General features: G+C 40.4%; 51 protein-coding genes, 1 rRNA gene, 1 pseudogene and 1 riboswitch (1 of these 54 running past the window's edge). Of the genes and pseudogenes, 27 read left to right on the top strand and 26 right to left on the bottom strand.

What is annotated here, in order from left to right:
• The first annotated feature begins 229 nt into the window (after window positions 1–229).
• A 5S ribosomal RNA gene (gene rrf / locus A7967_RS11640) occupies window positions 230–344 on the top strand.
• Window positions 345–585: 241 nt separating this feature from the next.
• Here the strand turns inward: rrf and A7967_RS23715 are convergent.
• Window positions 586–738 (bottom strand): annotated as a pseudogene (locus A7967_RS23715) (transposase); the annotation flags it as partial.
• Between the two features lie 557 nt (window positions 739–1,295).
• Between A7967_RS23715 and A7967_RS11650 the strand changes: the two are divergent.
• Entirely contained in the window at window positions 1,296–1,577 is a 282-nt protein-coding gene (locus A7967_RS11650) for a hypothetical protein (protein WP_054206911.1), read from the top strand.
• Window positions 1,578–1,704: 127 nt separating this feature from the next.
• On the opposite strand, the gene A7967_RS11655 is transcribed toward A7967_RS11650, so the two are convergent.
• Window positions 1,705–3,327, bottom strand: coding sequence for an endonuclease (locus tag A7967_RS11655; protein ID WP_054206910.1), 1,623 nt, complete (start codon window positions 3,325–3,327; stop codon window positions 1,705–1,707).
• 409 nt (window positions 3,328–3,736) lie between these two features.
• Here A7967_RS11655 and A7967_RS11660 point away from each other — a divergent pair, with 409 nt between their 5' ends.
• The 5 genes from A7967_RS11660 to A7967_RS11680 all read left to right on the top strand — a co-directional run bounded on the left by A7967_RS11660 (window position 3,737) and on the right by A7967_RS11680 (window position 9,501).
• Window positions 3,737–5,545, top strand: a complete 1,809-nt coding sequence (locus tag A7967_RS11660) for an assimilatory sulfite reductase (NADPH) flavoprotein subunit (RefSeq protein ID WP_054206909.1) — start codon at window positions 3,737–3,739, stop codon at window positions 5,543–5,545.
• 64 nt (window positions 5,546–5,609) lie between these two features.
• Entirely contained in the window at window positions 5,610–7,307 is a 1,698-nt protein-coding gene (cysI, locus tag A7967_RS11665) for an assimilatory sulfite reductase (NADPH) hemoprotein subunit (RefSeq protein ID WP_054206908.1), read from the top strand.
• Window positions 7,308–7,350: 43 nt separating this feature from the next.
• The gene (locus A7967_RS11670) at window positions 7,351–8,091 is read left to right on the top strand and encodes a phosphoadenylyl-sulfate reductase (RefSeq protein ID WP_054206907.1); all 741 of its coding nucleotides are present in this window, start codon (window positions 7,351–7,353) and stop codon (window positions 8,089–8,091) included.
• Between the two features lie 98 nt (window positions 8,092–8,189).
• Window positions 8,190–8,927 (top strand): substrate-binding periplasmic protein, encoded by a 738-nt coding sequence (locus A7967_RS11675; RefSeq protein WP_082379081.1) that lies wholly within the window; start codon window positions 8,190–8,192, stop codon window positions 8,925–8,927.
• Window positions 8,928–8,970: 43 nt separating this feature from the next.
• Window positions 8,971–9,501 (top strand): DUF4124 domain-containing protein, encoded by a 531-nt coding sequence (locus tag A7967_RS11680; protein WP_054206905.1) that lies wholly within the window; start codon window positions 8,971–8,973, stop codon window positions 9,499–9,501.
• Window positions 9,502–9,510: 9 nt separating this feature from the next.
• On the opposite strand, the gene A7967_RS11685 is transcribed toward A7967_RS11680, so the two are convergent.
• The 5 genes from A7967_RS11685 to A7967_RS11705 form a co-directional block, all read right to left on the bottom strand.
• Window positions 9,511–10,329 (bottom strand): type 2 periplasmic-binding domain-containing protein, encoded by an 819-nt coding sequence (locus tag A7967_RS11685; RefSeq protein ID WP_054206904.1) that lies wholly within the window; start codon window positions 10,327–10,329, stop codon window positions 9,511–9,513.
• Window positions 10,322–10,585, bottom strand: coding sequence for a hypothetical protein (locus A7967_RS11690; RefSeq protein WP_054206903.1), 264 nt, complete (start codon window positions 10,583–10,585; stop codon window positions 10,322–10,324). Before A7967_RS11690 ends, A7967_RS11685 begins: the two co-directional genes overlap by 8 nt.
• Window positions 10,586–10,712: 127 nt before the next feature.
• Window positions 10,713–13,460, bottom strand: coding sequence for an aconitate hydratase AcnA (gene acnA / locus A7967_RS11695; protein WP_054206902.1), 2,748 nt, complete (start codon window positions 13,458–13,460; stop codon window positions 10,713–10,715).
• Between the two features lie 367 nt (window positions 13,461–13,827).
• Complete coding sequence (locus tag A7967_RS11700; RefSeq protein ID WP_054206901.1) at window positions 13,828–14,247, bottom strand: hypothetical protein; 420 nt, start codon at window positions 14,245–14,247, stop codon at window positions 13,828–13,830.
• Window positions 14,248–14,321: 74 nt separating this feature from the next.
• Entirely contained in the window at window positions 14,322–14,705 is a 384-nt protein-coding gene (locus A7967_RS11705) for an RNA-binding S4 domain-containing protein (RefSeq protein WP_054206900.1), read from the bottom strand.
• Window positions 14,706–14,962: 257 nt separating this feature from the next.
• Between A7967_RS11705 and A7967_RS11710 the strand changes: the two genes are divergently transcribed.
• Complete coding sequence (locus A7967_RS11710; protein ID WP_054206899.1) at window positions 14,963–15,250, top strand: hypothetical protein; 288 nt, start codon at window positions 14,963–14,965, stop codon at window positions 15,248–15,250.
• 56 nt (window positions 15,251–15,306) lie between these two features.
• Entirely contained in the window at window positions 15,307–15,969 is a 663-nt protein-coding gene (locus A7967_RS11715; RefSeq protein ID WP_054206898.1) for a hypothetical protein, read from the top strand.
• On the opposite strand, the gene A7967_RS11720 is transcribed toward A7967_RS11715, so the two are convergent.
• Window positions 15,966–16,940, bottom strand: coding sequence for an extracellular solute-binding protein (locus tag A7967_RS11720; protein ID WP_054206897.1), 975 nt, complete (start codon window positions 16,938–16,940; stop codon window positions 15,966–15,968). The genes A7967_RS11715 and A7967_RS11720 overlap by 4 nt on opposite strands.
• 62 nt (window positions 16,941–17,002) lie before the next feature.
• On the opposite strand from A7967_RS11720, the gene A7967_RS11725 reads away from it, so the two are divergent.
• On the top strand, window positions 17,003–19,705 hold the full coding sequence (locus A7967_RS11725) for a putative bifunctional diguanylate cyclase/phosphodiesterase (RefSeq protein ID WP_244507099.1): 2,703 nt from the start codon (window positions 17,003–17,005) through the stop codon (window positions 19,703–19,705).
• 79 nt (window positions 19,706–19,784) lie between these two features.
• Window positions 19,785–20,588 carry an arylamine N-acetyltransferase family protein gene (locus A7967_RS11730; protein WP_054206896.1) on the top strand — a complete coding sequence of 268 codons (804 nt, stop codon included), beginning with the start codon at window positions 19,785–19,787 and terminating at the stop codon, window positions 20,586–20,588.
• Here the strand turns inward: A7967_RS11730 and A7967_RS11735 are convergent.
• From A7967_RS11735 to glnA, 5 genes are all read right to left on the bottom strand, one after another.
• A complete protein-coding gene (locus A7967_RS11735; RefSeq protein ID WP_054206895.1) occupies window positions 20,577–21,035 on the bottom strand; it encodes a cyclic nucleotide-binding domain-containing protein in 459 nt (152 codons plus the stop codon). The genes A7967_RS11730 and A7967_RS11735 overlap by 12 nt on opposite strands.
• A gap of 20 nt (window positions 21,036–21,055) precedes the next feature.
• Window positions 21,056–22,444: a nitrogen regulation protein NR(I) gene (ntrC, locus tag A7967_RS11740; RefSeq protein ID WP_054206894.1), complete on the bottom strand. Its 1,389-nt coding sequence runs from the start codon at window positions 22,442–22,444 to the stop codon at window positions 21,056–21,058.
• Between the two features lie 17 nt (window positions 22,445–22,461).
• A complete protein-coding gene (gene glnL / locus A7967_RS11745) occupies window positions 22,462–23,532 on the bottom strand; it encodes a nitrogen regulation protein NR(II) (protein WP_054206893.1) in 1,071 nt (356 codons plus the stop codon).
• A 90-nt stretch (window positions 23,533–23,622) separates the two neighbouring features.
• Entirely contained in the window at window positions 23,623–24,135 is a 513-nt protein-coding gene (locus A7967_RS11750) for a DUF4124 domain-containing protein (protein WP_231659121.1), read from the bottom strand.
• A gap of 133 nt (window positions 24,136–24,268) precedes the next feature.
• Window positions 24,269–25,675: a glutamate--ammonia ligase gene (gene glnA / locus A7967_RS11755; RefSeq protein WP_054206891.1), complete on the bottom strand. Its 1,407-nt coding sequence runs from the start codon at window positions 25,673–25,675 to the stop codon at window positions 24,269–24,271.
• A 509-nt stretch (window positions 25,676–26,184) separates the two neighbouring features.
• Between glnA and typA the strand changes: the two genes are divergently transcribed.
• Window positions 26,185–28,008, top strand: coding sequence for a translational GTPase TypA (typA, locus tag A7967_RS11765; RefSeq protein ID WP_054206889.1), 1,824 nt, complete (start codon window positions 26,185–26,187; stop codon window positions 28,006–28,008).
• Window positions 28,009–28,315: 307 nt separating this feature from the next.
• On the opposite strand, the gene A7967_RS11770 is transcribed toward typA, so the two are convergent.
• The 3 genes from A7967_RS11770 to A7967_RS11780 form a co-directional block, all read right to left on the bottom strand.
• Window positions 28,316–28,849: a methylated-DNA--[protein]-cysteine S-methyltransferase gene (locus tag A7967_RS11770; protein ID WP_054206888.1), complete on the bottom strand. Its 534-nt coding sequence runs from the start codon at window positions 28,847–28,849 to the stop codon at window positions 28,316–28,318.
• Window positions 28,850–28,950: 101 nt separating this feature from the next.
• On the bottom strand, window positions 28,951–30,042 hold the full coding sequence (locus A7967_RS11775; protein WP_054206887.1) for an MBL fold metallo-hydrolase: 1,092 nt from the start codon (window positions 30,040–30,042) through the stop codon (window positions 28,951–28,953).
• A 142-nt stretch (window positions 30,043–30,184) separates the two neighbouring features.
• Complete coding sequence (locus tag A7967_RS11780; protein WP_054206886.1) at window positions 30,185–30,841, bottom strand: DUF2959 domain-containing protein; 657 nt, start codon at window positions 30,839–30,841, stop codon at window positions 30,185–30,187.
• Between the two features lie 87 nt (window positions 30,842–30,928).
• On the opposite strand from A7967_RS11780, the gene A7967_RS11785 reads away from it, so the two are divergent.
• The 4 genes from A7967_RS11785 to A7967_RS11800 all read left to right on the top strand — a co-directional run bounded on the left by A7967_RS11785 (window position 30,929) and on the right by A7967_RS11800 (window position 35,116).
• On the top strand, window positions 30,929–31,822 hold the full coding sequence (locus A7967_RS11785) for a virulence factor BrkB family protein (RefSeq protein ID WP_054206885.1): 894 nt from the start codon (window positions 30,929–30,931) through the stop codon (window positions 31,820–31,822).
• A gap of 31 nt (window positions 31,823–31,853) precedes the next feature.
• Window positions 31,854–32,807: an alpha/beta fold hydrolase gene (locus A7967_RS11790; protein WP_054206884.1), complete on the top strand. Its 954-nt coding sequence runs from the start codon at window positions 31,854–31,856 to the stop codon at window positions 32,805–32,807.
• Window positions 32,795–33,232, top strand: a complete 438-nt coding sequence (dtd, locus tag A7967_RS11795) for a D-aminoacyl-tRNA deacylase (RefSeq protein WP_054206883.1) — start codon at window positions 32,795–32,797, stop codon at window positions 33,230–33,232. The genes A7967_RS11790 and dtd overlap by 13 nt, the downstream gene beginning before the upstream one ends.
• Window positions 33,233–33,529: 297 nt before the next feature.
• The gene (locus tag A7967_RS11800) at window positions 33,530–35,116 is read left to right on the top strand and encodes a methyl-accepting chemotaxis protein (RefSeq protein ID WP_054206882.1); all 1,587 of its coding nucleotides are present in this window, start codon (window positions 33,530–33,532) and stop codon (window positions 35,114–35,116) included.
• A gap of 13 nt (window positions 35,117–35,129) precedes the next feature.
• Here the strand turns inward: A7967_RS11800 and A7967_RS11805 are convergent, their stop codons facing one another.
• Complete coding sequence (locus tag A7967_RS11805; protein WP_054206881.1) at window positions 35,130–35,819, bottom strand: spermidine synthase; 690 nt, start codon at window positions 35,817–35,819, stop codon at window positions 35,130–35,132.
• A gap of 233 nt (window positions 35,820–36,052) precedes the next feature.
• Between A7967_RS11805 and A7967_RS11810 the strand changes: the two genes are divergently transcribed.
• Window positions 36,053–36,946 carry a bifunctional GNAT family N-acetyltransferase/hotdog fold thioesterase gene (locus A7967_RS11810; RefSeq protein WP_054206913.1) on the top strand — a complete coding sequence of 298 codons (894 nt, stop codon included), beginning with the start codon at window positions 36,053–36,055 and terminating at the stop codon, window positions 36,944–36,946.
• 55 nt (window positions 36,947–37,001) lie between these two features.
• On the opposite strand, the gene A7967_RS11815 is transcribed toward A7967_RS11810, so the two are convergent.
• The 5 genes from A7967_RS11815 to dapA all read right to left on the bottom strand — a co-directional run bounded on the left by A7967_RS11815 (window position 37,002) and on the right by dapA (window position 42,225).
• Complete coding sequence (locus A7967_RS11815; RefSeq protein ID WP_054206880.1) at window positions 37,002–38,042, bottom strand: phospholipase A; 1,041 nt, start codon at window positions 38,040–38,042, stop codon at window positions 37,002–37,004.
• Between the two features lie 210 nt (window positions 38,043–38,252).
• The gene (locus A7967_RS11820) at window positions 38,253–39,374 is read right to left on the bottom strand and encodes a succinylglutamate desuccinylase/aspartoacylase family protein (RefSeq protein WP_054206879.1); all 1,122 of its coding nucleotides are present in this window, start codon (window positions 39,372–39,374) and stop codon (window positions 38,253–38,255) included.
• A 5-nt stretch (window positions 39,375–39,379) separates the two neighbouring features.
• A complete protein-coding gene (locus A7967_RS11825; RefSeq protein ID WP_054206878.1) occupies window positions 39,380–40,585 on the bottom strand; it encodes a PLP-dependent decarboxylase in 1,206 nt (401 codons plus the stop codon).
• On the bottom strand, window positions 40,585–41,325 hold the full coding sequence (locus A7967_RS11830; RefSeq protein WP_054206877.1) for a 2,3,4,5-tetrahydropyridine-2,6-dicarboxylate N-succinyltransferase: 741 nt from the start codon (window positions 41,323–41,325) through the stop codon (window positions 40,585–40,587). Before A7967_RS11830 ends, A7967_RS11825 begins: the two co-directional genes overlap by 1 nt.
• A 15-nt stretch (window positions 41,326–41,340) precedes the next feature.
• Complete coding sequence (dapA, locus tag A7967_RS11835) at window positions 41,341–42,225, bottom strand: 4-hydroxy-tetrahydrodipicolinate synthase (protein WP_054206876.1); 885 nt, start codon at window positions 42,223–42,225, stop codon at window positions 41,341–41,343.
• Between the two features lie 137 nt (window positions 42,226–42,362).
• A riboswitch (Lysine riboswitch) is annotated at window positions 42,363–42,556 on the bottom strand.
• Between the two features lie 180 nt (window positions 42,557–42,736).
• Here dapA and A7967_RS11840 point away from each other — a divergent pair.
• From A7967_RS11840 to A7967_RS11865, 6 genes are all read left to right on the top strand, one after another.
• A complete protein-coding gene (locus tag A7967_RS11840; RefSeq protein ID WP_054206875.1) occupies window positions 42,737–43,438 on the top strand; it encodes a DNA-3-methyladenine glycosylase I in 702 nt (233 codons plus the stop codon).
• 8 nt (window positions 43,439–43,446) lie between these two features.
• Window positions 43,447–44,862, top strand: coding sequence for a protein adenylyltransferase SelO (locus A7967_RS11845; RefSeq protein WP_054206874.1), 1,416 nt, complete (start codon window positions 43,447–43,449; stop codon window positions 44,860–44,862).
• Window positions 44,863–45,328: 466 nt separating this feature from the next.
• Entirely contained in the window at window positions 45,329–46,393 is a 1,065-nt protein-coding gene (locus A7967_RS11850) for an OmpA family protein (RefSeq protein WP_054204552.1), read from the top strand.
• Window positions 46,394–46,659: 266 nt separating this feature from the next.
• Window positions 46,660–49,257, top strand: coding sequence for a bifunctional aconitate hydratase 2/2-methylisocitrate dehydratase (acnB, locus tag A7967_RS11855; protein ID WP_054204562.1), 2,598 nt, complete (start codon window positions 46,660–46,662; stop codon window positions 49,255–49,257).
• A gap of 250 nt (window positions 49,258–49,507) precedes the next feature.
• Entirely contained in the window at window positions 49,508–50,140 is a 633-nt protein-coding gene (locus A7967_RS11860; RefSeq protein WP_064435717.1) for a 2OG-Fe dioxygenase family protein, read from the top strand.
• Window positions 50,141–50,149: 9 nt separating this feature from the next.
• Window positions 50,150–51,382, top strand: coding sequence for a cysteine desulfurase-like protein (locus A7967_RS11865; RefSeq protein ID WP_064435718.1), 1,233 nt, complete (start codon window positions 50,150–50,152; stop codon window positions 51,380–51,382).
• A 179-nt stretch (window positions 51,383–51,561) separates the two neighbouring features.
• On the opposite strand, the gene A7967_RS11870 is transcribed toward A7967_RS11865, so the two are convergent.
• Window positions 51,562–52,266, bottom strand: a complete 705-nt coding sequence (locus tag A7967_RS11870; protein WP_054204550.1) for a 2OG-Fe(II) oxygenase — start codon at window positions 52,264–52,266, stop codon at window positions 51,562–51,564.
• Window positions 52,267–52,299: 33 nt separating this feature from the next.
• Between A7967_RS11870 and A7967_RS11875 the strand changes: the two genes are divergently transcribed.
• Window positions 52,300–52,695, top strand: a complete 396-nt coding sequence (locus A7967_RS11875; RefSeq protein WP_054204549.1) for an acyl-CoA thioesterase — start codon at window positions 52,300–52,302, stop codon at window positions 52,693–52,695.
• A gap of 41 nt (window positions 52,696–52,736) precedes the next feature.
• Here A7967_RS11875 and A7967_RS11880 read toward each other — a convergent pair whose 3' ends face one another.
• The 3 genes from A7967_RS11880 to A7967_RS11890 are packed head-to-tail and all read right to left on the bottom strand — an operon-like array spanning window position 52,737 to window position 54,154.
• Entirely contained in the window at window positions 52,737–52,925 is a 189-nt protein-coding gene (locus A7967_RS11880) for a hypothetical protein (protein ID WP_054204548.1), read from the bottom strand.
• Window positions 52,925–53,821, bottom strand: a complete 897-nt coding sequence (locus A7967_RS11885) for a TraB/GumN family protein (protein WP_054204547.1) — start codon at window positions 53,819–53,821, stop codon at window positions 52,925–52,927. The genes A7967_RS11880 and A7967_RS11885 overlap by 1 nt, the downstream gene beginning before the upstream one ends.
• A gap of 36 nt (window positions 53,822–53,857) precedes the next feature.
• A complete protein-coding gene (locus A7967_RS11890) occupies window positions 53,858–54,154 on the bottom strand; it encodes a hypothetical protein (RefSeq protein WP_054204546.1) in 297 nt (98 codons plus the stop codon).
• Window positions 54,155–54,568: 414 nt separating this feature from the next.
• Here A7967_RS11890 and A7967_RS11895 point away from each other — a divergent pair, with 414 nt between their 5' ends.
• From A7967_RS11895 to A7967_RS11905, 3 genes are all read left to right on the top strand, one after another.
• Window positions 54,569–55,150, top strand: a complete 582-nt coding sequence (locus A7967_RS11895; RefSeq protein ID WP_054204545.1) for an anthranilate synthase component II — start codon at window positions 54,569–54,571, stop codon at window positions 55,148–55,150.
• 42 nt (window positions 55,151–55,192) lie between these two features.
• Window positions 55,193–56,353, top strand: coding sequence for an HDOD domain-containing protein (locus A7967_RS11900; protein WP_054204544.1), 1,161 nt, complete (start codon window positions 55,193–55,195; stop codon window positions 56,351–56,353).
• Window positions 56,354–56,732: 379 nt separating this feature from the next.
• A protein-coding gene (locus tag A7967_RS11905) for an aspartate aminotransferase family protein (protein WP_054204543.1) crosses the window boundary here: on the top strand, window positions 56,733–57,671 show its 5' portion. It continues 267 nt past the right edge of the window; 939 of the gene's 1,206 nt are visible here — the first part of the coding sequence; its start codon is at window positions 56,733–56,735; its stop codon lies off the right edge, out of view.

Consider the following 57,671-nt stretch of genomic DNA (forward strand, 5'->3'; position numbering starts at 1 on the left):
GTTAAGCTAACTTGTACTAATTACCCGTGAGGCTTAACCATACAACGCCAAACGCGTTTTATGTGACTGTTTAAGCGCAGAAGTTAAGATTGTAGGTCGTGATTTATCGCGACAACTAAAGTAGATTTACTAACAGCTGTAAGCGATAAGCTTAAAGTTGTAAGAAGACAATTATCAGCATTTTCAAATTTTAGTTAGTGCGTAGAGATACGAACTGACACCCAATTTGCTTGGTGACAATAGCGTTTTGGACCCACCTGATCCCATGCCGAACTCAGTAGTGAAACGAAACAGCGCCGATGATAGTGTAGCATTTGTTATGTGAAAGTAGGTCATCGCCAGGCTCCAAATAAAGAAAGCCCGACTCATAGAGTCGGGCTTTTTTACGTCTGCAGGAAAGTGAAAAAGCGAGCAAGGTGGCCAATGTTGCTCAGGCGTTCATCTGAAAGCGATATACCCTCACATATCGGTTGTCGCGATAAATCACGACCTACATCTTACTGAGTTAATACCAATTTGCATAAAGATTAAGTCAATTTTATCCAGTCTCTCACTTTTAACCGTACCAGGAACTGAGGTGGATCCATTCCACGCTTGCGATACCTGTTCGATTATTTCTTCATAACCACTAAATACACGATTTGATAGACAGTGTTGCCGTAGCCAACTCCATACTTGCTCCATTGGGTTTAATTCTGGGGAGTAAGGTGGAAGCTTTATCAACGTTATATTATTAAATGGTTGTACAGTATCAATAAATAGTATGTCAACCAGCACCATCAACGATCACAACTACTGACGTCCCGGCTCTGTGGCTTTTGATATTAATTCAATTTATTGATACTGCCGCGTGCTGTATTTAGCCGCTTAGCAATATTCGTTCTGTCTTCGCCCTCAAAGAATAATGAAACATCAAGCAAGCGTATACGCTGGCATTACATTTATGTCACCACAAAGGAATGCTATTAATACGTTAAGATTATTATTTGTAAATCGCTGATTTTTTTGCTTATTTAAATTTGACTTTTACTTTGTGTTATTTAGCAGGGTCTTCTTTTGGGTTTATAATGGCTCTATCAGTGGTTAATAAGGAAAAATAAGTAATCATTTAAGTTATATACCATATCAAATTAATCAAGAAAGGAGGTGCTAACTAAAAATACCTCTAAGTTATCCAATCGTAATGTATCATTTCAATAGCCCACAAGCACAACTCTACTTCAAACAAAAATAAACAATACACGTCAAGGTAACCTTAATGTGGGTTCAGTTGTGCCTTTAAATAAGGAAAAATAATGGAAGAAAAGAATAATAAAAGTAATTATAAAGACTGTGTTTTCGTCACAATTAATACCTATAAGGAAAAACCAGAAGTAAAGCAAGAAAGTTCTGATTCAAGTGGTTTTCTTGGTGGATATGAGGTTTTTTTGTTCATTGTATTTGAACACATATTTGACTACATATTGGAATTAACATTCAATTGGGTTGGTTTTACTATCTTCCCTCATATAGTGAATTTCTTGATAATTAATATTCCTTTAGAGTATTTAGCAATTCTCCACAATCTGATTGTTTAATATGAAATGTTGGCACTTGTTAATAAAAAGTATCTAATTTTTATTGTAAAAATAATGTTACAAATTAGATGGTAGAAAGCCCTCGCAGTTAAGAGGGCTATTTCTTTCTAACCTAGCTTGAGTCTTTTTACCAAATCATCTCTACAAATTCAGGATGATCGACAAATGGATTGCGATTACCTTGATGCTCAAATGCGGCTTGGTTTCTATCTAGTTCAAGTTGACTGACAGGATCACTATTATGCCAATTAACCAACATAGTTACCGCCCAGTTTTCAAACACTTGGTTTGATGTGCCATTAAGTACTGCGTTGCTGTAAGTGGTGTTATTTTGCCAACTACCAATAACGTTCTCATAGCGTGTTGCCATGTAAAAGTAGGCGCGAGCAAAGTCACCTTTAAATTCATCAATTGGCTCAAATACAGTGCCTGAATAATTTAATGAACTTGAAGCGGTGCCAAGTTTGCTGCCATTGCTTGAGGTATATGTTGCGCTGCCTACATCACCAAATGGAAAGTTACTGCGTTTTGAATTAACGTAACCATCGGTTGCAAAAATATGATGTACATCTGAGTTCATAGGTTCAATTTTACCGCCAAACCAGCTCTTAGGAAAAGAGTGTTCTCGATTGTAGCAATCGCCTTCACTGCGATAAGTTCCGCATTGATTAGTCACTGCTACATAATTAAAGCTATCTTGCCCGGCTGGTTTTTCTGAATAGCGATCGAGAATTGAGTTGTCATTTTCAAAATACTTATCACGAGATGCGCTATCGTAAAAACTCCAAATGGCAGAATAACCCTGTGAGTTATGACCTTTAATAATATTATAAAGCTCAGTTTTTAAAGCGTAGCCTGTAAGTCCCTGTGTAGTCACATAATAGCCTGTAGGGTCAACGGGTGGGGTAACAGGATCGGTATTGCCTAATGTGAAAGGTGTAGCTTGTGAGTGCTCAAAGCTAGCGCCGTTGGCAAGGGCTGTTTGTCCTTGGTTTAATGTATAGCTGCCATTGCCAAATGAGCAGCAGATACCATCACCATAGCTGTCAAAAATACTAAAGGTGTAATCACCATCAATAAGGCAGGCTTGTTCGTTATAAGTTGTGTTGCCGGTATAACTGCTACCCGATGCAACCGTAATATTTTGGTGATTGGTAATTTGCCAGCTGGTTTCTTCGCCATAGTTATCGGTTGCGAGTGTTAAATCTACAGTGTTATCAGCACAGCCTGGCGGTGGGGGTGTAACCGTTGCGGTTGGTGTGAAGCTATCTACATACACAGTCTCATTGCCATCAAAGCCATTTACATCGTAAAAACGCAGTCCAACAGCAATAGTGGTGTTGCTCGAAGCGGTGTATTGATAACTTATTTCTTGCCATTGGTTTAATAGTGCCGGATTGGAATAGCTTTGATAACCGTTGGCGAATAGGCGTGCTTTAACACCTCCTTCAGTGTGGTAAACCCACGTTGAGAATAAATAACTTTGTCCCGCTTCTACGTTAACTTGCTGTAATAGATCAGTGCTACTTTGGCTGGCGGTTGTGACGACTACTTTAGCAGCTAATACTCCCGAATTAACTACTGAGCTATTCGCTGAAAGAGCAATGCCAGAATCAATTGTACTCCAACCTTCTGGTGCACCGTTTACCCAATTTTCAAAGCCACCATTAGTAATGGTGGCTGCGCTTGATAGTGAAGTACACAATAGTGTACTGGCTAGTATGTGCTTTTTATATGTCCCGTGTGACATGGTGTTTCCTTTTATTTTATTTTTATGTTCTATAACTGAACCAGAATAATATACCTTACAACTTCCATGTTGCATAATTGTTAATGTTCAGCTGTTTGCAAATATAAGTGATTTAATTATGAACTATTTTTGTTACCGCTTTATTTACTATTTATAAGTAAAAGCTTAAATTGCTCAAATTTTAGCTTTTAATCTGTTTTTGAAGGTATTTATATAAGTTCATAACTAAATGGAATAACAAAGCAGATTCTATTCTTTTTTTATTCGCCCATACCCCGTTATTCTTCACACTCAAAGAATCCTCTAAGGCTAGATTGTAGCCATAGAGTTGAGGCAAATTTTAGGCAAAGTGATTAACTTAAATAGTGTCATTTCGCAGATAACTTTCAGGGTTACGGGGAATCAATTCATGTTGTTAGGTCAACTTAATGCGCTAGCAAGTCCGCTATCGCAAGAGCAAGTACAAAAGCTGCAAGGTTTAGTGGCTGAGCTTAATCCAATTCAGCAAGCTTGGGTAAGTGGTTACCTTGCTGCGAATGCCAATACGGCCAACTTAGGTGGTGTTGTAGGTGCTGCGCCAAGTGCAGGTGAGGCGGCAGCGTTGACCATTTTATATGGCTCGCAAACTGGTAACTCAAAAGGCGTTGCAACTAAGCTCAAAGAACAGGCTGAATCACGTGGTTTAGCCGTGAAACTAGTAAGCATGTCTGATTACAAACCAACAGCCCTGAAAAAAGAAAAATTCCTTACGGTCGTGGTTTCAACTTACGGTGAAGGTGAGCCGCCAGAAGATGCGGAAACATTGCATGAATTTTTAGCAACCAAAAAAGCACCTAAGCTTGATGGTGTTAAAATAGCGGTTATTGGTTTAGGCGATTCAAGCTATGAGTTCTTCTGCCAAACGGCAAAAGATTTTGAAGAGCGTTTAAATAAATTAGGTGCAGAGACTATTTATCAGCGCGCTGATTTAGATGTTGATTATGATGATGAAGCGGCAACGTGGATCACGGGTGCACTTGATGCGTTTGAACCTGATTTAAAAGCACAGCAAGGTGCAACTGGTGGGCAAGTGGTTTCATTTGGTGCACCAGCAATTGCTGCCAGCCAATATACCAAGCAAAACCCATTTGCGGCAGAGCTGAGTTTAGTACAAAAGATTACTGGCCGTGATTCAACCAAAGATGTTCGTCACGTTGAAATTTCATTAGAAGGCTCAGATATTACCTATACGCCGGGTGACTCACTAGGTGTTTACTTCCTAAATGATGAAGCATTAGTTGATGAAGTGCTGACACTGACTCAAATTGATGGCGCAACGAGCGTAAAGTTAGGCGATGTTGAATTAAGTGTTCGTGATGCATTAATCGAGAAACTTGAGCTCACTCAGTCATACCCTGGCTTTGTTGAAAAATATGCAATCGCGACAGGTACGCCTGAGTTATTAAAGCTAGTTGAAGATAAAGCGGCAATGCGTGAATACATTGAACCTCGTCAAATCTTCGACGTGATCCGTCAAAATCCAGCTGTGCTTGAAGCGCAAACATTAGTTGATTGCCTGCGTAAGTTACAAGCGCGTTTGTATTCAATTGCATCAAGCCAAGCTGAAGTAGAAGACGAAGTGCACTTAACGATTGGCCTTGTTGAATTTGATGCATTTGGTAGCGAGCATTTAGGTGGTTGTTCTGGTTATTTAGCACGTCGTGCTGAAGAAGGCTGTAAAGTTAAAGTATTCAGCGAGCATAATGATAACTTCCGCCTACCAGCGAATGATGAAACACCGGTGATCATGGTAGGCCCAGGTACCGGTATTGCGCCGTTTCGTGCATTTTTACAAGAGCGTGATGCCCGTGAAGCATCAGGTAAAAACTGGTTGTTCTTTGGTAACCCACACTTTACGCAAGATTTCTTATATCAAGTAGAAATTCAAGGTTACTTAAAATCTGGTCTATTAAGCCAAGTTGATGTGGCGTTTAGCCGCGATCAAGCTGAGAAAGTCTATGTACAAGATAAGCTACGTAGTAACAGCAAAGCCGTATTTGAATGGCTAGAAGCCGGCGCGCACTTTTATATCTGTGGTGATGCAAACCGCATGGCGAAAGATGTTCATCAAGCCTTAGTTGATATCATCAAAGAAAATAGTGGCAAAAACGATGAAGACGCTGAACAGTATTTAAAAGATTTACGTAGCGCCAACCGCTATCAGAAAGACGTTTATTAAAGTTAAACGTTGCTTACTTTGTTAAAAGTTAACAGCCGTCACTGTAACTAATTTAGGATTTACCATGAGCGAACAAGATAAAAACGTAAAGCTTTCTGATAACGAGCGTTTGAAAAGAGAAAGTAACTTTTTACGCGGCACGATTGAGCAAGATTTACAAAATGAGATCACCGGTGGCTTTACTGCTGATAACTTTCAGTTAATCCGCTTCCACGGTATGTATCAACAAGACGACCGTGATATTCGTGGTGAGCGCGCCAAGCAAAAGCTTGAGCCACTTCATAACGTAATGCTACGAGCACGTATGCCGGGCGGTATTATTCAGCCAGCACAATGGCTAGCGATTGATAAATTTGCCGATGACAAAACCAGCTACGGCAGTATTCGTTTAACGACCCGTCAAACATTCCAGTTTCACGGTGTATTAAAGCCAAATATTAAAGGCATGCACCAAATGCTTGATAGCGTGGGCATTGACTCAATCGCTACAGCTGGGGACGTTAACCGTAATGTACTGTGTACAACTAATCCAGTTGAGTCTGAGCTTCATCAAGAGGCGTACGATTGGGCTGCGAAAATTTCTGAACATTTATTACCAAAAACTAAAGCCTATGCTGAAATTTGGTTAAATGGCGAAAAAGCACAGACCACAGAAGAGCCAATTTTGGGGTCTAATTATTTACCACGTAAGTTTAAAACTACGGTAACCATTCCGCCAAATAACGAAGTGGATGTGCATGCGAATGACTTAAACTTTGTAGCAATTGCTGATAACGGCAAGCTAGTTGGTTTTAACGTTTTAGTGGGCGGTGGCCTTGCTATGACTCATGGCGATACTGCAACGTACCCACGCAAAGCCGATGACTTTGGCTTTATCGCGTTAGAAGATACGCTAAAAATTGCTGAGCATGTGGTATCTGTTCAGCGTGATTGGGGTAACCGCTCAAACCGTAAAAATGCAAAAACTAAATACACGCTAGACCGTGTAGGGTCTGATGTATTTAAGGCCGAAGTTGAAGCGCGTTCAGGTGTTAAATTTGCACCGAGTCGCCCGTTTGAGTTTACTCATCGAGGGGATCGCATTGGTTGGGTTGAAGGTATTGATGGTAAGCATCACTTAACATTATTTATTCAAAGTGGTCGTATTTTAGATTACCCAGGTAAACCACTTAAAACAGGTTGTCGTAAAATTGCAGAAGTTCACCAAGGTGATATGCGTATGACGGCAAATCAAAATTTGATCATTGCCGGTGTGCCAGCAGATCAAAAAGCAGTGATTGAAGAAATTGCCCGTAACCATGGTTTGATTGACGACAAAGATTCAGAGCAGCGTAAAAATTCAATGGCATGCGTGGCACTGCCAACATGCCCATTAGCGATGGCAGAAGCTGAACGTTACTTACCAAGTTTAATTGAAAAAACCGAAGCGTTACTTGCTAAGCATGGTATTCCTGATGACAGCATCATTATGCGTGTTGTTGGTTGCCCAAATGGCTGTGGCCGCGCAATGCTTGCAGAAGCAGGTTTAGTTGGTAAAGGCCCAGGTAAATACAATGTGTACTTAGGTGGTAACCTTGAAGGCACACGTATTCCTAAGTTGTATTTAGAAAATGTCGGTGAAGATGTATATCTAGAAGCCTTTGATAAATTAATAGGTCAATGGGCGAGTGAACGTAATGACGGCGAATGTTTTGGTGATTTTGTGATCCGCAAAGGCATAGTCGCTGAAGTTAAAGTCTCAGTCACCGACTTTTACGCATAATTTAAAGCCGATGCAACACATCGGCTAAGGTTTGGAATTTACTATGAGTGAATTTAAAAACATTTTAAAGCTTGATAAAGAAAGCCAAGCAGCGATGCTGGCTGACGCAAATGGCATGCTTAAAGAGCTAACTGCTGAGCAGCGTGTAGCGTGGGCACTTGAAAATTTGCCTGACACACAATTTTTATCATCAAGCTTTGGTATTCAAGCCGCTGTGATGTTGCATTTAGTAACCTCGCAAAAGCCAGATATTCCCGTGGTTCTTACTGATACTGGTTATTTATTTCCAGAGACCTATCAGTTTATTGAGCAATTAACCGAGCGTTTATCACTGAATTTAAAAGTGTATAAATCGCACCTTAGCCCAGCATGGCAAGAGGCTAAATTCGGTAAGCTATGGGAGCAAGGTGAAGCGGGTATTAAGCAATATAATCAGCTTAATAAAGTTGAGCCAATGACTCGCGCATTAAAAGATATTGACGCAGGCACATGGTTTAGCGGCTTACGTCGTGATCAAGCATCATCGCGCGCTGATAAGCAAGTGATTGAAATTAGCCGTGGCACAGTGAAAGTTTATCCTATTATTGAATGGTCAAACCGTGATGTGTATCAGTACCTAACTAAGCACGGTTTATCGTATCACCCATTATGGGAGCAAGGTTATGTGTCGATGGGAGATGTGCATACTACACGTAAGTTAGAGCCGGGTATGACTGAAGAAGAAACGCGTTTCTTTGGCTTAAATCGCGAATGTGGTCTACATATTGACGGCGATGGAATTTAATTCTTTTTAATTAGTATTATTTTAAAAACGCAGCACACGCTGCGTTTTTTTGTAAATGTAGTATGCTTAATAACCAGTTTGTTATGTGAATCGCATTTATGAAACAATTCTGTCTGCTTTTTTTCTTACTTATGTCAGCTTCTGCAGTTGCGGATAGTTTTCGTATTGCATTGCCTGATGAAGACTACCCGCCCTATCATTTTGTGGACACGCAGCATAAAGGTATTTTAAACGAGCTTCTGGTTCTTTTTTCAGAGGCTTCAGAGGTAGATATTGAGTATATATTTGCACCGGAAAAACGATCTGCGAAGATGTTACAGCAAGGCTATGTTGATGCGCGGATGGAATCAGAGGTTTGGCTTATCGGTGATGAATCTTATTATTGGAGCCAAGAAATAGCGATAGTCGAAGACGTACTGGTAGTGTCTCATGGCACTAAGCTAATTGACTTTAAAGAGTTGAATAGTTTAAAAGACGGGATATTACTAGGGCGGTTTGGTTATGTTTATCCAAAATATGAATTACTAGTGAATAGTAACGTACTGCATCGTGAGAACTTTTATTCAGATCTAGATATACTGCAAAGTCTCTATAGTGATACACCTATGAGTAAGCGCTTTACCATTATGTCGAGAGATGTGGTGAATTGGTATATCAAAAAACACCCGCACCTATCGCAATTAGTTATAAGTGATTTCAATGTTGGTAAAGCACCACTTCAGTTGCAATTTTCATACACTCCAAAGGGAAGAAAGCTTGTTCGAGAGTTTAATCTTTTTTTAAAAGAGCTGAAAGAAAGTAAAGAGCTTGCTAGTATAATTAGCCGCTACCAGTAAAGGTAGTTTATGAATGGCTTACTTTTAACCCAAAGGATTGATTATGAAATATTTTGCGTACTTAGCAACAATGATCTTGCTAATTAGCATTACAGCCTTATTTTACTTACAGCGCCCAGATGGTGAAACGTGGTTAAATAGTGAAGATATCGGCAGTACATCGAACAATATTAAAGAGCAAATGGTCGCTTTGTCGAGCGGAGCTTTAGATCATGCGGTTGATGCTGTAGTAAAAACAAGTAATCAGGTTGTAGAAAAAATATCAGGTGATAGCACTGAAAAAGTCACTACAATTTACAAATGGCAAGATAAAAGAGGTCAATGGCATTACTCTGATCAACCAAACCCTGATGGTAAAAGTGAGCGATTAGTACTCGATCCTAAAGATATTACAGTCATTGCAGCCGAAGACACATCAATATTAAAAGGGAGTGCAAAAGCTGGTAATTTAACTCTTCCTAAAAGCTCAAATAGTGTTTATGACCCGGTGGTAATTAAAAAGTTATTCGATGATGCAGAGCAAATAAAGACAAAGTTAGAGCAACGCACTCAAGCTTTAGAGTCGAATAATTAAGCCTATAGTCTAGGGTTGGAGTGAGGCTGTATTGTTAGCAAAAAACTGATGATCGACGCTAGGAAGATTATACTGAGTTAACCATTGTTGGGTTAATTTATCCAATTCCCCTGAGTGCATCATTCTCATTAGAGCATCATCAAATTCATCTCTAAGGGCTGATTGTTGAAATACAATATATGAGCCGTCATAGTTTAAAATATCGCGATAAATAAATTGCTTAGGGCTTAATTGGGTTAAGTGTGCTGTATTCCAATGAAACATAAGGTAATCACCTATACGTACATCAATACGATTAGTGTGCAGCTGTTTGTTAAGTGCTTGTTGGTTACCAATCTCTGAGTAATTTATGTTTTTTTGCTGCGTTAGTTTACGGTAATCATTACCAAATAATTGTGACGCACCAATAAAGCTCGCTACAGTGAGATCTTTTAAATCGCTTAAGTTGGTTATGTTTTCCGCCCATTCGGATGAGTGCATAATCACTCTATTCATAAACTTGATTCTAAACCGTGAAGGAAATGCTCCTTTGGGTGGCTGAGCTGTGTAGTTAATGGCAATATCTGCGACTTGATTATCAAAATAACGTTGAATTGCATCGTTATTTAACGGGATGATTTTTAGCTTGGTATAACCTTGCTTATTAAGAACGTCTACGACGACATTATCAAAGAAACCATTACCGATGATTTCATTTTGAATGAAATAAGGGGCGAAGTTTCCAGAAGCGATTGTTAGCTTTTCATGGGCAGCAATGGTATTGGATGAGATCCCCAGCAGTAATAGACTAATAACTGAGGTGTTTTTAATAAGTCGAAATTTACTCATCTGTAGCATGCTTACTCGTGGGTGCATGTGTTTGGTGTTCAGTTTCTAACTTCATTAGTATGATGGTGAGATAGATTTTTGTTGGTAGAGAAAATAAAACCCCTACCGCAATGCAAATTGCACTAATCATAATGCCGCGGATACTATTTTGTTCGCCAAAAATGTCAGATGTTAATAAATAATGCCCAGCTAAAATAAGGCATATGCCAAGTACGATAAACACCTTAAGTACTTGTATCGTTTTTTGCTCTGTCATACTCGATGCATACCATTGATAACGTGAATTAAGTGTAGCTAATAATTTGTAGGCTGACTTGTTTTACATCAAAGAAATAATAAAGGGCTAAGCAGTCAAGCACTGCAAAGCCCAGTCATCAAAGTGTTTAGTTACTGAGCATATTACGCAGTACATATTGTAAAATGCCGCCGTGTTTGTAGTAATCCCACTCTTTGGGAGTATCAATACGTACATCGGCGCTAAAACTGACTTTTTTACCTTCGTTATTAGTGGCAATCACACACACTTCTTTAGTTTTATCGAACAGGTCTTCAATATCAAACTGCTCTTGACCTGTTAAACCTAAAGACTCGTGACTTTCTCCTGCTTTAAATTGCAGTGGTAGTACACCCATACCAATTAAATTAGAGCGATGAATACGTTCATAACTTTGCGCAATAACGGCTTTAATACCAAGTAATAACGAGCCTTTTGCTGCCCAATCACGCGATGAACCAGTACCATATTCAGCCCCCGCTAGCACAACTAATGGCACACCTTGTTGTTGATAAGCCATAGCCGCATCGTAAATACTGGCTAATTCATCATCGGGTTGAGTACGAGTTACCCCGCCTTCAGTACCTGGAGCAAGTAAGTTTTTTAATCGAACATTGGCAAAGGTGCCGCGCATCATCACTTCATGGTTACCACGGCGAGATCCGTAGGAGTTGAATTGTGATTTTTCTACGCCATTTTCTTGCAAGTATTCGCCCGCAGGTGCGCTTGCTTTAATTGCGCCAGCAGGGGATATATGATCCGTGGTGACGGAATCGCCAAGTTTAGCTAAACAGCGAGCGCCGCTAATTGCAGGGATACCAGGAGGCTCAATGCTCATACCATCAAAAAATGGTGCTTTTTTAATGTAGGTTGAGGCGTCATTCCAGTCATACAATTTGCCATCTGGAATTTTTATCTGCTGCCAACGATCATCCCCTTTATAAACATTGCCGTAGCTGGTAGCGAACATTTCTTTAGTGACGGTTTTTTTCACGAGTTCATTTACTTCGCTGACGCTAGGCCAAATATTTTTAAGATAAATATCGTTACCATTAGCATCTTGCGCTAATGGTTCGTTATACACATCAATATCTGTGCGTCCTGCAATTGCATAAGCGACGACCAGTGGCGGCGACGCCAAAAAGTTCATTTTCACATCTTGGTGAATACGCCCTTCAAAGTTACGGTTACCTGATAAAATAGAACTCACTACTAATTTATGTTGCTGAATTGCTTCACTGATTTCATCTGCAAGCGGGCCTGAATTACCAATACAAGTAGTACAACCGTAACCAACAAGGTTGAAGCCTAGTGCATCTAAGTCATCCATTAGATCTGCATTTTTGAGATAATCAGTTACCACTTGTGAGCCTGGTGCGAGCGATGTTTTAACCCATGGTTTAACATTAATACCTAGTTGACGGGCTTTTTTAGCAACTAAACCGGCAGCTAAAATAACACTTGGATTTGAGGTGTTAGTACAGCTGGTAATAGCAGCAATAACACAAGCGCCGTCTTTAAGTTCAAATTCTTGGCCTTTAAAGTTTACCTTTGCAGCGCCCATAAATTGTGCTTCGTTGATTGGCTCGTCAGGATTCGTTGTTGGACCTTCATCTTCAATACGAGCTTGTTGTTCATCACTATTATCGCGTTTAGCAAGACGTTCATCTTGAAAACCTTTTAAATGCTTACCAATAATATCGCCAGCTTGATCGAGAGCAATTCTGTCTTGGGGACGTTTTGGTCCTGCAAGGCTAGGCACTACATCATTTAATGAGAGCTCTAATGTATCGGTGTAATTGGCTTCATCGCCATCGTTACGCCATAGACCTTGGTGTTTTGCATAATCTTCAATCAGCTTGAGTTGAGTTTCGTCGCGATTGGTTAAACGTAAGTAATTTATGGTTTCATCATCGATAGGGAAAATACCACAGGTTGCGCCGTATTCGGGGGCCATATTAGCTATGGTTGCACGATCAGCCAGTGGTAAATCAGCAAGCCCATCGCCATAAAACTCAACAAACTTACCTACCACCCCATGCTTGCGCAGTATTTCAGTTACCGTGAGTACTAAATCGGTAGCTGTGGTGCCTTCAGGTAAGCGGCCATTGAGTTTCATACCAACGACTTGCGGGATAAGTAAGCTAATTGGTTGTCCAAGCATTGCGGCTTCGGCTTCGATACCACCTACGCCCCAACCAAGTACACCTAAACCATTGATCATAGTAGTATGCGAATCAGTGCCGACTAATGTATCAGGATAAGCAAAGCGTTGACCATTGCGCTCTTCGTTAAATACCACACGAGCGAGATATTCTAAATTTACTTGATGAACAATACCGGTGGCAGGTGGCACGACCTTTAAGTTATCAAAGGCGGTTTGACCCCAACGTAAAAATTCATAGCGTTCTTTATTGCGTTCATACTCAAGTTTGGCATTTAAATCAAAAGAGCCATCTTCGCCGTAACCATCTACCTGTACTGAATGGTCAATTACCAGCTCTGCAGGTGAGAGTGGGTTTATTTTAGCTGGATCGCCACCGAGTCTTTCCATAGCATCACGCATTGCGGCTAAATCAACAATTGCAGGTACGCCGGTAAAATCTTGCATGACTACGCGAGCAGGCGTAAATGCAACCTCAGCGCTGGGCTTGGCTTGTGAATCCCAATTTAGAAGTGCTTTAATATCTTGTTTTTTAATATTAACGCCGTCTTCATTACGCAGTAAGTTTTCGAGTAGTATTTTTAGTGAGAATGGTAGTCGCTTAGCCTGATCGCCTAAACCTTGCAGTGAGTGAATATGAAATTGTTCGCCATTGATTGTGAGTTGTTTTTGGGTGTCAAAACTATTGTTCATTATGTGCCCCTTAATTAGATGAATATCCTTAAATAGTACTTATACCAATCGACTTAAATATTTAACCATTCTAGCGGGCTAAATAAAGCCCTAACTGCGTTATAAATTTTTCATTTAGAACAACTACATGTCAAAATTTCTGCCGTATTTCGCTATAAGTGGTCAGTAACTTAACACGATTGGTATTAAGTGTTATGAGCGTAACCTTTGATTGATTAATTGATTAATTGATTAATTGATTAAAATGCAAAGTGCATACCAGTCTATTTTTGTATTATTTTTATACAAGCAAGTATAGTAGAGATGATGCCGAAAATTGATATTTCAAGCATGAGTGATCAAACCAAGGCGTGCCTCTTAGGCTACTTTATTGTAGCCAAGCTTGTTGTTTGCCTGTGTGGCTCAGCAGTAGCAAAGTAATGGCAATAACGATTACAAATAGTGGCATAAATACGGCGCTGGCACCGAGCAATTCAATACTGTTAATAACGATGAAGTTATAAAACTGTTGAATAAAAATTGCAATAAGTGAAAGTGCAAAAACGTCTCGTGCAATGGCTTTTCTTAGTAATAATAAAATGCAGCCTAGTGCGCCGCCAAATACGGCTACCGCAAAGGCAATCGTTGACCAAAGGGGAATGTTTGAGTAAGCAGCTTGTTGTTCTATAGGTAGTTTACTGATCATATCAGGGGTCATAAATAGCTGCATAATAAACGCAATTACCCCGAGTAAGTTCCAAGCAAGGGCGGCCCAAGCTACGGATTTTAACCAGTCTGGAGGGGTCATAAATTACCTTTTTAATCATTATTCAAAAAGGTAATTTAAGTCGATTACGGCTACTTTTACAAGTCTGGAGTCGATTAACCAAATGAAATAGGACGGCGGCCTGTTTTTTCATCAACCTTTGGTTTTTTAACACGTTTACGTTTGGCTTTTGCGGGGGCATTAGCTGCTTGCTCAGTGTTCTTTTGTGGCTCAGGCTGTGTTGATGAAGCAGAGCGCTCAGCTGGGATTGCCGTTTCACTTAATGTCAGTTGAAAGTGCTCACCATCAAATTCAAGGATGTCGCCACTGTATAATTTTTTCCGCTTGATTGTACAAATTTCATGGTTAACGCCCACGTAGCCCTCAGTGATGAGATTTTTGGCTTGGCCGCCACCTTCGACTAAATCAAGAACTTTTAAGAGTTTACATAGCTCAATTGGCTCTTCTTCTAATTCAATTTCAATATATTCTTGGTTCATGTTCGATCTCATTAAGGTAGGGCACAGCCTATAGTATAAAGGCTTAGTGTGATTTTTGCATCTAGCTGTCTCAAGTCAGCGAAGCATTAAATAAAATTAATGTGCAACTTTTTAGTGTTTTTCTCTGTCTTTAAGAAAACGGTAGTATTTCACGCGTAGTATCCGCTCGAACAGCTGGCCTGCAATTTGCTATTCGAGTCGAATTCGATATTTAGTTGGCCATTTAATTACAAATGCCGCAGTACTGGAGATTTAAAATGGGCGTTAGATCAGCCATGAAAAAAGAGCTAATGGGCTTGGAAGGTTCGGGATTTATGACCGCTGACGATGTACGATCTGAACTTAGCAAAATTGTAAAAAAAGTGCCTGATAGATCAGATCGTGGTTTTTCTTTAATTTCGCGTTTTAACGACAATCACAGTCAATTGAGTTGCGGTGAAAATAGCAAAGAAAAGCTACTTGAATTTCAGCGGCATCGTTTATTTAAAGACGTTTTGTATACGCGTAAAAGTGTTGATGCGTGGCTTGATAGCCAAGTAAATTAGGTTGCTATAAAAGAGAAACTCAAGTAGACTACATTCGTAATCTATTTGAGGTGACTATGAAAAATGGAATTTTAATCGCCATGCTGTTATTACTAACAGCGTGTCAACAACCGACTGTTTATGTATATACGCAAGGCTTAACTGCAATACAAAAGCAGCAACTGACACAGCAATTACAACTACAGACATTACCTTATCAATTTACCCAATTGCCTATACCGAAAGAGTTTACTGCGGCTACATTGCTCACCTCACAAGATAAATTACTCACACATGAAACACAGTCACTTGCTGATATTATGCAGTTGATGGGCTACCAACCACAGCTAAATTATGTATCAGTGGCAAACCATCATTATAGCGATGGTAACATTGGTTTTTACCTACGAGGCGAGCACATTGAGCCGGGCTTTAATATGCCCAAATTAATGCGTACAACTAACTGCTACGAAGACAGATACAACGATTTACAAGTGACATTTCACGAAAACGTGGTCGCGTTTACATTATTAAATGGTACTCGTGCTCAGTTAGAGTGGGGGCGTTATGAGGACTATGTAATCATCAATTATAGAGGTACTTCGCAGTCATACACGCATTCAACCCCTTTGGTCGCCACACCTTTTGGGGAAAAACCCTCAGATACATTTCGCTATACTGCGCATGTTGGGAGTCCACAATGGCTAAATTGTTCATTACAGATTGTTTATATGGATTAAGGACTGATTGCTTTAGCTTGATCTAATAAACCTATGCTGCGTTTAACGCCTTCGAGCGCAGGTTTAAACTCACTGTTTTTAATTACGCTGGTGACCGGGTATTCAGCCAGCAAACTGGCATACATTTTTTGTGCGCTGTCACTTATTAGGTATTCAATAAAGCGATTTGCATTATCAGCGTTTGGCGCATATTTGGCGATAGCCACAGTGGTTGTTGATATAGGTGTTAACCCTTGCTGATTTTTAAGCCAGTTGATAGAGAGTTTGCTGGCCATATCGCGATCGCGCTTATTCTGAGAGTTTTGTAACATTGCTAAATAGTAATGATTGGCGAAAGCAAACTGGCATTTTCCCTGCGCTAATGACCTTAGCTGATCTCTATCAGAGCCGCTGGGGCGTTTTACCAATAACTTATTTGCGTGTTGTATCCAAGCTGAGTCTTGGTTGTTATTACTGGCAAGTAGACCAGCAAACAAGGTTTGATTATAACTGTGCTGCCAGTCCCGTACGCAAAATGTTTCTTGGTATTGTGGTTGTTGTAAATCGCCATAGTAGATTGGTGTAGGCACGTGTGTTGTATCGCTGGTAAATAATGCCCGTCCTCGTATTGATACACTTAACCACAGATTATTAGTATCTCGCAGCTGGGTAGGTACATTGATCAGCTGTGCAAAATCGTTGAAAGGTTGTAAAAGGTGGCGATGATTATGCAATTGGGCCAAATCAGCGCTCAGCACTATATCAGCTAAGCTTTGGGCACCATCATTGTTTAAACGACGCAATAGTTCTTGAGATTTACCATTGACTAAATTAACTTTGATTTTAGTGGTTTGTTCAAAATCGTTAAGTAAAGGTGCAATGAGCTCCTGCTTTCGAAAAGAGTAAATGTTAATTTCGCTTTGATTAGCGAACGTAAAATCAGCACTTAGTACCGAAAATAGAAATAAAAGGTAAAGTTTACTTTTAATCATCGCAAATAAGAATTATTATCGTATTCAATTAGTGTACATAATCTAAATGATAAGTCTATATTGTGAAATTAAATATTTTGAAACAGCCTATGCAAATAGGTTACTTACTTTTCGCTTTGTATTTTTTCATGATGCTTTATGTTGGTTCTATATTGCATAGCTACTACCAAAATGAAACGCGGCAAACATTAGAAAAGCAATTAACCACCCATGAGCAGCTTTTAAAGACTAAGTTGTTACATATCTCGCATTTACTTTACTCAATTGACGCCTATCAGCAACTCAATGGATATGAACCTGAATTATTTTTACAACTGGCACAATCACAACTGCAGGGCATTGATGTTCCATTGCGGTTGGAGTCGTATGCGTTAATTAAGCCACAACAACAGCAAGTTTTAACGCAGGCGCTTAAAAAGGCTGGGCATTTTGATTTTAAAATTAAAGGTGTAGAAGCAAATGCCGAGCATATGCTCGTTATAAACCGCGCCGCACCAGTGGCAGAGTATGGCCATACAGTTGGAGAAAGTGTGGCACTTAATAACGCACATGTTGCGCGCTTGCAAGCGAGTAACCAGTTGTATCTTCTCGTCTGGCCAAACCGTGAGAACAAATGGAGTATTTTGATCGAGCAAGGCGATGTAGATGGTTTTAGACACGTACTAGGGATTAGTTTTTTACTTGATAATCTACTCGATAGTCTTTTTTCAGATGTGTATTTGAGAACAGAGCAGCATTTACAAGTCGCTGTCGCAGACCGTTTGATTTTTAGCTCTGATTGGAAAAATACGTTTTCGTTATCTGAGTTGGCAGCTGGCGCGAGTAGTGAGGTAAATTTTTTTGGTGAGCCTATTAAGCTTACTTTATATAGCAAAGAGCAATTGTCACATTCATTACTCGATGACAGTATTTGTTTGATTATAGCGTTTGAAGTGATTGCACTACTTTGTGGTTTAATGGTGTTACTCCATGTAAGGGCGTTGCTTAATCGTAATGAGCTAGTGAACAAAACAGTGGTTGAGCGTACTGCATGTTTGGCAAAAACGAATCAGCAATTAGAGCGGGAATCCAGTCAGCGGCTTATTGCATTACAGCAGCAACTAGCGGCAGAAAAAAAATATAAAAGTGTGTTTTTAAATAGCCACGAAGGGCTGTTTGTACTAAATGAACATGGCTATATATTGGAGGCTAATCCGGCCTTCCAGCGACTATTATTAAGTAATCATAAGCAATCAACATCAATACGTTTTAGTCAACTAATGGCTGATGAACATTCTCAGCAACAGTGGCTGTTGTATTTACAACAGCAAAGTAATCATCAAGAATTTGAGTGGTTAGGGGTGAATGGTCAAGGCAAGTCGTTGTGGCTAAGGCAAACAGGTAATTGGGCAACACATGATGGGAATCGTCGTTATGAGGGGCGTTTGATTGATATCACTCAGCACACCTTGTTTCATGAGCAATTAAAGTATAAAGCACAGCATGATGGGCTGACCAATTTACTGAACAGGCAAACATTCTTAGATGCGCTTGAAGTAAAAAGAAAAGCCACCCAAGATGATTTTATTTTACTGTATATCGATCTCGATAGATTTAAATTAATTAATGATACTTTAGGGCATATAGCTGGCGATAAACTCCTTATTGAATTTGCCGCCCGAATGCAAATATTAATGGGTTTTTGTAGCTCAATAGCTCGATTAGGCGGGGATGAGTTTGCTATTTTAATTAAAACGCACAAGCTACTACAACCGCTCGAAGGGGTAATGGAGGATTTGCTGGGTGAGATCCGTAGGCCATTTACCTATCAACGGCAGCAATACACGGTGAGTGGCAGTGTTGGCGTGCGACCATTTAAAGCACCCTGTAATGAGTGCACGGCGGAAAAGCTATTGCATGATGCAGATGTTGCTATGTATGAAGCAAAGCGACGCGGTAAAAATGGTTATTATATTTATAGTGATAGTATTGCTGATGAGGTATCACGTAAATTGCAAGTTGAAAAAATGCTGCATGAATCCTCTGTGAGTGATGAGTTAGCATTGCACCTGCAGCCTATGTTTTGTAACCAAGGCCGTAAACTAAACGGTTTTGAAGCGCTATTACGCTGGTATAGCCCAACTTTAGGTCACGTGAGTCCTGCTGAATTTATTCCAATCGCTGAAGAGTGCGGGAAAATAGTTCAACTAGGTCAGTGGGTATTTGAGCGCGCTCTAAGTTTTATTGAGTCACTATCAGGAAATGAAGTATTTATAAGTATTAATGTTTCGCCTATTCAGCTACATAGTCAAGGGTTTTTAGATTGGTTGGAATCACGAATGCAACGGAGCTCTATCAGCTGTCGACAAATAAAAATAGAATTAACAGAGTCGGCAATGATGGCAGAAGAAGACAGTTTAATAGAGCCATTGCTGCGCTTGCATTCGTTAGGGTTTGGTATTTACATTGATGATTTTGGCACAGGCTATAGCAGTTTATCTCGGTTGACATGTTTGCCCGTGACAGGATTGAAGATAGATCGCTCGTTTATTAATGATTTAGAGCACCGTAAAGATTCTTTGCAATTAGTGGAGGCAATTTGTGCGATCGCAAAAAGCTTTAATTTAACAGTAACTGCAGAGGGCATTGAAACTGACAATCAACTTGAAAAAATATCTAAGCTATATTGCCACTACACGCAAGGGTACTTAATGAGCCGACCATTGTCAGAACAATATGCCGAGCAATTATATAACGAGAACTACGCATGTTTGAATATTGCATAAAAGTATTGACCTCAACTTAGCTTGAGGTTTTAAGATGTGTGCATACTCTAGATACCCTATATACCTTAAAGGACTAACTATGCCCACTTATATAAAAAACTACCTTGCGACACTATTAGTTAACACGCATGCTCAGCTTGATTTAGATTTAGTCTCACACATGCAAGCCGCGCATTTAGCGCAATACAGCTTTAGCAGCATCAATGCACTACAAGATAAAGTGCTAAGTTTAGAGCCTAAAATATTGTTTGAGCGTTTGATAGAGCAGCGCGAGGGCGGATATTGCTTTGAGCACAATAAAATTTTTCACCTTGCACTAGAGGCGCTTGGTTTTGATGTAAAAATACTTATTGGCCGTGTAATGCTCAATGGCCAAACACAAAACCCACGCTCACATCGTCTCATTCTGCTCACCTTGGATAACAAGCAATATTTAATTGATGTTGGCTTTGGTGTTAGTACACCAATTATACCGCTGCCTATTGATAAATCAGGGTTGCATCAGCAAGGGGTGAATACATACCAAGTAAAACGTACTGATAATTTCATTGAAGTTAAGCAAACTCAGCCAGAGCTCAAATATATTTATCGTATTGAGCTCGGTGAATTTTATGAAAGTGATTGTGAGATTGCTCACTTTTATAGTCATCAACATCAAAGTGCCGCATTTGTAAATAACTTAGTTGTATCGCGTATAGCCGACTCAGAGCGCTTTCTAATTCGTAACAATCAGTATTTTTATTGGAATGAAAAGAACAAGCACAGCACCGAATTAGCCATTACAAGTTCAGCGCAATTGTATCAGTTGATTACAGAGGTATTTAAAATTCAGGTACCTGAGACATTCGTTGAGAAGCTGTTTAAATGCAAATTAGCCGCGTGATTCAAGGTAGTCATTTAATTTTGTAATGCGTTCACTCATGCCTTCAATAATACGATCTTTAATTTTTTCGCGGATCACATTAGGTAAGCGAGTCAGTGCTTCAGGTGTAATAGCAAGCACGATAGTGTCGCTTTTGGCGCGTGCACTGGTGCTACGCTCTCGGTTGTTAATAAATGCGCCTTCACCAATAAATTCACCAGGCTCAATTGTGCCTAAGTCAAGTAAGTGGCTGTGTTTATAGACAACAATGGCACCGCTGAGAACAATGTATAAGCGTTTGTCGTTATCAAACTGCTTAAATAAAAAACGGCTTTGGCTAATTAAATATAATTGACTGAATGATTCAAGCAAAACTTGTCGTTCGTTGAGTGAGAACTCTCTAAAAAAATTCAGTCTATTAATAATTTCCATCTGTTTTATGAGAGGAATGTGCTCGATTAACTTCATCAAAAACCAATATTGTCATTTTATGAATTAATATTGCGCTCTTTTAATTTTCTGGTCAATGTATTACGACCCCAGCCAATTTTTACTGCTGCTTCTTGTTTGTGTCCAGCGCAGTTGGCTAGTGCCGTTTTAATCAAGCGGGTTTCTAATTGAGCTTGTACGTTAGGCCAAATATTCTCTTTACCTTGTTTAAGCTCTTGATTCAGCCATTGCTGAAATGCATCGAGCCAGTCACCTTCTTGTTGCGACGCCTCTACTTCGAGAATCTCAGGAGGTAAATCTTGCTCACTGACTAATTCACCCGGTGCCATAACGGTTAGCCAGCGGCAAGTATTCTCTAATTGACGAACATTTCCGGGCCAGTTGAATAAGCGCAGTTGATCGGTTGCTTTTGGGCTAAGAATTTTGCTTTCTACTTGCAAGTCTTTGGCGCTTTTATGCAAAAAGTGTTGCGCTAAGCGTTCTATATCTTCGGTGCGTTCACGTAGCGCGGGAAGGCGTAACCTGACGACGTTTAAACGGTGAAATAAATCATCTCTAAACTTACCCTGCTTAACGAGATCTTCAAGGTTTTGATGTGTTGCAGCAATAATACGCACATCCACTTTAATACTTTGATGCCCACCAACACGGTAAAATTCACCATCTGCTAATACGCGTAATAAGCGTGTTTGCACATCCAATGGCATGTCACCGATTTCATCTAAAAATAAGGTGCCGCCATTAGCCTGTTCAAAACGGCCTTTACGTACGCTATCAGCACCTGTAAATGCACCTTTTTCGTGCCCAAAGAGCTCTGACTCAACCAGTTCCTTAGGAATGGCGGCCATGTTTAAAGCAATAAATTGATTTTCTTTTCGTGGGCTATGGTTATGCAAAGCACTGGCGACAAGCTCTTTGCCTGTACCAGACTCACCATTAATGAGCACACTCATGCTTGATGCCGATAGTTTACCTATAGCACGAAACACCTCCTGCATAGCGGGGGCCTCACCAATAATGTGCGCACTTTTGGGGGGAGCTTGCTTACGCTTGGTCTTTTTTGTCGCATTCGCACGGCACGCACTTTCAACAAGGCTGACGGCTTCATTTAAATCAAATGGTTTGGCTAAGTATTCAAAAGCACCTTTTTGAAACGCATTGACTGCTGAATCTAAATCTGAATGCGCAGTCATGATAATAACTGGCAGCCCTGGGTTTTGCTCTGCTATTAGTTCTAACAGTGCCATACCGTCCATTCCGGGCATACGTACGTCAGAAATAAGCACAGTCGGTTGGCTAAATTTAAGTGCAGTGAGGACATCTTGTGCATTAGAAAAGCTTTCAGCGTTAAATCCTGCACGGGTGAGGGCTTTTTCAAGTACGAAACGAATTGATGCATCATCATCTACAAGCCAAACTGTTTTCATAGGTGCTCCAAAACCGCTTAATCTACAAACGGCAGATATATATTAAATTCTGTATGACCAGGCCAGCTATCACACTCGATGTAGCCATTGTGTTGGTCGATCAAGGTTTGCGCTATCGAAAGGCCTAGGCCAGAACCACCTTCTTTATTCGTGATCATGGGGTAGAATAGCGTTTCTTTAATGCTAGGATCTATACCTGGTCCATTGTCTGAAATTTGTATCTGCAAGGCCTTTTTAGGGGGTTTTCCGGGGCGTCGTTGGCGCTGGTTGATGCGTGTTTTAATTTTGATTACACCACCATTCACTAATGCTTGCTGCGCATTACGTACGATATTGAGCACAACTTGCTGAATTTTACCTTGGTCAATAAACACATCGGGTATACTCGGGTCGTAATCTTTTTCTAAACTGATGTTGGCACAGTTGTCGAGAGTACTTAACCTGATAACCGACTCCAAGGTTTGGTGAATATTACCGTATGATTTTTGCGGTAATTGATTCGGCCCTAGTAATCTATCAACCAGTTCTCGCAAGCGATCTGCTTGCTCAATAATTAGCTCAGCGCATTCATCCCGTTCTTGCTGATCAACCTCATACTGCAATAATTGCGCCGCTCCACGAATACCACCTAAAGGATTTTTTATTTCGTGCGCAAGCCCCCTAATTAGGTTGCGTGCAGCTTGATATTGGTGCATTTGATTTGAAGCTTGATCGTGGCGGATTTCATCATCCGTTTGCCGACATTCGAGCAAAATATAATAGGCATTTTCCAGCATAACGCGTCGTGCACTAATCGCTAATTTAGCATGGCGAGAATCAACGAAAACTACGTCAGCTCTGTGCTGGTGGCAATCTACACCATCAATTAAAGCGTATTGCGCTATTCGTTTTAAATCAATTGAGTGGTAACTAAATAGGCTATCGAAAGATTGTTTTAAAATACGTTTAGGGCCTAAGCCTAATAGCTCACTCGCACTGTCATTGGCGTACACAAGGGTAAAACGTTCATCAAGTAAAATAACGGCCGTAGTCAGATTTTGCCAAATACTTGCGAGGAGTTCGGGGCGGAAAATATTATTGTTGGGCATGGTTGCACCATTTTAGTGCGTTGATGATATTTAGCAGCTTATCACAGAGTTACGTACAAGAAATGTGTCGTGGTAGAAAAAACACTATTCTTACAAAGACGATGCCCTATGCATAAAAAAAGTGCTGCTTTCACTAACCGAGACCACAGAACCTTCGGAGTTAAATAGTTTCAATTGCAATGTGTGCTCACCGCGGTTTACATCACGAAGTGCAAAAGTACCCGTGTTGCTCGGCTTAGCGAATGCGACACCATCAACGAGTAATTGAATTTTAAAACCGCTCTCAAAGCGTGGAACTATTCTACTAGTAACGTAAACAGACCCTGTATTTTCACGGACAGTTTCTTCATTAGTGGGTGAAGCAATAACAATTTTAAAGTTGACCACCGCAGCGGGCTTGTCTTCATTTAACACGGTAATATCAACAGCGGGCATAGATAAATTTTGGCTTGATAATTTAATTTCTTGGGCTCCTGCTCTAGGGCTGTCAGAAAATACCAGTACGCCATGTTTGTCTTTCCACGAGTAGATTTTTTTGTCACCGCCGTAGCTGTTAATACTAACTAAAGACATGCTTAAAAGTAATAAAATTGTTTTTTTCACTGTACAGTCCTGCATTTTTTGCACTAATTAAACTGTAGTGGATAATGACCAAATTTACCATAAAAAAAGCCCGTAAAACGGGCCTTGAGAACACATATATATTATCTATTAGATAATTTTCTCTACAGCGTTATTAGCAGCTATAGTACATTTCAAACTCAACTGGGTGAGTTGTCATGTTAAGCTTTTCAACTTCCTGACTCTTAAGTTTGATGTAAGCATCAATTAAGTCATCAGTAAATACGTTACCTTGCGTTAAGAACTCACGGTCTGCGCTAAGTGCACAGAGTGCTTCATCAAGTGATGCCGCAACAGTTGGGATCTCAGCTGCTTCTTCAGCAGGTAAGTCGTATAAATCTTTATCCATTGCATCGCCAGGGTGGATCTTGTTTTTGATACCGTCAAGACCTGCCATTAACATTGCAGAAAATGCAAGGTATGGGTTAGCTGTTGGATCTGGGAAGCGTACTTCGATACGACGACCTTTTTCAGACGGAACCACTGGAATACGAATTGATGCAGAGCGGTTACGTGCAGAATATGCAAGCATAACTGGCGCTTCAAAACCGGGTACTAAACGCTTGTACGAGTTAGTCGACGCATTTGCAAACGCGTTGATTGCTTTAGCATGCTTAATAATACCGCCGATGTAGTAAAGTGCATCTTCAGAAAGACCGCCATACTTGTCGCCTGCGAATAAGTTAACACCGTCTTTAGCTAAAGACTGGTGACAATGCATACCAGAACCGTTATCACCAACAACTGGTTTAGGCATAAAAGTCGCAGTTTTGCCATATAAATGAGCCATGTTATGGATAACATATTTCATCTCTTGGATTTCATCTGCTTTAATTACCATCGTATTAAAGCGAGTCGCGATTTCATTTTGACCAGCGGTTGCTACTTCGTGGTGATGTGCTTCTACTACTTGGCCCATTTCTTCTAGAACGAGACACGTAGCTGAACGCCAATCTTGGAAGTCATCAACTGGAGCAACTGGGAAGTAACCGCCTTTAACACCAGGACGGTGACCTGTGTTGCCATCTGCATATTCTTTATCTGAATTCCAAGCAGCTTGCTTAGAATCAATTTTGTACATTGAACCAGACATATCCGTTTTGTATTTAACATCATCAAATACGAAAAACTCAGGTTCAGGGCCAAATAAAACTGTATCAGCAATACCTGTAGAACGCATATACTCTTCAGCGCGTTTAGCAACTGAACGCGGGTCGCGCTCATAACCTTGTAATGTTGCAGGCTCAACGACGTCACAACGTAAGATTAATGTCGCTTCTTCTGTGAAAGGGTCTAGCTTAGCTGATTCAGCAACAGGCATTAATACCATGTCTGATTCATTAATACCTTTCCAGCCAGCAATTGAAGAACCGTCAAACATTTTACCGTCTTCAAAGAAATCTTCATCAACTTGGTGATGAGGAATAGAAACGTGTTGCTCTTTACCTTTTGTATCAGTAAAGCGTAAATCAACGAACTTAACGTCATTTTCTTTAATAAAATCTAAAACCGATTGTGACATGTGTCCTCCAACTGTTGGGTTTTATTTTTGCTGCATAATTGCTTTTGTTTATAGTAAGCGTTTTCTGTGCCATATTTATAAGTCTTTGTTTATAAGTTTAAAAATTATAGTTCTACGTTATGCTACCTATTGCGTTGCACCAATATGAAGCGTTAAAAGATCATTTTGGTGCGTAACGGGATTTGGTACGACTTGTATGAATTATAAACACAGCTGTAAAACTAACTTACTTATAAAATACTGTCAAAATATGGCATGAAATGTAATGAATGTACAAAATAAGAGTTAATTCAGAAATTAAATTAATAAAAATGTCATATATAAAACAGATACTTATTGGAACTATTAAGAAAGTTTTGAAATATATATTGGATAAACTTTCATCCATGTCATTTATAGGGGATAATATGCGCCCTTTTAAATCCAATGCTGGGACATCTCGTGAAAACGCGGGTGAGAGCGTAAAGCCCCTGCAGGATCATTGAGATTCAATTTCTCTGAGTGAATATATGAGCATCGAAAAGTTAAGAAATATAGCGATTATCGCGCACGTTGACCACGGTAAAACAACACTGGTTGACAAACTACTTGAGCAATCAGGTACATTAGAAACACGCGGCGGTAACGAAGAGCGCGTGATGGACTCAAACGACATTGAGAAAGAACGTGGTATTACCATTTTGGCTAAAAACACAGCCATCTCATGGAACGATTACCATATCAATATCGTTGATACTCCAGGACACGCCGACTTCGGTGGCGAAGTTGAACGCGTACTTTCGATGGCTGACTCAGTATTACTACTTGTTGATGCTCAAGAAGGTCCAATGCCGCAAACGCGTTTCGTTACGCAAAAGGCATTCGCACAGGGCTTAAAGCCGATCGTAGTTATCAATAAAATTGATAAGCCAGGTGCACGTCCTGATTGGGTTATGGATCAAATCTTTGATTTATTCGACAACCTTGGCGCAACTGACGAACAGTTAGATTTTAAAGTAATCTACGCTTCAGCTATCAACGGCTGGGCAACACTAGATTTAGACGAGCCATCAGACAACATGGAACCTATGTTCAAGATGATCGTTGATGAAGTATCACCACCGGATGCAGATCCTGAAGGTGACTTTCAAATGCAGATCTCTCAACTTGATTACAACTCATATGTTGGTGTAATCGGGATAGGTCGTATCAAACGTGGTTCTGTTGCTCCTAACCAACAAGTTACTATTATTGGTGCTGACGGCTCTAAACGTAACGGTAAAATCGGTGCAGTACAAAGCTACCTTGGCCTTGAGCGTATCGAAACTGATAAAGCTTACGCAGGTAATATCGTAACAGTAACAGGTATTGGTGAGCTTAAGATCTCTGATACAGTTTGTTTCCCTGGCAACGTTGAAGCATTACCACCACTAAGTGTTGATGAGCCAACAGTAACAATGACATTCTCTGTAAATAACTCACCTTTCTGTGGTAAAGAAGGTAAGTTTGTAACATCACGTAATATCCGTGAGCGTTTAGACAAAGAATTAGTACACAACGTAGCACTTCGTGTTGCAGATACTGATAACCCTGATAGCTTCCGTGTATCGGGTCGTGGTGAATTACACCTAGGTATCTTAATCGAAAACATGCGTCGTGAAGGTTACGAGCTAGCAGTATCTCGTCCAGAAGTAATCTTACGTACAGTTGATGGTGTGTTAGAAGAACCGTATGAAACACTAACAATTGACTGTCAAGAAGAGCACCAGGGTTCTATCATGGAACAAATTGGTCTTCGTAAAGGTGAGCTTACTGATATGGCCCCAGATGGTAAAGGCCGTATGCGTTTGGACTTTATGATCCCTAGCCGTGGTTTAATCGGTTTCCAAACTGAGTTCATGACGTTAACATCAGGTTCTGGTTTACTTTATCACACGTTTGATCACTACGGTCCGCACAAAGGTGGCGAGCTAGGTGTTCGTAAGAACGGTGTAATGATTGCAAATGCAACTGGTAAAGCACTTACTAACGCATTATTTAACTTACAAGAGCGCGGCCGTTTATTCATCGGTCACGGTGTTGAAGTATACGAAGGTATGGTTATCGGTATTCATAGCCGTGATAACGACCTTACAGTTAATGCGCTTAAAGGTAAGCAACTTACTAACGTTCGTGCATCTGGTACAGATGAAGCACAAACATTAACTCCAGCACTTAACTATTCACTTGAGCAAGCGCTTGAGTTTATTGCTGATGATGAGTTAGTAGAAGTTACACCACTAAACATTCGTATCCGTAAGCGTCACCTTACAGAAAACGAACGTAAACGTGCGGGTCGTGCACCAAAGTCATAATCTATTAATTTAGAATCATGATTTCAAAAGCCGCTGTATTGTAAGATACAGCGGCTTTTTAGTGGGTGAAAACAAGAGTTGTAAGCTATAAGCGGTCAGATTAGAACAAGCGTGGTTGGGTAGATTGGTTGTAGGTGAAAGACAACCACATAAAGCTTTACCTAAAACAGATTTAGACACTAAAGCTAACACCATAGGTGGGAATTTACCTCGCGCAGGCGCTAACGTAATTACTTTTTCGGGATAAATCTCGGCCTACAGTTTAAGTAACTCAGTAATTTCAAGGTGAATAATAACAGGGCAGAGGTTAAGCTAAAAACTCGGTTTTGGCTTGTCGTGAATGAATCACATTTTGAATGTCGAGTTGTTGGCTTTCTTTTGATGGCTTAACTTCAAAGCCTTCATGGCTGAGCAACCACAATTTACGCTCAATTCCTCCTGCATAGCCTGTGAGTGAGCCATTACTGCCTATCACTCTATGGCACGGTACAATTAAGCTAATAGGATTTCGGCCATTAGCGCCGCCAACGGCCTGAGAGCCTTTGGGCTTATTCACCATTTTAGCGATGTCTAAATACGTGACGACTTCACCATAGGGAATGTTTGATAAGCAGTACCACACTGATTTTTGAAAATCTGTTCCTTTAGGATCAAGGGGCAGGTCAAATTCTTTGCGTGCTTTTGCGAAATACTCATGTAACTGTTTTTTACACTCAGTTGTTATATCGCTGGCTATGACGTGGGTTTTTATTTCCCCAGAAAATATAACTTGGGTAATGCCTTTATCTGATGCTTTAAATTCAACACACCCTAGCGGTGTATCAATATAATCGACAAACATTGCAGTCGTTTCCCTCGTTGAAAAGTTAAGTGGTTTCGCTAAAACGTACATTGTCTGATTCGCTCAGTAATATCGTCGAATGCTCTACAGCTTGTTAATGACTACAATTGCACACTTTCACCTTCATTAAGAATATATAGCGGTACTTGTGAATCCATTTTTTTATACATATGCAATAAACGCAGTAACGCAGAATGGCTGCTGTGATCGCCCATCTGCCAACTTGAGTTGCCATAGCCCCACGGTATCATAACTTTACAATTAAGCTCTTGTGCTGCGTTTAGCGCGTCTTCCGGTGTGGTATGGACATAGCGATACCATTTGCCGTTTTCTTTATGATAGTAAGAAGCGATGGGTATTAGGCATACATCAATATCGCCATATTTTTGCTGAATGTCTTGAAAGTGTTTTGAATAGCCCGTGTCGCCTGCAAAAAATAAAGTTTTACCATTTTGTTCTAGCAACCAGCCATTCCATGAGTCTTTATTGTCATCATTGTAGATGTAGGGAATAAGTACTCTATTGCTAAAATGATGAGCTGGCACTGCGTGAATGGTTAAGTCATCAATATTGGTTTTTGAGTACCACGGCATTTCGCTGATGTTAAAACCACCTGTAGGAAAGTTATCCGCCATACCAAGTGGCGTTAAGTAATAGGGCTTATTACCTATGAGTTCTATATCGGCTTTATTGAAATGATCATAATGGATATGTGAGTACATAACGGCATCAATACCGGCTAACTCTTGCTCATTTAACCAAGCACCAGGCTGACGATAGATGCCTCCTGTAAGTTTAAATGCGATATCAACGGGGGAATCAAACTGCGCTTTTACAGGGTCAAATAATATATGCTGACCGTTTGGGGTATTGATCGAAAAACTAGCGTGACCCAGCCAGCGGACAGTGTAGTTGGTATTTAACTGTGGCAGTGTTTGCCTACCTTGATACTGGCAGTTTTCAGCGCTCGTTTCACACAGCAAATCGGGGTGAGCAGGGTAGCAGTCAGTTTCGCAGGTGGTCGGGTAATTTTGCTTTTTTGGGTATACATTATGGTAGCGACCAGCACGATCACCCTCTTTGTATTGTGCAATAACAGCATCTGGTGCGGTTATCTGGGTCACTTGATTGGGCGTACCACACGCGGCCAATAAGCACGAAGCAATGATTAAACCAACACCGTATACCTTCATTGTTTATTTACGCTTTGTAATTTTAACTACATAAAAGTGTACCAAAAACAGCCGATTAAAAAACATTTTAAAAGTAACAAAAAATAACAATAAAAAAGCCCATTACAGTGAATGGGCTTAATAGTTTTAGATCCTAGGATTATTATCCTGCTTTATTCATTTGTTCAATAAATTTGTTTGAGTCAGCAATTGACTTGTTCATATCATTCATCAATATTTGAATATCGCGTTTAAGGTTTGTAAATTCGCCTTTTATGGCGGTTACAGCCTGCGCATTTAAGTTATGCTTTAAGTACAATACATTATCTTTTAACGATGAAAGTACTGGCTCCATTTTGCTTTCGGCACTTCGCATTGAGCGCAGTAGTTGGTCAAATTGGCGCTTAGTCGAATTAAGTTTTTTGCTACTTTCACGCTTTAAAGATGCACTTTTGTATTGCTCAAGTTCATCTGCCCACTCGTCAAATAACGCGTCCGCAACGTCTTCAACTTTATTGATGTTGGTGGTTACATCTTCAGCAGCTTTCAAGCTTGACTCGTAATCATCATTAAGTTGGTTATAAGCCTCTTGTAACTCGCCACCGTCAAAGTTAATTAAAGTGGTTAAGCGTTCTAATGCTGATTGAAATTCTTCTTGCGATTCCTCTTGTGATTCCTTTGCCTCTTCTACACGATCAACGAGTATGTCGCGTTTATGTACACCGACAGACTCCATTGCTGAGTAATAGGCAGATTGGCAACCCGATAAAGCTAGGGTGAGTGCTAAAAGTGGTGCGCTGAGAAATGTACTTTTTTTCATTGAGATCTCTTTTTAAATCCGTTGATACTGCAAATTATGTGGGCGATTGCTATGATAATCAAAATTATTTTGTAAAAAGTTAACTTTATGAGCGATAAGGTCACGCACTATAGGCAGCAAGCAGCTTCGTTTATACGTCAACAACCTGGTTGGTGGATGCAGTATATAAATCGTTGCATTGATGACCAAATCACTGTTAATGCAGGTTATTTAGCCTATGTTACTTTGTTATCTTTAGTGCCATTGATAGCAGTTGGCGTGGCAATATTTTCGGCTTTTCCGGGGTTCGAATCTACAAGAATCGAAATAGAAAATTTTTTATTCACCAATTTTGTACCGACTTCCTCTGATGTGATTAAGGAGCATATTAGCTCTTTTGCTGGTAATGCCAATCAAATGACCGCTGTCGGTATCGGTTTTTTAGCCGCAATAGCACTGCTTTTGATCCGCAATGTGGACGCAACACTGAACAGAATTTGGCGCATAAAACATAAACGCCCAATGATGATTTCGTTTGCAGTTTATTGGATGGTATTAAGCTTAGGGCCATTGTTATTAGGCGCAAGTATTGGTGTGACTTCATACATAGTATCTTTAGTGTCGTTTGCTGATCAAGGGATTCCAGGATTCAGTGGGTTTTTACTTAAACTACTGCCTTATTTAATTTCTATGGCTGGCTTTATTATGCTCTATACTTTAGTGCCTAATACGCGAGTATCGTTTAGAGCTGCGATACCGGGTGCTTTTTTTGCGGCGTTACTTTTTGAGCTAACTAAAAAAGGTTTTGCACTTTATATTAGTCACTTTCCTTCGTACGAAGTTATTTATGGTGCGGTGGCTACAATCCCCATCTTATTTGTTTGGGTGTATTTGTCGTGGGTTGTGGTGTTGCTCGGTGCTGAGTTTACCGTGTGCATAAGCCCAAAAGATATCGAAGATACGCCTGAGATCATTCTTGATGAGGAGGAAAACATCCGTTAAATAGCAATGTGTTTTGTTAGGAGCCAGCAATATGCCGTTATATCCGAACATAACCCCCTACCACGATTTTCATTTGAGTGTGGGGGATGGACACCAGATACATGTGCAAGAATACGGTAACCCCAATGGTTTACCCGTTGTGATTTGTCATGGCGGGCCCGGTGTGGGCTTACATGCTGACAACTGCCGCTTTTTTGACCCAACCCGGTACCGCATTATTTTATATAGCCAACGAGGCTGCGGTTTATCAACTCCTCATCACCTTATCGCGAATGAAACGGCTGACTTAATCAAAGATCTTGATTATTTGAGGGCTTACCTAGGCATTACCAAATGGTTGCTATCTGGCGCTTCGTGGGGGGCAACCTTGTGTTTACTTTATGCAATTAAGCATACAGAGCATGTTTTTGGGTTGATTTTACGTGGTACATTTTTAGCTGCACATGCTGATTTAGAGTGGTTATACAGCTCGCAAGGTGCCGGTGCGCAGTTTTACCCTGAGCTATACGTTAAGTTTTCTCATGATTTACCTGATGCAATGAGTATTTTAGCGTTCTACGAACAGCAATTGGCCAGTGAGAATCAAATAAGTGCCAGTCGATTTGCTAAGTTATGGTGCCAGTGGGAGGCTGTTCTAAGTCAAGGGAAGCAGTCGCTACAATGGACGCTTAGTTGCCCGCAGCATGGTTTAAATATGGCGCGTTTAATGGTGCACTATTTTATTAATCACTGCTTTATAGATGATAATTATATAGCGCAGCATGGCGACTGTTTATCTCATTTACCTATTTGGTTTATTCATGGACGCCAAGATTTAGTGTGTCGCTTTAGTGTTGCTCAACGACTTGCAAGTAGCCTGAACTCACAACTATTGATTTTAGATGGTGTTGGGCACGGTGTTGATAATCAGGTATATTTAGCGGCAGCAAGGCGAGCAGCCGATCTTATGTATATCAAATTAACGAGGAATAAATGCAAGGATTAATCCAGCGAGTAAAACACGCAAAGGTAGAGGTAGATAATCAGCTTGTAGGTCAAATAAAACAAGGAATAGTACTGTTATTAGGTGTTGAAAAACATGACGATAAAGACACCACAAATAAACTACTTCATAAAGTGAGTAACTATCGTATATTCAGTGATGAAAACGATAAAATGAATCTCAGCTTGAAAGATATAAAAGGCGAATTACTGGTTGTTTCGCAATTTACACTTGCTGCAGATACAAAAAAAGGTATGCGGCCGAGCTTTTCGTCTGCGGCTACACCTGCTCAGGCAAATGAGCTATACGAATACTTTGTAGACCAAGCAAAAGCTGCGGGGCTGAGCGTTGCAACAGGACGCTTTGCTGCTGATATGCAGGTGAGTTTATGTAACGACGGGCCAGTGACTTTTTTGCTCACTATATAGCTACTCTATCCAACTCACTTCAATATGCCAAAAGTTGATTTAAAACGATTTATATTGCGTTATTTATTTTAACAAGGGAATAACCATCCTTTACAATCAATGCCTGCCTACATCGCTTTTAATTCCTACATAAACTGATATTTTGGGGACTTGGGTATATATTTTTGCTTATTTATACCCATTAGCTGATTCCCTACTACAATAATAAAAAGTCCGTAGAGCCTAAAAAGTGGCAAGCAAGCTTGAGTAGGGCCTCGCTTCAATAATATTGGTGTTTACAAAGGTAGTGAATCAATAATGCGTAAAAATGAGCCCGTAACCCAAAAGAACATCGAGTTACCTTCCTCTGTTAATATTCTCTCGATTACATCTCCCGATAGTAAAATAAAGTATATAAATAAAGATTTTATAGCCATTTCTGGATTTGATGAAGCTGATTTAATAGGTCAGTATCATAATATTGTTCGTCACCCAGATATGCCTCCTGCTGCGTTTGCTGACCTTTGGCAATGTGTGCAATCAGGTAAATCGTGGATGGGAATAGTTAAAAATCGCTGTAAAAATGGTGACCATTATTGGGTCGACGCTTATGCAAGCCCTTTAAAGACAGCGACAGGTCAAATTGAATATCAGTCGATTAGGGTGAGGCCAAAAGACTCTGTTAAAAATAGAGCTGAAAATTTATACAAAAAATTACAAAGCGGAGGGGAATTTAGAATCCCTTGGTGGGAGAAGGCTTCTGCGACAATGTTTATGGTGTGTGGGGTTTTATTTTGTTATTTATTAACAGCCTTTTTGATTTTTAATTTCACTCAAGCCTCTTTAGGTAGTGCACTAGGGTTACCGCTTATCCCTATGTGTTTATTATTGACCAGTTTATTATGGCAATCAAAGCAATGGCATAAAGTAATCGAAAAAGCACAATCGATAGTAGATGATCCATTAGCTACCTATATTTATACGGGAAATAATAATGCAGCGAACAAGGTGTTACTGGCGCTGGAGGTGTTAAGTAAAGAAGCTGGAGCGATTGTAGGGCGTATAAATGATGCATCAGTGAATATGGGCGATGCATTAAATAGTTTAGAGCATGAGTTGTCACAAAATCATTCTCGTGTGTCTATGCAATATCAGCAAACAGACTCCATGGCATCGGCAATTACTCAAATGTCTGCAAGTTTTAATGAAGTATCGAGTAATGCACATGCAACATCAAGCGCAGCAAAATCGACACATGAGTATGCTCAACAAGGTTTATTACAGGTTGAAGAAGCAGTTAATAATATGAACGAGCTAAGTAATGATGTTAACAATGCAGCAAGCGTTGTAGAGCAATTAGAAAAAGATGGTGCAGCTATTAATGATGTAGTTGCTGTTATACGTTCGGTTGCAGAACAAACTAACTTATTAGCCTTAAATGCAGCAATTGAGGCTGCAAGAGCAGGTGAGCAAGGTCGTGGTTTTGCTGTTGTTGCAGATGAGGTTCGTACTTTGGCTAATAGAACCCATCAGTCCACAGAAGAAATTGTGAAGACAATAGAGAAGATAAATCAAGGTACAAAATCCGCTGTTGCCGCAATGGAAAAAGCACAGCAACGCGTATCGAGTAGTGTGGATTCAACGACCCAAGCTAAAACATCAATTGAGTATATGAGCACGGAGATGAATCATATTCTGGATCTTAATATTCAGGTTGCGACTTCAGTTGAGCAGCAAGTGAAAGTTGCGGAAGAGATAACTGAAAATGTTACAAAAATTAAGGATTATAGTGAAAGCGGTTTACAATCTTCTGAGCAAAATATTGCTAAATGCGCAGCTTTACAAACGCATTCAACTGCTCTAAATAGTATCGCGCAACATTTTTGGGCGCAAAAATCAAAGTAGAGTAAATAGACCGTTATTTTTTCAACAGTACAATATGGTTTGCATAACCAGAGATGTGCTTTATGGTGGGTTGTATTGAAAATGTACTAAGTAATATCGATTCGAGTTGTTTTAATTGAGAGTCATGTTGGGAAAGGAAGTTAATAAACAGGCAGCCATTTTTTGATAGTTTTTTATAGATTTTTCGATAAAACTGCTGCTTGTATAAAAATAGTGGAACATCGAGTTTGCTAAATAAATCAAGTATAATCCAGTCATATACCTGCTCTCTTTCAAGCTCTATTTCAGCATCTAAACATCGTAAATTTGAGTCACTTTTTTTATCAAAAAAATGTGTGTAGCAATGAATTATGTCCGGGTTTTTTTCTATCGATATTAGATTGCAATTAGGGTAGGTGAGTCGTAGATAGTTATGTATAGCACCACCGCCTAGGCCAAGCTCCAATATGCTTTGTGGAACTGGAATTGACTGCCATAACTTTGCCAAGTGTTGTAAGTGAGGAAAGTGTAGCTGACTGGGATCGTCCGTTGTTACCACTGATTGAAGTGTGTCGTTGATGAGTAACCAACGAAGTTGTTTATACTCACGCACTTGAATGCAATCAGCGCCGCACTTTTGCCAATATAGTAATTGCCCTATACGGTGACAGTCTTCAACAAAGCACTGTTTTACTGTCCCGTTTGCTTTTAATAAATATTCCATTACATGAGAATAGATGAGTCAAGGTAAAGTGCCAGCTTGTCCGCTAGGTTTTACAGGTAACAATAGTTATTTCTCTTGGCTAACCAAAGTCGTATTCCAAGTGTTTATCAAATCGAGTATGGTAGTTTGCAAATAATAACAGACCGCATTCTTATTAAATAAACCGCTCGCGTGTGTAGATGTTTTAATTTAATGAGTTGTTTATGGCGGCCTTGATTGCAACAGGAGTGATTATGTTTCAGGTGACAACACCACAAAGTAGCGAAGATTGGCAAGCTTATTATCAATTACGTTGGCAGGTACTGCGCGCGCCTTGGAATGAACCGCGTGGCTCTGAGCAAGATGATTTAGAGCAAGATGCTGAACATCGTTTTATAAAGAATAAAGCAGGTGAAGTGTTAGGTGTTGCACGGCTTCATTTTAATAATCACCAACAAGCACAAGTCCGTTATATGGCCGTGGCTGAAGGTAATCGAAATCAGCATATTGGCAGTCGCTTATTACATGAACTTGAAAAATTAGCATGGACACAAGATGCAGGTGAGCTTGTGTTGTATGCGCGTGAACGCGCATTGGATTTTTATAAGCGCCACGGCTACGAATTAAAAGAAAAAGCCCATTTAGCCTATGACGATGTACAGCATTGGAAAATGATAAAGCAAAAGCCGTCTGAGCCAGGCTGGTTTCGTCATCCAAATTGGACTCAAGTATTGCAAAATACATGGCGTGAGTCGATCCCGATCAGTGATGCAATGGGTATTAAAGTGGAGAGCTACACCGATTGGCAATTCACGACCAGTGCAGACTTGGATGCTAATTTAAACCTGCACAATACGATGTTTGCAGGATCTATTTATAGCTTAGCGACATTAACTGGGTGGGGAGCGACTTACTTAGCGCTTAAAGAAGCGCAGCTTGAAGGTAATATAGTGTTGGCCGATGCTAATATTAAATATTTAAAGCCGTTGAATAATGAGCCTCGTGGGAGTGTTGATTTAAGTGGCTGTAAAGGAAAGCTAGCCGAGCTTGAAAGTGAAGGTAAAGCCAGTTATTTAGTGCCTGTTGAAATATACGATGGCGATGTGCTGGTCGCTGAATTTGAAGGGCAATTTATTATTAAAAAATAGCGCTGTTATATGCTAAATAAAAAGCCAAGTGAATACTTGGCTTTTTAAATAGTGCTTATAGAAGATCAGTCAAGAGTATACCGATGCCGATGCGCTCTATATCTGCGTTGTAGTCAATTAAACTTTCACCGTAGCCGTTAAAGTATTGCCCGTAGCCGCGTAGCCTACCCCATAAAGGAAAAGACCAATCTAATTGAATAGCACCACGATTATCTGAATTTAAATTATTGCGGGTCATAAAACTAAATTCGTGTTCGTTCCAGCGATATGCGCCTGAAAATTCAAAGTACCCCATATATTTATGGATATCAGGGTTGTCATCGCCTTTTGCTACCATAGGGTCTTCTTTTCTTTCTTCTGAAATGCGGTACCAAGGTTTAAAGCTAAAAACAAATCCTTCATTTTCCCAGATGAAATCAGCATAAATGCGGTTCCATGATCGCGAGTTGGGTTGGCTTCGACCATTTGATTGGTGTACTGCGCCAATTGAAATTGCCATTTCATCACCCCAAAGCACATGTTCAGGATCGAGGAAGTTAACCCAAAAGATCTCCGGTTCGTAATTTGTTTCGCGAAATGGAGATGAGATTTCTTTGTTATAAAGCTGCCAAAATGATTGCAATGTAAAGCCAAAATATACAGCCTGATCTTCATCATCAAAGTCGTTATATAAAGGAACTTTGATTGATAGTTGATACTTTGCTTCAAGGTTATCAAGTGGTTCGCCGTCACTGTCTTGGGTTAATTCATTTAAGCCATCAAACGGGCGTACATTTGGGTTTGATACATATGACAAAGGCAATATGTAATTACGTTTGTGCGGAGTTATGACATTGCGGTTTTTCTGGCTTACTTGTTCACGGGCTTGACGTTTATCAAGTGCTGTAATTTGTTTACTTTCATCAAGTGCTGAACACTTTTTACGAAGTTGGTCTAGCGTTTGGTTGCCATCACCAGCAATAGCTTCATTTAAAATACATTGCTTTACGAGTTCAATATTGCTGCTTTGTTCGTTCTTTTTTTCGATTTGTGCTTGTTGTGCAATTGCAGTGCTGGACAACAATGTAGTAAATAGAATCCCGTAGCGCCAAGTCATTATTATTCCTTTGAGAAAAACCGTGTGTTGTTAAAAGTATACCGTGTTTTTAACTTAATGATGGTGAACTTTTACTGAACTTATCTATTTGAATTGATTTTATACTATGCAAAAAGAGAAAAAGCGGCCGTAGCCGCTTGTTCAATGCAATATTACCCTAAGGTGATATTGCTCTCACGCAATGAGATGGGAGTGAGCTTTACACAAAAGTTAAAGCTCAAATACGTTAGTAAAAAATTTATACAGTTCAGTGCCTTGGTTTACACTCGCTGATGCAAAGTGCAAAATTGCGATGGCATCACAATCAAGTGTGAGTGTTTGCAAAGGCTGCTCACTTAAATAACGCTCCATGCGCAGTACTTTTGCAATTGGCTCACCCGCTTTGATGTGACCCCCCAATGGCGCAATATATTCGACCATGCCGCCCATTGGTGCGTAATAGGCAAGGTAGTCATTTAAATTGCAGCCATAGCGAGTTATCGCTTTTGGCAGGTGAGGTGCATCAAGTAATACTTGTTTATGATTTAGATAGCTTAAAATACTATTGGCATCATCAAATGCTGCACTCAAATCAATTTTTTCTTGGCTACCAAGCTCCACGGTAAACGCTTCAACCTGCACGGCAAACTCACGACCTTGTTTGGCAAGTGCGTCTGTTAATTGCCACCATGGGCAAAAACTGGCTTCGTCCATTGCACCATCAAAGTCATTTGGGATAAATAACACATGGGGAATATTAAAGTAGCTGGCGCTGGCTTTCGCATAATCAGGGCAATATAAATGCTGGCTAGAGATTGGCCCCGTGTGTAAATCCAAAACAATATCTGCTTGGTGGGCGAGCTTTTGCAAATTAAGAGCAATGCGTTTACCTGTGGTTAGGCGGTACGCGGGGCCCGTTAATTGCTGATCGACTTCATCGATCAGCGCGGCTTTAAATACGCTTTTTAAAGTGTGATCATCTGCATCTGCGTATTGCTCGGCAAATTGCACCGCTAAGTTACTGTTGCAGTGATACATACGGTTCCAGTTGGTGCCCGTTATTGGATCAAAGCGACCGAGGGTAAATTCCCCTGATTTTTGATTGCAACCAATAGGATTCGCGTAAGGAACTAAAGTGATATCGCCTTTGAGTTTAAGGCACTTAAGCTGCTCAAGTAATTGGAAGATAACGGCATTACCTTGCACTTCTGCGCCATGCATATTTGCTTGCACGTAAACGCTAGGGCCGCTGCCATCGCCTTTAATTCGATACACTGGAATCGTGAGCGGTAAACCATTGGCGACTTCACCGACTACAATGTTTTCTTGGCTAATGGGTGTTGTAGTACTCATATTAATTACCTCAGGTAGTAGCTAGCATCTTCAGCTTGACGTACACAGGTTAATTGGCCATTTTGTAACGTGTATTCGGCGGCTAATTCATGGCATAAAAAGTACGGCATGCTTTCGGTAAATCCGTAGGCGCCACACTGACTAAATACCAGCCAGTCATGTTCATTTAAATCCTTAGGTAAATGGTGTTCGCCTAAGCAATCAAGCGCAGTGCACAGTGGGCCATATAAACTCATTGCTTGCGTTGTTGCGTTTGACTCACGCAATAGTCGTACAGGGAAGTCTTGGCTGGTTACCGCTGGGCGTAATAAGTGGTTTATTCCACCGCTTAAAATCACTTGTTGTTGGCCATAGTTTAATTTACTTTCAACGACAGGCGTTGCGTAATGACCACACTCACCTACGGCATAACGACCAAGTTCCATCCATAATTCATCTACGCCAGCATCGCGTTTAATTTTTGCAAGTGCATCAATCAGTGCATCCCAGCTTAGAGTGGGCGCATCTAACGTGTATGGAATACCTAAACCACCGCCTAAATCGAGTACTTTTAAATTAATGCCTAAGTCGTCGGCAAGTTGCGTTAGCGGCGCAATCATTTGTGACCAGAGCTCTGCGAGTTTGTCACTGCTGAGCATATTGCCCCACTGAAAAATATGCAGGCCGTCAAAGTTTAGCGCAGGGTAGTCGCGAGTATTTAGCGCCTGCCATTCATCACAACCGAGCCCAAACGGCGTTAAGCTATCGCCACCTAATGGGTTTTTTTCGCCTTCGGGCCAGCGTAATTGTACGCGCAGCAATACTTGCAGCTGACAGTTTAGTAAGCTTGCTTGCTCATTGAGCCAGCGTACTTGATTGAGGCTTTCGGCAACAAATATGCGTACTCCGCGCTCAATAAAGTGTTTAATTTGTTTCGGGCTCTTTGCAGGCCCGGTGTTGAGCACGCGCTCGCTGTTAATACCTTGAGCAAGTACTTGTTCAAGTTCGCCCTTGCTTGCAACATCAAAGTTAAAGCCTGCGCTATCTAAGCTTTGAATCACTTTAGATAGGGGATTAGCTTTAACGGCATACCAAAGCTTTACCTGTGTTTGCGTTACTAAACGCGCTAAGTGTGCGTTTAGGGTATCAAGGTCATACACAAAAAATGGCGTATCAAGCTGGCTTGATAACTCATCAATGGCGGTTTTAACTGGCGTGCTCAAAAAGGTCATTAACGTAAAACCTCTTCAAGAAGTAATGACGCATCGCTTTGTTCGTCGCGGTATTTTACGATTAACGCGCATGACATGCTTAAACCTTGCTCGCGTGCCCATGCGTTTGATGCCGGACGAGAACCTGGTATAACAATCGCGTATTCTGGAATAGGTTCGCCTTTATCAAGCTGACGCTCATTTACGCAGTCATATACAGGGATCGTGGCTGATAAACGTACGCCAGGGGCAAGTACTGCGCCTTTTTTAACGACTACGCCTTCAACAATCACACAACCTGCGCCAATAAATGCGTCGTCTTCAACGACTACCGGGCTTGCGCCAATTGGCTCAAGTACGCCGCCTAATTGTACTGCAGCGCTTAAATGTACATTTTTACCTACTTGCGCACACGAACCAACCAAGGCGTGGCTATCAACCATAGTGCCTTCGTCAATAAATGCACCAATGTTTACATATGCTGGTGGCATGATAATCGTGCCTTTAGCAACATGTGCACCGCGGCGAACACTTGAGCCACCTGGTACCATACGCACACCATTTTCAGCAGTGAATTCTTGTGGTGCTAGGTTATGTTTATCTACAAAACCACCAGCGAATTCAGTATTAGTGCCGTTTTTAAACGCTTCTAAAATACCTTTTTTTACTTCAACGTTTGCATGCCATTGGCCGTTATCGTCTTGTGTTGCTGCGCGTACGGCGCCCGATTCTAAATTATTTAATAGTTCTAACCAGCTCATTATAAAAACCTGTATTTAATGCCAAGATAAAATGGTGTTATTTGCATTACTGATACAATCAGTTTGCGTTAACTCAAGGTGCGTTAAAGGTGGGCGCAAATACGGGCTAGTAATACGCCCTTGTAAATGCATCAATACTTTAACGGGAATAGGATTTGCCACGGCGAACAAGCTTTGAATCGCTTGTGACCAATCGGCAAATAAATTGGGGTGTTGGCCGCTAAGGCTACGTTTTACAAATTCATGGGTTTGTGTCGGCCACGCATTGGCTGCAACAGACACTAAACCTTTTGCACCCGCTTGGGCAAAGTAAGGCATAAGTGCGTCATCACCACTAAAAATAGCTAACTGTGGTGCGGCATTTCTAAAACCTTCAAACTTGGCGATGTCGCCACTGGCTTCTTTTAGCGCCCATAAATTTTTATGATTTTTTAAATTGCTAATTACGGCAGGTGGAATATCAACAGCGCTGCGCCCTGGGACGTTATAAAGCATGCATGGATGAACACTGGCATCGAGTAGGTTTTCAAACCAGTGGGTTTGACCAATCACGCCTGGCTTTGCGTAAAGAGGAGAGCCAAGTAAGTAGCCGTGAATAGGCAGTTTATTGCAGTATTCAACCCAAGCAATTTGTTGTTTGAGGTTCATACCGCCAACAGCAACCATAAGCGGTACGGTCGGATTTAATTGGCATACATGTTCAACAATGGCTTGTTGCTCTTTAAGCGTTAAGGCAAGGCTTTCGCCTGTGCTGCCAAGCAGTAAAATGCCGTTATTTGCTGCTTGCTGTTGCGCAACTAATTGATCAAGAATCGCATAGTCGACTTCGCCAGCGTCAGTAAAAGGCGTTACAAGTGCTGTCCATAAAGGATAGTTGTTTAAATCAAAATTGTTTTTCATCTACAACGAACTTATAGAGTGTTCGATGAGTATGCTGTGGGGTACGTGAAAGTGCGCCGCATCGTAGTCATTCGAACTAATATAATCCGAAGAGCGAATGGGCTTAATATAATAGGGCGCAATGGCCTTATCATGCTAAGACCAGAAGCTCTCCACCAAAAAATTTAACAGCAGCGCTGTTATTGGTGACAGTCGCTGGGATTCAACCCAGTCGCCCGAAGTAACCCTTCACAAAAAATGTTACTTCTCGGCGTTAATTCCCCTCACGTATGATCATTGGAGTGTGTGCTCCTCACATACGTTACCTGAATAACGCACCTCTTCTAGCCCACAGTGTAAGTTTCATTAAATAAAAAACTTACACCTTAAATAGGGGTAATGGCAGTGATTAAAGCATTTTAGCCGTCTAGGTGTCAAGTTGGCTTTTGAACGATCGCTTCGAGAGGGTGGTTACGTATTAATGTTTTTTTTCGTACACTAGCAAACAAAGTCGGTTTAAGGGTATTCAGTAATGGAAAAATTTCAGGAAATTTATCAGCGAGCAGCGCAGCGTAAAGGCAGTGAAGCGATGCTTGAGCAATTGCTTTACGCGCCGCTTTCTAATAAGCAACTAAAATGCTTGCCTGATGATGCATGGCTTGAAGAATTTACCCGTAAGGTATTTCAAAGCGGCTTTTATTGGTCGGTTATTAATAGTAAATGGACAGGCTTTAGAGAGGTTTTTTGGGACTTTAATGTAGAAAAATTACTGATGATGCCACCTGATATGCTAGAGCAAAAAGCAACTGACGAACGTATTATTCGCAACTTTAAAAAAGTACAAACTATTCCAGAAAATGCATATATGATTCACGAAGTTGCTCAGCAGCATGGCAGTTTTAGTCAGTTTGTGGCTGATTGGCCAAGTGACGATATAATTGGTTTGTGGGCGTATTTTAAAAAGCACGGTGCACGTTTAGGGGGTAACACAGGCCCGTACACACTGCGCGCATTAGGCAAAGATACCTTTTTGTTGTCGCGTGATGTTGAGGCTTATCTTCGTGGGCATAAAATTATTGATGGTGGTTTGCAAACTAAAAAATCACTAAATAGCGCACAGCACTTTTTTAATGAATTACAGCAGCAAAGTGGCTTAAGCCTCCAAGTGCTGAGTTTATTAGTGGCATACAGCGTGGGTGATAACCGCGTTGGCATACAAACAACCGAAGCCTAAGGAATCCAATGAAACTTGTTAGTCGCTATACTCATATTGCAGAAGATTTTGCAGTCCCTGATTTACCTAGCCCTGTTGTTGCACCAACTTTATTACTTTGGAATGAGGCGGTAGCTAAACAGCTCGATATTCAAGTGAGTCCGTCAGAGCGCGCATCCATCTTTAGCGGAAATACCAGTAACAGCACTGTTGCGGCCGTTGCATTGGGGTATTCAGGGCATCAATTTGGGCATTTTTCACCACGCTTAGGAGACGGCCGCGCGCATTTATTGGGTGCCGTATCTGATCAACATCAACAGCTGTGGGATATTCAGTTAAAAGGGTCCGGTGCTACGCCATTCTCTCGTGGTGGTGATGGGCGCTGTGCTATTGGCCCTGCGATACGTGAATACATTATGAGTGAAGCAATGCATGGCTTAAGTGTTCCGACTACACGCTGTTTAGCCGTGGTTGCCAGTGGAGAAACGGTTTATAGGCAACCACCACAGCAAGGTGCGATAGTAACGCGTGTTGCAAGTAGCCATATTAGAGTGGGGTCTTTTCAGTATTTAGCAACTCAAGGGGACGTGTCAGCGTTACAGGCATTAGCTGATAGTGCAATTGCGCGCCATTACCCTGAAATTCAATCCACAGGGTCAGATCGTTACTTAGCATTTTTAAAAGCTGTTATTGAAAAGCAAATCACTTTGGTCGTAAGTTGGATGCGGGTTGGTTTTATTCATGGCGTGATGAATACAGATAATACACTGATAAGTGGTGAGACGATTGATTACGGCCCATGTGCGATGATGAATCAATTTGATTTTGATACTGTGTTTAGCTCAATTGATCGACAAGCGCGGTACGCATTTGGCAGTCAGCCTAACATAGCTAACTGGAATTGTGCGCGTTTGGCTGAGAGCTTGCTGCCACTCATACACGAAGATGATGAACAAGCCGTCGAATTACTTAGCCCATTAATAAATGGTTTTGCTGAGCAGTTTAACCAAGCGTTTACGCAAATGTGGGCTCAAAAACTCGGTTTTGCAGGTCACCATACAGATGATGCGCAGTTAGTTGCTGAGTTATTGGCGATATTAAAAGACCACAAATTAGATTATACCAATACCTTTGATGAGCTTACCAAGTCACTGCAGGGTGAGCAGGTAATATCTCAGCCACTAAAAGCGTGGTCACTAAAGTGGCTAAAACGCACCGACCAACATAGTTTTGCGATAATGCGAGCGGCAAACCCAATGATGATCCCACGTAACCATATTGTTGAAGCTATTATTGAAGAATTTGAGAATAAAGGTTCAAGTGAGGTATTGGCTGCATATTTAGTTGCACTGCAAAATCCGTATAAGTTAATGATAGAGAACGCACAATGGCTACAACCACCTGCCGATGGCGGTGCGCAATATAAAACCTTTTGTGGTACCTAAATTGATGAATTTATAGATGTATTTCGGACCTATAATGGGTTAATTATTAAAGGTAATAATCAAGCTACAGCATTTATCATGATAAAAGGAATTTTTCATGATTATTTCTTACTTATTATATGAAATAAATGCGTTTTCTACTTGTTGATTTAAAATTAACCAATATAATGCACACCACTAGGATTAGTGAAAAAAGGCCTTGTTCCTTAAGATGTTATTCAACTGTAAATGGTTGTCATCTATTAACTAACTAATCCAGTACCAGATTTAAGTAGGTTAGGTAAAGTTTTTTATCTGAACTATAATGTAGGGCGCTTTATTTTTAATAAATACTTTATTTTGTAAAAAAATACAATTTAAGTGTTTTCGTTAAGTAATGATTAACAAAAGATTCGGTACTCTGGGCACACTTAATGAGCTAGGACTACTTAGCTACAGTTTTAATTGTTAAAATGGGAAGAAAACAATGAAATTAAAATCACTTACAATTGCATTAGCACTAGCTGCAACTAGCGCTTCAAGTTTCGCTGCTGAGAAAGAAGGTTTCTTTATTGGCGCATTTGGCGATTATTACGATGCTTCATGGGAAAATGTACGTGGCAGCGCTGGTACTAACGTTGATGATTCAACAGGCTGGGGTGCTGAACTAGGTTATCGTTTTAACGATTACTGGAGTGCACGTCTTGAGTACGCTGATATGGATTTTGATATCTCAAATGCAAATCCTGCTATGACAAAAACAAGTATGGGCGGCGATCGCTTAGGTATCGATGGTCTTTACCACATCGACGGCGGTCCATTTTATGGCATCTTCGGTCTTAAACAGATCGATGTTATGGAAAAACTTACTTTTGCAAACGTAGGTGCTGGTTACCAACATTACTTTACAGATAACTTTGCATTTAATGCTGAAACGTCTATCTACCAAGGCCTTGACCGTGGTTACACAGATGTTGCTGGTAAATTAGGTTTAAGCTACTTATTTGGTAATCAAACTTCGTCAGCTGCGCCAGTTAAACCTGCGCCAGTGACTGCTGCTGTAGTACCTGTTGCTGTAGAGCCTACTGATAGCGACAACGATAATATTGCTGATGCAAATGATAACTGCCCTAATACACCAATGGCTGATGCAGTTGATGCTAACGGTTGTACTTTGTATAAAGATACTAAAGTAACAACTAGCTTATTAGTTACTTTCCCGCATGATTCTGCAATGGTTAAGCAACAGTACTTCGATGATATTGCTTCAGTATCAAAGTTCTTAAAAGAGCATACAGATACAACAGTATTACTTGAAGGTCATGCTTCAGCTGTGGGTGACGCAAGTTACAACAAAAAACTTTCTAAGAAGCGCGCAGATGATGTTGCTGATGAGTTAGTTAAAGATGGCATCTCAAGAGACCGTATCACTACTGTTGGTTTCGGTGAAGAGCGTCTTAAAAATACAGCTAACACACGAGCTGCACACGCAGAAAACCGTCGTGTTGAAGCACATGTATCAACTGTTGAGCGTGTAAAAGTTAAACGTTAATAGTTATAGTATTTAAAAACCCAGCCAAGTGCTGGGTTTTTTTATGTCTGATAATAATGATTCGCAATTGGTATTCATGTGAATAGTGACTTCTTTAAGTTGTATTTATTTTATTTATAGTGGGTATTGCGGTTAGCTTTACTGTATGGGCTTTAATCTATACTTAAAAGCTCTATAATTAATTGTCAAAATTCTATAAGTATTTGGTAAGTTTCGTGAAAGCGCGCACTGCTGGCTACTTTAACGTCACCAAGAGGGCAAATATTGTGCTACAAGATTATCGTACACACGTCGAAGAGCGTGCTGCGTTAGGTATCGTACCAGCGCCATTAGATGCTCAGCAAACGGCTGATCTTATCGAATTAGTAAAAACTCCACCTGCAGGTGAGGAAGAGTTTATTCTAAATTTATTAGTAAATCGTGTGCCACCTGGAGTGGATGATGCTGCTTACATTAAGGCTGGTTTTTTAGCGGCGGTTGCTAAAGAGGAAGCCATTTCACCACTCATATCAAAAGAAAAAGCAGCTGAATTATTAGGCACCATGCTAGGTGGCTATAATATTGCGCCAATGATTGACCTACTTGATGACGAAACATTAGCGCCAATTGTAGCTAAGGGCCTTGCAAACACATTATTAATGTTTGATGCATTCTATGATGTTGAAGAAAAATCAAAAGCGGGTAATGTTTTTGCTAAGCAAATCATCGAATCTTGGGCAAATGCACAGTGGTTTATGACTAAGCCAGCGGTTGCTGAAAAAATTTCAGTGACTGTATTTAAAGTAACGGGTGAAACAAATACTGATGATTTGTCGCCAGCACCAGATGCATGGTCTCGTCCTGATATCCCATTGCATGCTTTAGCAATGTTAAAAATTGAACGTGATGGGATCACACCCGATAAAGGCGGCGAAGTTGGCCCCATTACACAACTTGAAGAATTAAAAGCAAAAGGTTTGCCACTTGCATATGTAGGTGATGTTGTAGGTACGGGCTCTTCACGTAAATCTGCGACTAACTCTGTGCTTTGGTTTATGGGCAATGATATTCCGTTTGTACCTAACAAGCGTGTTGGTGGTGTATGTTTAGGTAATAAAATTGCGCCAATCTTTTTCAACACAATGGAAGACTCAGGCGCATTACCAATCGAGTTAAATGTTGATGAACTCAATATGGGCGAGCAAATCGACATCTATCCATACGAAGGTGTTGTTAAGCGCCACGGTACTGATGAAGTTATCTCTACTTTTGAACTTAAATCTGAGGTGATTTTAGATGAAGTGCGTGCAGGTGGTCGTATTCCGCTGATTATTGGTCGCGGTTTAACTGATAAAGCGCGTGCATCACTTGGTTTAGGTGCAACAGATGTGTTTAAAGTACCTGCGGTTACGGAAGCATCTGACAAAGGCTTTACCTTGGCTCAAAAAATGGTTGGTAAAGCATGCAACGTTGTAGGTATTCGCCCAGGTCAATACTGTGAGCCTAAAATGACCACTGTGGGTTCGCAAGATACAACAGGCCCAATGACGCGTGATGAACTTAAGGATTTAGCCTGTTTAGGTTTCTCAGCAGATTTAACAATGCAGTCTTTCTGCCATACATCGGCTTACCCTAAACCTATTGATGTAAACACACATCACACGCTCCCTGATTTTATCATGAACCGTGGAGGCGTTTCTCTTCGCCCTGGTGATGGTGTAATTCACTCATGGTTAAACCGTATGCTATTACCAGATACCGTAGGCACGGGCGGAGATTCACATACACGTTTCCCATTAGGTATTTCATTCCCCGCAGGTTCAGGAGCCGTTGCATTTGCAGCTGCGACCGGTGTAATGCCACTTGATATGCCAGAGTCTATTTTGGTTCGTTTTAAAGGTGAAATACAACCAGGTATCACGTTACGTGACCTTGTACATGCAATCCCTTACTACGGTATTAAAGAAGGCCTATTAACCGTTGAGAAAAAAGGTAAGATCAACGAGTTTTCTGGTCGCGTACTAGAAATTGAAGGCGTTGAGCACTTAACTGTTGAGCAAGCGTTTGAATTATCTGATGCGTCGGCAGAGCGTTCAGCTGCGGGTTGTGCGGTTAAACTTTCTAAAGAGTCTATCGCTGAATATCTTGAATCTAACATTGTAATGCTTAAGTGGATGATCTCTGAAGGCTACGGCGATGTGCGTACTATTGAGCGTCGAATTACAGCAATGCAAGACTGGTTAGCAAATCCTGAACTAATGGAAGCTGACGCAGACGCAGAGTATAAACACGTACTTGAAATTGATTTAACTGACATTAAAGAACCCATACTTTGTGCGCCAAATGATCCTGATGATGCACGTTTATTATCAGATGTTACGGGTGAGAAAATCGACGAAGTATTTATTGGTTCATGTATGACTAATATTGGTCACTTTCGTGCAGCGGGTAAACTACTCGATGGCTTTGAAGGTCGCATTCCCACGCAGCTGTGGGTTGCTCCGCCAACTAAGATGGATAAAGACCAACTCACAGAGGAAGGCTACTACGGTATTTTTGGTCGTGTTGGTGCACGAATCGAAACCCCTGGGTGTTCATTATGTATGGGGAATCAAGCACGTGTAGCAGATAAAGCCACAGTGGTTTCTACCTCTACCCGTAACTTCCCAAATCGTTTAGGTAATGGCGCAAATGTATTCTTGGCATCAGCTGAGCTTGCAGCAGTAGCAGCTATTTTAGGTAAGCTACCAACGGCTGATGAATATCAAGAATATGCAGCGAAAATCAATGCAACAGCAGCAGATACATACCGTTATTTAAATTTCCATCGCATGCCTGCTTATACTAAAAAAGCAGACCAAGTGATCATTCAGCAAGCAGTTTAAATATTACTTAATCGTTAGATAAAAGCCTGCACTGCAGGCTTTTTTATTTCTTATATCTAACTATTGCAGCTACCAATTCAGGAGAGTCTAATTTGTTTGGTTATTTAATTTGATTTTTAGTTATTTAGAGCAATATTAATGTTAACTATTTTTTCTTTGTGTCGATATAAAATCAATTATCTACTGAGTTTGCATTAAAATCCTCGCATTATTCTATGGGTTAATCCTCTTATTTTTAGGCGAGATCTTTATGACAGCATTAAGCAACCAAAACCTCCTACAACTTCGTTTTGTAAACCAAGCTCATATCGAGGCGGTAAAGCCATCATTTGCTAATCTCCCAGCTAATCCTTATGCCGATGGTGCGTTTCGTAAACGCCGTTATTCAGTGATTAAAGTCCAAAATGATGAACTAGTATTACAAGCTGCAAAAGCATTTGTACAAGATGATTCAATTAATACTTTTCAAGGTAATGTAGAGCGCACTTATGAAAATCTAGAGCCGAGCTTATTAGCAAGCAATGGTATGAAAAGCATCGTGAATGAGTTTCGTGCTATTACAGGTATAAGCGAAGAACGTGATATTGAAATTCATCAATTTCGCATGCTTGCAATTGAAAGCAACACACCGCCAGCGCCCGAAGGTATTCATCAAGATGGTTTTGACCATGTGTGTATTTGTGGTGTCTCACATGAGAATTTAGAAGGTGGCGAGCTACTTGTGTATGAAAACAAACAAGCTGAGCCGTGTTTCAAAATGGAAATTAAAGACGGTATGTTTGCGCTTATTAATGACCGTGAAGTGTGGCACAACGCGACTCCAATGAATAAAATTGATGCGAGTAAAGCAGGCTACCTTGATTGTTTTGTGTTGACGGCTTAAGGAATAACGATGAATTTAACTAAACTACGACGTCAATTTCCAGCATTAATGCAGCAAGTAGCAGGAAAGTCGCCCATATTTTTAGATGGCCCTGGTGGCTCGCAAGTCCCGCAATCAGTATTAAGCGCCATGTCGGCTTATTTAGGTTATTACAACTCTAATTTAGGTGGTGCTTTTTTCTCAAGCGATAAAACCGTTGAACTAATGACTAATGCTCGTCAAGCGGCTGCTGATTTACTCAATGCGCCATCGAGCGATCAAATCGTATTTGGCGCAAATATGACGAGTCTAACGTTTAGTTTTAGCCGCGCGATTTCACGGGACTGGCAAGCAAGTGATGAGATCATTGTTACTAATGCAGATCACTTCTCAAATGTATCATCATGGCAGCAAGCAGCAGAAGATAAAGGCGTTAAAGTTAATACCGCCCTTATTAGCGAAGCTGATTGCAGTTTAGATTTAGCGCATTTTGAAAGCTTACTAAACAACAATACTAAGTTAGTTGCTGTGACCTATGCATCAAATACAACCGGCTCTATTAACGATATTAAGCGCATTGTTGAGCTTGCACACGCTGTAGGTGCATTGGTGTATGTAGATGCCGTGCATTATGCGCCGCATGAACTGATTGATGTTCAAGCCTTAGATTGTGATTTTTTAGCCTGTTCAGCTTATAAGTTTTTTGGCCCACACTTAGGTATGGTTTACGGTAAGCGCGAACACTTAGAAGGGTTTACGCCTTATAAAGTAGAGCCAGCAAAAGACGTGATCCCAGGTCGCTGGGAAACGGGCACGCAAAATTTTGAAGCACTCGCAGGTTTGATTGCTGCAGTGGATTACATTGCTGCAATAAGTGAATTAGATGACAGCCACCCACGCCGTGAAAAATTGGCCGTGGCATTTACTAAAACAAAACAGCACGAAATGGCATTAAGTGAGTACTTCCTAACCCGCTTAGTTAATTACCCTAATATTAAGCTGTTTGGAATTGATGATTTAGATCGCTTAGCTGAGCGCACTCCCACTTTTGCTTTAACCTTTGAAGGACTCGCACCACGTGAAGTGTCCGAATTTTTAGGTAAGCAGCATATTTGTGTATGGGATGGTAATTTCTATGCACAAGGCTTATGTAAGCAGTTAGGTGTATTAGATTCCGGTGGTGTTGTGCGCATCGGTTGTATGCATTACAACACCATCGAAGAGCTAGATAAGTTGTTTGATTTGTTTGATCAATTACTTTAGAGCTATAAGTCATAAGCTGTAAGCTATAAGCTATAAGCTATAAGCTATAAGCTATAAGCTATAAGTTTTAAGCTGCCCGAGTCCTGTTTAAGTGTTGGCATAATAATTGGCAACACTCAAACTTTTTGGCTTACCGCTTACCGCTTACCGCTTACCGCTTACCGCTTACCGCTTACTGCTTACGATTGTGGTTGCCCATATATTTGCTCGGCGCGGTTAAACAACACCCACGATGTGAGAATATATTTATCATTTGAAATGGGTTTATTCCCTCTATGTGTATGGGTAAAGTAACCAGGAGCAATCACCATGGTACCTTGTTTTGGTGATATTTTACGTTCTTGATAGTAAAACTCAGTTTCACCACCTTCTTGCACGTCATTTAAATAAAACATAAATAACAGTACGCGATGCAAAGCCTCATTATGGCCAGTCTGAGGGTATACTTCACTGTGCCAATATGGGTAGCCACCTTTATTGATTTGATATTTTTGTGCTTGGATATTACCTAAGCGAAAAATTTGCTGGACAAGTAGTGGTAGCTGAGGTTTTCCCACTTCTTCAAAGTTCGCTTGCGTCAAGTCAGTGGGTACGCCAGTTTTTGGATGATACACTTTTAAACCAAATGCACCTATCATCATAAAAATATGTTCTTCAAGGTATTTAAATACGTAACCGGCCGTTGTTTGTTGAATGTGTTTTAGTTGTTCTGTGTATTCAGGGTGGTTACTGAGGTGTAAATCATGGCTGTCTTTTTTATTTAAATCGATACCGCCCGATGTCATCCCTTGCTTAAGATGCGGGCTTTGTTCAAACTCAGCAATAAAGTTATTGCAAAAATCTTTGCTCAGGGCGTTATCGTAAACGCGAATAAAGTCCGTCATGGGCTGCCTTTATATAATTATTATTGGATTATTATGTTTATTGAAAAAATTATGCCGCGCTTTAGTGAAACAGATGTGCTCGGACACATTAACAATACCGTACTCCCCGTATGGTTTGAAGCCACGCGGGCACCTATTTTTAGATTTTTTACGCCAGATCTCAATCCACATGATTGGAAATTGATCATAGCTAAAGTAGAGGTGAGTTTTTTGGGGGAATTATTTTATGGTCATGAGGTTGAAGTAAAATCAACCGTTGAACATATTGGTTCAAGCTCATTTGTTATTCGTCAAGAGGCATATCAGCAAGGTAAATGCTGTGCAGTAGGGAAAACAGTCATGGTGCGATATGATTTTATAAATAAAAGTTCTACCCCATTATCGCAAAATGAAAAAGCAGCGTTAACGGATCATTTAGTCGATAAGTAATACGCTGAAGTGGTTGTGCTTCAGCGTATTGGTTGGTTGCGTCATTGTAAGAAAATATCACTGCCAATAAGGCATTGTTGGGCGGCGGGCAGTCTGGTTAATACTTCACTACTTGCATTAACAGTCGTTGCGTCCACAGTGGCTGCTTGGCTAGGTAGTACAATGCTTGCCAGCATTAAAGTTGCAAAAATTGTGAGCATAGAAATTGCCTGTTTATCTGTTCTATTCATTATTGTTGACCTGCGATATCTAGCTGAGTAATTGTGTAGCCTTGCTCTGTTAATAGCGATAGTAAGTTATGCTCACCAACCAAGTGCGCTGCTCCTACAAGGACGAGCTCTTGTTGCTCATTACCAAACATGGCTTCTACTTTAGGTAACCAATTGTAATTGCGATCTTTTAAAAGCTTTTTGAATGTATCAGGATCATCTTTGAGTAAAGGTAATACCACTAATTCATTGAGCAACTCAGTATCGCCGCTGCGCCACGCTTTCATCATGCTATTAAATAAAGTGCTGTAATCATTGAGTTGGTCTAAGTTAGATTGAATGAATTTATTCTCGTTGTTTTCACCCATTTCTTTAAATAACCGCAGCTGGAATGCAATATCTTCTAAATACTGCTGTGGTTTATTATCAGCACTAGCCCGTTTTGCAAAATACGCATCGACACCTTCACCAATTAAACTTTGCTTTTGTAGCTCCATTGACATTAAAACAACACTGACCATAAATGGTCTAAAGCTATTAAGCTCATTCAAACTAGTACCAAATTGTGCCAGTTTAGCTTCAAGTTGCTTCTTTACTTGTGGCGTTAGCTTTTCACTGAGCGTTTCATCATTTTTATATGACAATGTTTGTATCATATTCATTTGTGCTTGAGCATCCGTTGGATCAGGCATTTTAGCTTCTAAAATAACGGTATCGCTTTGCTGATAAGCAAATTCAAACTCAGCAGGCAGTGGCATTTGGCTGCTAGGTAAAATATGTAAAGTGCCGCCGATATACACTGTATCTTCACCTTTCTTAACTTGCCAAACAGAAGTTTGGGCGGCGGCACTTAAAGTTAGCAAAGAGCAGCCTACAAGTAGGCTTTTATTTAATAAATTTTTGCGAAAATTGAACATCCCTCATTCCTTATTATTTGGTGATTAAAAACGATATTAATTAAACAAGCTTGCTAATTTTTCTGCAATTGTTTGGTTTATTTTTTGAATTGAACTATCAATCTTTTTGTTGATTGCAGCATCAATTTGATTTAATTGGTTTTCAATTGAAGCGTTAAAGTCACTCGTGAAATCATATTCAACTGTTGTTACTTCCTTTACTTGTACTGAGGCTGTTACAGGAGTAATAGTGTGTGTTTCAATGTCATTCTCTGCTGCGTGTACACTAAATAAAGTTGCTGCAAGCGTACTTGCTAAAACGGTTTTTGTTGCGATTTTAGTAAATGATTTCATGATTTATTCCTTTATTATTTAGTCTGTATTACTACCAATATGTGATGTGGTAAGTAATGTTAAGTTAAAAAATGTTATCGCTAAGCGGTAGCGATGAGTGAATATTAAGGGGTGATAGGGAATAAGTCGCTTATCTAGATGTGAGCAATTTAATTATAAGGTTTTAGATTTTAAATTGATTTATAATCAATGGTTTATCGTTAAAGGTTATGATGCAAGATAAGGTTTTATTGTGTGTTTTTATCAAGGTTAGTATCGGTAAAAGGATAATATGAACAAAATGAAAAGTTAATTTTTCATCTGCATGATGTTTTCAATCGACAATTAACTGAAAGTTCTTTTTGATTGAGTTAGAATGCGGGCGAATTATCATATTGCTTTTTAGCTACTAAATACAAATGAGTTACTAACCAGATGTTGTTAATGATCGATAACTACGATTCGTTTACCTATAACCTAGTGCAATACTTTCAGCGTTTAGATCAGGATGTGTTAGTAAAGCGTAATGATGAAATCACCGTAAGCCAAATTGCACAGTTGAACCCTCAACATATAGTGTTATCTCCTGGGCCATGTACACCAGATCAGGCTGGTATCTCATTAGATGTTGTTGACAAATTGAAAGGTGATTTTCCTATATTAGGAATATGTTTAGGCCATCAAACAATTGCACAAGCATTGGGTGCTAAAGTGGTAAAAGCAAAGCAAGTGATGCATGGTAAAACTTCTGCTATTTGCCATACAGGAGAAGGCGTGTTTAAAGGATTGGCTAATCCACTAACGGTGTGTCGTTATCATTCGTTAGTTGTCGAAAAAAACAGTGTGCCTGCTGAGCTATCGATCACTGCATGGAGTCAGACCAGCGATGGTCAGTTTGATGAGATTATGGGCTTAGTGCATAAAAGCTTAGCGTTAGAAGGGGTACAGTTCCACCCTGAAGCAATATTAACGGAGCAGGGGCTTGAATTACTTGCCAACTTTATAACTCGGTTCTAGGCTTAAACTGGTTTGATTTTACTTAAAGAAAGATATTAATGAATGACTGATGAAATGCGCGAACACAGAACGGCAAAAGTACTTGAACAGCGAGCTCATGATCTGCTGCTTGGTCACAGTTTTGCGCAACGTCAAATCGGCTATATTCATACTTTAGAAATTGATTATGGCGCGCCAATGAAGCAGCGCACTTTACTTGAAGTTGAAATGGCTGCGCAAAAAAAGCGACAAAAATCCAGTACGGCTCATCATAAGTATCGCGCTCAAGCAAGCCAGCAATTACATCAAGTGATCGAAACCGCCATGAATAAACAATTGGCAGATATAGACACGGTATTGCATGAAACAATAGGTATAGAGGATAACGTTCCTGCAATTTTAGAAGTTTTAGCCGTTAAATCTGCGTCGGTAGGGCGTTTAGAGCCCCTAGTAAATGATTTAAGTTGGTTAGGTCGAGAACTGGTCTCTTTTGTGAATCTGCCTTATTACCGTAAGCAGCGTAATAAGCACACATCAGTAAAAGTTGATAACCCATCTTTGGCGCTGCGTTATATTGGCTTAGATAACTTGCAGTTTGTAGTCCCCACCTTTGCGGTACGCCACTGGATGCCACACAGTACAGAACCTTTCCCATTATTAAAGCGTCGCTTACGTGATAACTCGATGGCCTGCGCTATTGCTGCACAAGAGTTGGCTAAGGTAAATGGTATGAATGAAATGCATGCTTTCACGCTGGGGATGCTATTAGATGTGGGTAAAATTGCTTTAGTTAGGCTTTACTTACGAACTTTTGAACTTGTTTGGCAGCGTAAAGTGTCTATCGCGCGCGAAGAGCAACATAAAGACTTACATACGGCTTTACTGGAACTTAAACCAGATCCGTTGTTTTTAAGCACGCTACTCAGCCAGCATGCATTAAAAGTAACTGCAAAAGTGATTGAGAAAATGTCGTTTCGTTATTTGCCTTTTAATACAGTAATGGAGCAACTAACGGCACCGCTTCCTAAAGGCGAATCTTTATTGCCATTAACGGTATTAATGCAGAAGGCTCGCTGCTATTCACAATATATCACTCTGGAAGAGCATCAACTGATCGAAGCTGATGAAAAAACTGTTTGGCTAAAACACCTCAACTTTACGCAATCTGAGCTAAATCTACTCGAAAAAACTAATTTTCAACACTTTCATATTAAAATTGACTAGTTTTATAAAATAATTGTTAATTTTTTTTGCGACTATTCATTCATCATTAAGCTCACCAGTAGCGCTGTATTTTAGTTCAATAGCTCTGCTGGGCATGTTATAGGCTGCAATTTAGAACAAATTTACTGTGATTTTCTTTTTCAAATAGTTATTCACTATCTCTGAAATAATATCTCAAACCCTTTATTTACAAGGGCTGTATGAAAGTATTCTAAGAGACAGATGACTAAAATTCTGAAATAATGCGTGTCTGAAAATTGAACCAGAGAGTATTTTTTGGCAATTTAAGCTATGCTCATCTACGCCAAAGAGAATGGTATTTTATACCATCATTTCGATATTCACACTCTCTGTGTGCTCACAATTAAGAGGATATAAAATGACAGTTAATCGCGATTTATTTGATCAAGTAATGGTTCCTAACTACGCACCTTCAAGCATTATTCCAGTTCGTGGCGAAGGCTCACGCGTATGGGATCAGCAAGACCGTGAATATATCGATTTTGCCGGTGGTATCGCTGTTAATTGTCTAGGCCATTGTCATCCTGCATTAGTTAAAGCATTAAAAGAGCAGGGTGAGAAGATCTGGCATTTATCAAATGTTATGACGAATGAGCCAGCACTGCGCTTAGCTAAAAAGTTAGTAGATGCGACATTTGCTGAAAAAGTATATTTTGCCAACTCTGGTGCAGAAGCAAACGAAGCTGCCCTTAAACTTGCGCGTCGTTTAGCACTTGAAAACTTTGGTGCCGAAAAATCACAAATCATCGCATTTAACAAAGGCTTCCATGGCCGTACATTTTTTACCGTAACAGTAGGTGGTCAAGCTGCTTATTCTGACGGTTTTGGTCCAAAACCAGGCGATATCGTACATTGTGATTACAATGATTTAGCGGCATTTGAAGCGCTTATCTCAGATAAAACATGCGCAGTAATGATGGAACCTTTGCAAGGCGAAGGCGGCATTATTTCACCAACGGATGAATTTGCTAAAGGCGTTCGTGAGTTATGTACTAAGCACAATGCGTTGCTTATTTTTGATGAAGTACAAACCGGTGTTGGCCGTACTGGTGATTTATACGCATACCAAGGTTTGGATGTAACACCTGATATTTTAACAACAGCTAAAGCGCTTGGTGGCGGTTTTCCAATCGGCGCGATGATCACAACGACTGAAATTGCTAAGCATCTTAAAGTGGGAACTCATGGTTCTACTTATGGCGGCAACCCATTAGCGTGTGCCGTTGGTGAAGCAGCATTTGATACTGTTAACACATCAGAAGTACTTGCCGGCGTGAAAGCGAAAGAAGCGTTATTC

The organism is Pseudoalteromonas neustonica, assembly GCF_001653135.1.
Taxonomy (GTDB): domain Bacteria; phylum Pseudomonadota; class Gammaproteobacteria; order Enterobacterales; family Alteromonadaceae; genus Pseudoalteromonas; species Pseudoalteromonas neustonica.

Coding starts and splice junctions, on each gene's coding strand:
- A7967_RS11650 (WP_054206911.1), top strand. CDS start 1,296: ATGGAAGAAAAGAATAATAAAAGTAATTATAAAGACTGTGTTTTCGTC.
- A7967_RS11655 (WP_054206910.1), bottom strand. CDS start 3,327: ATGTCACACGGGACATATAAAAAGCACATACTAGCCAGTACACTATTG.
- A7967_RS11660 (WP_054206909.1), top strand. CDS start 3,737: ATGTTGTTAGGTCAACTTAATGCGCTAGCAAGTCCGCTATCGCAAGAG.
- cysI (WP_054206908.1), top strand. CDS start 5,610: ATGAGCGAACAAGATAAAAACGTAAAGCTTTCTGATAACGAGCGTTTG.
- A7967_RS11670 (WP_054206907.1), top strand. CDS start 7,351: ATGAGTGAATTTAAAAACATTTTAAAGCTTGATAAAGAAAGCCAAGCA.
- A7967_RS11675 (WP_082379081.1), top strand. CDS start 8,190: ATGAAACAATTCTGTCTGCTTTTTTTCTTACTTATGTCAGCTTCTGCA.
- A7967_RS11680 (WP_054206905.1), top strand. CDS start 8,971: ATGAAATATTTTGCGTACTTAGCAACAATGATCTTGCTAATTAGCATT.
- A7967_RS11685 (WP_054206904.1), bottom strand. CDS start 10,329: ATGAGTAAATTTCGACTTATTAAAAACACCTCAGTTATTAGTCTATTA.
- A7967_RS11690 (WP_054206903.1), bottom strand. CDS start 10,585: ATGACAGAGCAAAAAACGATACAAGTACTTAAGGTGTTTATCGTACTT.
- acnA (WP_054206902.1), bottom strand. CDS start 13,460: ATGAACAATAGTTTTGACACCCAAAAACAACTCACAATCAATGGCGAA.
- A7967_RS11700 (WP_054206901.1), bottom strand. CDS start 14,247: ATGACCCCTCCAGACTGGTTAAAATCCGTAGCTTGGGCCGCCCTTGCT.
- A7967_RS11705 (WP_054206900.1), bottom strand. CDS start 14,705: ATGAACCAAGAATATATTGAAATTGAATTAGAAGAAGAGCCAATTGAG.
- A7967_RS11710 (WP_054206899.1), top strand. CDS start 14,963: ATGGGCGTTAGATCAGCCATGAAAAAAGAGCTAATGGGCTTGGAAGGT.
- A7967_RS11715 (WP_054206898.1), top strand. CDS start 15,307: ATGAAAAATGGAATTTTAATCGCCATGCTGTTATTACTAACAGCGTGT.
- A7967_RS11720 (WP_054206897.1), bottom strand. CDS start 16,940: ATGATTAAAAGTAAACTTTACCTTTTATTTCTATTTTCGGTACTAAGT.
- A7967_RS11730 (WP_054206896.1), top strand. CDS start 19,785: ATGCCCACTTATATAAAAAACTACCTTGCGACACTATTAGTTAACACG.
- A7967_RS11735 (WP_054206895.1), bottom strand. CDS start 21,035: ATGAAGTTAATCGAGCACATTCCTCTCATAAAACAGATGGAAATTATT.
- ntrC (WP_054206894.1), bottom strand. CDS start 22,444: ATGAAAACAGTTTGGCTTGTAGATGATGATGCATCAATTCGTTTCGTA.
- glnL (WP_054206893.1), bottom strand. CDS start 23,532: ATGCCCAACAATAATATTTTCCGCCCCGAACTCCTCGCAAGTATTTGG.
- glnA (WP_054206891.1), bottom strand. CDS start 25,675: ATGTCACAATCGGTTTTAGATTTTATTAAAGAAAATGACGTTAAGTTC.
- typA (WP_054206889.1), top strand. CDS start 26,185: ATGAGCATCGAAAAGTTAAGAAATATAGCGATTATCGCGCACGTTGAC.
- A7967_RS11770 (WP_054206888.1), bottom strand. CDS start 28,849: ATGTTTGTCGATTATATTGATACACCGCTAGGGTGTGTTGAATTTAAA.
- A7967_RS11775 (WP_054206887.1), bottom strand. CDS start 30,042: ATGAAGGTATACGGTGTTGGTTTAATCATTGCTTCGTGCTTATTGGCC.
- A7967_RS11780 (WP_054206886.1), bottom strand. CDS start 30,841: ATGAAAAAAAGTACATTTCTCAGCGCACCACTTTTAGCACTCACCCTA.
- A7967_RS11785 (WP_054206885.1), top strand. CDS start 30,929: ATGAGCGATAAGGTCACGCACTATAGGCAGCAAGCAGCTTCGTTTATA.
- A7967_RS11790 (WP_054206884.1), top strand. CDS start 31,854: ATGCCGTTATATCCGAACATAACCCCCTACCACGATTTTCATTTGAGT.
- dtd (WP_054206883.1), top strand. CDS start 32,795: ATGCAAGGATTAATCCAGCGAGTAAAACACGCAAAGGTAGAGGTAGAT.
- A7967_RS11800 (WP_054206882.1), top strand. CDS start 33,530: ATGCGTAAAAATGAGCCCGTAACCCAAAAGAACATCGAGTTACCTTCC.
- A7967_RS11805 (WP_054206881.1), bottom strand. CDS start 35,819: ATGGAATATTTATTAAAAGCAAACGGGACAGTAAAACAGTGCTTTGTT.
- A7967_RS11810 (WP_054206913.1), top strand. CDS start 36,053: ATGTTTCAGGTGACAACACCACAAAGTAGCGAAGATTGGCAAGCTTAT.
- A7967_RS11815 (WP_054206880.1), bottom strand. CDS start 38,042: ATGACTTGGCGCTACGGGATTCTATTTACTACATTGTTGTCCAGCACT.
- A7967_RS11820 (WP_054206879.1), bottom strand. CDS start 39,374: ATGAGTACTACAACACCCATTAGCCAAGAAAACATTGTAGTCGGTGAA.
- A7967_RS11825 (WP_054206878.1), bottom strand. CDS start 40,585: ATGACCTTTTTGAGCACGCCAGTTAAAACCGCCATTGATGAGTTATCA.
- A7967_RS11830 (WP_054206877.1), bottom strand. CDS start 41,325: ATGAGCTGGTTAGAACTATTAAATAATTTAGAATCGGGCGCCGTACGC.
- dapA (WP_054206876.1), bottom strand. CDS start 42,225: ATGAAAAACAATTTTGATTTAAACAACTATCCTTTATGGACAGCACTT.
- A7967_RS11840 (WP_054206875.1), top strand. CDS start 42,737: ATGGAAAAATTTCAGGAAATTTATCAGCGAGCAGCGCAGCGTAAAGGC.
- A7967_RS11845 (WP_054206874.1), top strand. CDS start 43,447: ATGAAACTTGTTAGTCGCTATACTCATATTGCAGAAGATTTTGCAGTC.
- A7967_RS11850 (WP_054204552.1), top strand. CDS start 45,329: ATGAAATTAAAATCACTTACAATTGCATTAGCACTAGCTGCAACTAGC.
- A7967_RS11860 (WP_064435717.1), top strand. CDS start 49,508: ATGACAGCATTAAGCAACCAAAACCTCCTACAACTTCGTTTTGTAAAC.
- A7967_RS11865 (WP_064435718.1), top strand. CDS start 50,150: ATGAATTTAACTAAACTACGACGTCAATTTCCAGCATTAATGCAGCAA.
- A7967_RS11870 (WP_054204550.1), bottom strand. CDS start 52,266: ATGACGGACTTTATTCGCGTTTACGATAACGCCCTGAGCAAAGATTTT.
- A7967_RS11875 (WP_054204549.1), top strand. CDS start 52,300: ATGTTTATTGAAAAAATTATGCCGCGCTTTAGTGAAACAGATGTGCTC.
- A7967_RS11880 (WP_054204548.1), bottom strand. CDS start 52,925: ATGAATAGAACAGATAAACAGGCAATTTCTATGCTCACAATTTTTGCA.
- A7967_RS11885 (WP_054204547.1), bottom strand. CDS start 53,821: ATGTTCAATTTTCGCAAAAATTTATTAAATAAAAGCCTACTTGTAGGC.
- A7967_RS11890 (WP_054204546.1), bottom strand. CDS start 54,154: ATGAAATCATTTACTAAAATCGCAACAAAAACCGTTTTAGCAAGTACG.
- A7967_RS11895 (WP_054204545.1), top strand. CDS start 54,569: ATGTTGTTAATGATCGATAACTACGATTCGTTTACCTATAACCTAGTG.
- A7967_RS11900 (WP_054204544.1), top strand. CDS start 55,193: ATGACTGATGAAATGCGCGAACACAGAACGGCAAAAGTACTTGAACAG.